The following is a 52,682-nucleotide window of genomic DNA, read 5'->3' as shown; positions in this document are numbered from 1 at the left end:
AAGATGCACCGATTGGCGATTATTGCATCCATGCTTGTCATACTTGCTTTCCCGGCAACATGCTTTGCTGTTGAATATCTGGGGACGTCCAGGAACGATTTGCCTGCTCAGGATTCCGTTATCAGTCCTGATGGTGAGGGGAATGAATATCAGCCCCCTAGCGCAAACACCCCCAATACCCGAGATAGCGGCAGGCACAGAGAAAACCGTATGCCCCAATAAACCGCGACACTCCATATGCCCCCTATGGGCAATAGATCCAGAGCATCGTTGTAAACAGGAAACTCTACAGGCCACCCACCTTCTCGGATTTTTCAAAATGTTTGGTTAAACGCATGGATTTTCGAAGAGCCACCTGACACGGGCGCAGAATAAAAGGCCGCACAGTATATACTGTGCGGCCTTTGGCGTTGTATGGCGCGGACGATTATGCGCCGATGGGCAGAACGGTGCGACCGAACTGCTCGTTGATGACTTCGGCCATGGCGAGGTAGATAGCGGACGCGCCGCAAACGATGCCCTCGAAGCCGGCGAGGGTTCCGATGAACACATTGTGTGTAAAGTCACGGATAGCCAGCAGGAAGAACAACACGGTCAGGGAAAGAAAAACGAACTTCAGGACCGCGTTGCCCTTGAGGGTGCCTATGAACATGAACAGGGTGAAGATGCCCCACATGGCGAGATAGCAGCCCATGAACGCCTCGGAGGGCGCTTCGGCCAGCCCCATCTTGGGCATGACGATCAGGCCCACGAGGGTCAGCCAGAACAGCCCGTAGGACGTAAAGGCCGTGGTGCCGAAGGTGTTACCCTTCTTGAACTCCATGATGCCCGCGATGACCTGCGCGATGCCCCCGTAGAAAATGCCCATGGCCAGAATCATGGAGCCGATGGGAAAAAATCCCGCGTTATGGATGTTCAGCAGCACGGTTGTCATGCCGAAGCCCATCAGGCCCAGCGGGGCCGGGTTGGCAAGCTTGGATTCCATCAATCCTCTCCTTCAAGTAAAATCGTTTCCACCACGCAACCCGTTGACGATCCGGAACCGCGTCCAGTCCGCGACAGCCCTCCCCGAGCTCCCCTGCGCGGAACGTGGTCTGTTAGTGTGAGAGCGGATAGCTGTCAATGTCAGGTTGATGATCGGTGGAATCATGACACCCTGTATAAAGAAAGCATTGATCTCCGTGCGCAAAAATGCTTCATTTTTATGGTTGCAATCCTTTTCAATCACGTAATGGCAGGAGGACCGAGGATGACGGACATGGTAATGGAATTCTGGAAGAATAATTCTGAGATGTTGCTGGACGTAGGGTACAGTGCGCTGCTTGCCCTGGTCATCCTTATCGCCGGGTCCATCGTTGCCAAGCTTGTGCGCAAGGGAATCCGGAACGCCAATGACCGACTGGAGAAGCTGGACGCCACCCTCGTACCGATCCTTTGCACGGCTGCCACGTATCTCGTGTACACCATCGCGGGCGTGTTCATTCTGGACATTTTCGGGGTCAACACCGCCAGCCTCATTGCACTGCTCGGTGCCGCCGGTCTTGCTGTCGGTCTGGCGCTCAAGGACACCCTGAGCAACATCGCCGCGGGAATCATGCTCCTTTTCCTGCGGCCCTTCCGCTCGGGAGACTATGTCTCCATCGGCTCCACCAGCGGCACCGTGCATGAAATCAACCTGTTCACCACCATTCTGGAGACCTTCGACGGCCTGTACGTCTGCGTTCCGAACAGCACGGCGTGGGGCAGCAGCATCACCAACTACACCCGCAACGGCAAGCGGCGCATGGACATCACCGTGGGCATCGCCTACTCGGACTCCATCGACACGGGACTGGATGTGCTGCAACGTATCGCCGCCGAAGAATCCCGTTTCCTCCAAGATCCCGGACCGCAGACCATGGTCGCATCCATGGGCGACAACTCGGTGAATCTCCAGCTTCGCGGCTGGGCCACCACTGCCGACTATTGGCAGACCCTCTGGGACCTGAACAAACGGGTCAAGGAAGACATCGAGGCCGCCGGCCTGACCATTCCTTTCCCCCAACGCACGGTACACATGCTCTCCGAAGGCGAAACAACGGACTAACCGGCCGCCACGATTTCATCAACTCACAAAGAACGGGCCCTGCAACTGCGCAGGGCCCGTTTGATTTGTCGTGGCAACTCCTACTTGCCGGGACTCAGCCGAATCAACTTTCCGTCATCCTCGTCCGTGAGCACATATATCAGGCCGTTGGGACCCTGCGAGATCTCCCGCACGCGCTCGTTCATCTCAATGCGCTTTTCGCCGGTAACGTTGCCGGCCCTATCCAACTCCACGAGCCGGATGGTTTTGCCGCGCAGGCCGCCTGCAAGCAGATCGCCCTTCCACTGCGGGAAAGCATCGCCGGTGTACAGGCACAGCCCGGACGGGGCGATGCCCTCCAGCCACACGAGAGAAGGATCGACCTTGCCCGGCAGGCTGGTGTGCTCCGAGATTTCCCGGGCGAAGAGGTATTCCTTGCTGAACGTCGCCAGCGGCCAGCCGTAGTTTCCGCCCGGCTCGATACGGTTGAGTTCGTCGCCGCCCAATGCACCGTGTTCACTTACCCATACTGTGCCGCGGATGGGATCATGGGCCAGCCCTTGAATATTGCGATGCCCTGCCGAGTACAGTTCCGGCAGCCCACCTTCCTCGGCAAAAGCGCCGGAGCCGACCGGCGAGCCGTCGTCGTTGAACCGCAGAATCTTCCCGAGATGGCTGCGCAGATCCTGCGCGTATTTACGCGACAGCTTGCCGTCCACCTTGACCGGCGGGTTGCCGCCGTCGCCGATGGTCATGAGCAGGGTACCGTCCGGCAGCCACACCAGACGCGAGCCGAAGTGCTGTGTATCGGGCTTGGTCTGGGTGACGCGGAAAAGCTCCTGCACGTCCGTAAAACGCTCTCCATCAAATCTGGCGCGTGACAAGGCGGTGCGGTTGGCCTTCTCCGTGCCTATGGACATGCTGAAATAGACAAGACGGTTCGAGGCGAAGTCCGGGTGCAGGGCGATGTCGAGCAGGCCGCCCTGTCCTTCCGCAAAGGTCTCGGGCGCTCCGGGGACGCTTTTCACCTCGCCGCCCTGATACAGCTGCACGCGTCCCGGACGCTCCGTTATGAGAATGCCGCCTTCGGGGAGCCGTGCCATGCCCCATGGATGGGAGAGCCCTTTGACCAGCACCGTTTTTTTCACGTTCGCTATTTCCGGCACCTCGTCCGGAGACATGAACGGCGCGGCCCCTGCCGGGACCGACAGGGACAGGATGAGCATAATGACGAAAAGATATCGCATGGTTGCCTCACTTCATCGGTTTGCGAACTCACCGGAACAGGGGCGAATTCTGGACACATGCTCCCAGCATACCAGCACCGGAAGAAAATGGACAGCCCGATGGAAGGTGACAGAGGCCATGGAAATCACCCGGACGTGTTGAGCCAGCCTTTCGCAAGTGCTATGACCCGTGCCGATAGAGAAATGACTTGCGACAAGAGAGTACGCAGCAATGAGCATAAGCAAACGCCATACGGCCCTTCTGGCCGGATTCATCGGCAACGTCGTGGAATGGTACGACTTCGCCTTGTACGGTTACATGGCAGGCATTATTTCCACCCTCTTCTTTCCGCAACAGAGCGACACGGCAGGGCTGATCGCCACCTACGGTATCTTTGCGGCGGGTTTCTTCATGAGACCACTCGGATCCGGTATTCTCGGCTGGATGGGGGACACCCTTGGCCGCAGTCGGACCATGATGATCTCCGTCATCATGATGGTGCTGCCGACAGTGCTGCTGGGCTGCCTGCCTACCTACGACACCATCGGACTCTGGGCTCCGGTGCTGCTGGTGATCATCCGCATGGTGCAGGGACTGTCCGTGGGCGGTGAATTCAGCAGCTCCGTGACCTATCTGGTGGAGACCGCATCCGATGACGGGCGCGGGCTGGCCGGAAGCTGGGCCAACACGGGCAGCATGGCCGGGATGCTTCTCGGATCCGGGGCCGCCGCCGCGCTGACGAACCTATTCCCTTCCGATTTCGTGCACAGCTGGGGCTGGCGCATCCCGTTTCTGCTCGGCGGCATCATCGGCGGTCTCGCAATTCTTCTGCGACGCAGACTGCCCCAGTCAGACCACTTCCAGAACCATCATGAAGAACGCGACGAAACCTCGCCGCTACTGGAAGCGTTCACAACCAACCGCAAACAGATGATTCAGGCCATCCTCTTTGCTTCGGCCTACGGCATCCTGTTCTACATTCCGCTGGTCTATTTCCCGGAATGGCTGCATCGGGAAACGGGCATGGAACGTGAGCTGGCCCTGCAGATCAATACTGCCGGAACCGCTCTTCTGCTTGCCCTCATTCCGGTTTCAGGCTGGCTCGGAGACAGGCTGATCCGGCGCACACGGCTTATCAGCATGACCATGTTCCTGCTGATGCTCTGCGCCGTCCCCCTGTACGTCTGGCTTGCCAACGACGGACTCTACGGAGCCATCGCCGTACAGTTTCTGCTGGCGATGCTCGTGGCCGTGCCGCTGGGGTCGGCTCCCGCCATGTTCGTGGAGTTGTTCCCGGCCTGCGACAGGCTTTCCGGGTACTCCGTTGCCTACAACATAGGGCTGGGAGTGGTGGGCGGCGCCACCCCCATGCTGGCCACCTCGCTCATCGAAATGACCGGCAGCTCCGTGGCTCCGGCTGCCCTGCTCGCCACAGCAGGACTCATGGCCTTTGCCGTGACGTTATGGATGAAGGACGGCAGCCGTGAGGCCCTGAAATAAGCGCTACAGGGCTGCGCCATCATCGCATATTAACGCATCCTCTCAGGATCAATACAAAAGGACCCCGCTCAGGCAGGGTCCTTTTGTATTCCCTCTCCGCGAGAGGCTATTCGGCAAAGTAGAGGGTCTCGAATTCCTTCAGGGTCTTGCGCATCTGCTGCACGTACTTCAGGTCCACGTTCTGCTTGCACTTCATGGCACCGGTGATGAGGCCGTGAAGCAGCTCCAGCCGCTTGCCGTACTCCGGCTGGTCCGCCTTGATCCGCTGGGCCAGGAAGTAGGTGCTCACACGGTCCTGAATCCTCTGGGCGTGATGTTCCTTGTTGTTGATCCAGCGTACGAGCTGGTTGTAGTTGACCGGGGATTCCTTGCGCAGCTCCATGATGCTGTTCATGGATTTTTCGATGGTGGTCAGGTCCTCCTCGATCATGTGGATGCGCATGTGGTCATCATAGATGCCGCAAGGCACCTCGCAGTGCGCCCGTACCGTGGATGCCATGGCAAGGACCATGACAAAGCATACCGCCATTGCCGCAGAAAGCATGTTCTTACTGTAACGCATAGATTTTCCTCGCTTTGGTTTGAGTTCACATTGAACAGCATTGTGACGGTAACGCATTTTTTCGACCGCGCGCAACACGACACCGTTATAATGCCCAACATGAAGCGCTATTCGGGCCCACGCCAACCTTCAAGCTATTGTCATATTAATTCAACATGTTACCTACATAACGAACAGAGCTTCACGGCCTGTTCGTTATGTTCATAGAAATCTTTATCACCTGAAATAACTGAAAATAGATTGTTCAAAAGCTCCTTGCCTCTGAACCTTCGCAACAAAAAAGGCGGCCCGCCCCTCTTGGGACGAGCCGCCTTGATGATCATGTATCGGTTGGGCCTAGCTTCGGAACCCTTCCGGCATGGAAAGGTTGCTGACGTTGGTCCTGATGCCTTCCTGACGGAAAGCACGGACCAGCATGATGCCGATTTCGCTCCGCCGGGTCCATGCGGTGGAGGGGGTATCCGCCCAGACCGTGAGGGCGCAGAGGTAACAGTCGCGCTCCATGTTGCGAATCCAGAAGAAGGGCTTCTCGGGCGCGTCTTCCGGCGAAAGCTCGGCCCCGATGGCTTCGGCGATCTCGGTGACCCTGTCGATATCCGCCTCGTAGGACACCCGGAACTCCATGGTGGCCCAGATGCTCATCTCGTTGATGGTCAGGTTGATGAATTCCTTGGTCAGCATCCTGCTGTTGGGGATGATGTACCGTTTGGATTCCCACGTCTTAACCTTGGTGTGGGTGATGGAGATGTCTTCCACCGAACCGTACTGGTCGTCGATGACCAGCGTATCACCGACGCGCAATTGGTTGGAGAACGAAATGACGATGCCGGAAAAGAGGTTTTCCACAAATGGTCTGGCCGCGATACCGACCACCACCGTTACCGCGGTGATGACGATGGAAACGTATGTGCCGGAGAGTCCGTTCATGAAGGGGAACGTCATGGCGAACAGCCAGATGATTCCCAAGGTGAGGTAGATGGTGCGGCTGATGATGGTGAACCGCTGGGCCACGCCCTCGGTCAGAGCTTTCTGCTGCTTGCGGATCTCCTTGCGGGAAAGATCCTCCACCGGAAAGGCGCCCACCTGCTCGATGTCCAGATTCCTGGCGCGCTTGATGCGAAGCGACTTGAACCGGGTGATGCGAAGGTGCAGCCAGAAGAGAAAGAGTATCCCGAACACGCTGACGAGCAGAAGGTACAGCATGTTTGGATTGTCGGTAAAAAAGTTCATTGCGGTCTCGGTTTTCGGTTGTTGAAGGCGCGGCTCTCGGCCACCTTGGTGTGGAAACGTAGTGCAGCAAAAACGGGCCCGAGGCAATGCCCCGGACCCGCTTTTTCCTGAGAAAGTCGTTTGCGTCAGATGATCCGTTTCAGGAAATCCGGATTCTCGGTCAAACCGATGGCGGCAATCCGGGCGCAGGCCTCTGCGTCCGAGAGCGCGTTGTGGTGGTCGAGCTGGATGCCCAGATGCTCGCAGACCTTGGGCAGCTTGTTTTTCGGCAGCTCCCACGTGCGGCGCGCAAGCTGCACGGTGCACATGAAGGGCTGTAGCGGCATATCCAGCTCGAACAGGCGGCAGCAGGCTTCCAGCACCGACCGGTCGAACGGCGCGTTGTGGGCGCAGATGAAGTCCGCGCCCTCCAGCATCGGGGTCAACTCGGGCCATGCCTGACCGAAATCGGCCTCATCGCGCACGTCCTCCCAACTCAGTCCGTGAATGGCCTGGCAGTAGGGATTGAACTTGCGCCGGGGCGGCCGGATCAGCCGGTACGATTTGTCCACTATTTCTCCGCCCTCGACGGCCACGAGTCCCACGGAACAGGCGCTGTCGCGCTTGGCGTCCGCGGTTTCGAAGTCGATGGCCACGTAGCGGAGTGATTCTATGGTGCGCATGATGATTGGGTGGTTCGGGTTGTTCGTTCCGGGCGGACTATACACATCGGCCCTGCCGTGGGCAAATCTTGCTCCGAGGTCGCGGTTGCGCTATGAAGACGACACGAACCGGACCATTATCCCACATGACTCATCCCGAGGAGAACCCATGAGATACGCCGTACGCATACTACTCGCCCTGACCGCCGTGGCCGTGCTGGCCGGGTGCCAGAAGACCTACTATTCGGCAATGGAACAGGTCGGCTACCACAAGCGCGAGATCCTCGTGGACCGCGTGGGAGAGGCTCGCGAAGCCAACACCGAAGCCAAGGAACAGTTCGCCACCGCGCTGGACCGCTTCAAATCCGTGGTCGCCGTGGACGGCGGCGAGCTGGAACAGAAATACGAAGTGCTAAACGCCGAATACGAAGCGTCCGAAGAAGCGGCCGAGGAAGTACGCGACCGCATCGAATCCGTCGAGAACGTCGCGGAAGCCCTGTTCGAGGAGTGGCGTGCGGAACTCAAGCAGTACACCAGCGCCAAGCTGCGCAGGCAGAGCCGCAGCCAGTACGACGCCACCCAGTCCCGCTACCGCGAACTGCTGGCCGCCATGAAGCGGGCATCCTCCCGCATGGATCCGGTGCTGGCCGCGTTCAAGGATCAGGTGCTCTACCTCAAGCACAACCTCAATGCCAAGGCCATCGCCTCCCTCGAAGGGGAACTCGCTTCCATCCGTGCCGACGTGGACAGGCTCATTAAGGACATGGAAAAATCCATCGCCGAAGCCGACGCATTCATCGCTTCCATGGAAACGAAGTAAGCCGCCGTAAACGAGAACGATTCCCGAACCACAACGCCCCGCACCACCCCGGTATGGGGCGTTATTCTTTCAAAAGCGTTGCAAACCGGGCCTTGACGGTATGGAAAAGCCCGGTGTAACGTTGGCTCCTAGACCTGTCATCGCGCCTTGCGGCGGGGTGTCGGGAAAGGGGGAGAAAAGACCATGTCCATGCAGGGCGTTACCGATTTCATCGTCGCCGGACCTCCAGGTCAGGTGCAGGCAGGACCGGCCGGGAGCTTTCAGGCCGGACCGGCTGGTCGCGTCATCACCGGCGAGCCGGGTTACGTCCCCATTGACACGCGTGCGGCCATGGTCCCCATCGACACGTCTCAGGCCCGCATCCCCTACGCGCCTGTCACTGCGGGCGACTCCACCGCCATTGCCGGCGGCACGGGCGGCGGGTCGGCATCCGGCGGTTCAGGCGGCACCGCACAGGTCGGCGGCGCTGGTAGCACGGGCGTTTCCGTAACCGGCGGCGCCGGTGGAGGTGGCGGCTCATCCACAGGAGGCGGCACCTCGGCATCCGCTCAGATGACCGGCAGCGTCAACCCTTCTCCGTCCACTGGCGGCGGCAAGATGGAATCTTTCAGCGCTGGCCCCGGACAGCCCATCATGACCACTGAGGGCGGCAGAACCACACTGGCCACACCCGGTGTTCCCGCTCCGCCCATGGGCTCCGGTCCCGGCAGAGTCGTTATGGATCAGGGGGCGGGATCGTCCCAGTCGGTCACCTTCCCGCCTGTGGGCATATCCCCCGTAATCGCCGCCGGACATGTCATCACCGCGCCTCCCATGGGCATCGGCGCCGCGCCCACGCCCTCCGGCTTCACCCCGGTCTCTCCCAGTGGATATGTCATGCCCCACAACCAGACCAACTGGCACGGGCCGGGCATTGGTCACTCCATGAACTGGCCTGCCAAGAACACTCTTCGCCTGTTCGAGGAAAAGGGCTGGGAGCCCGTGGACTTCGACCCCATGTGGATTCCCACGGGCGACGGCTACGAAGCGTCGCTCATGATCGACCCCAACAAGGGCGAGGCCGCCATGTCCAAGGACGAGGCCAAGAAGGGCGCCTATTACGACTTCAGCACGTCCAACAATTTCGAGCAGGACAGAAGCTCCACCGTCACCATCGACAACTCACGGGATGTGCGGCAGGTGCGGGAGTTCAATCCCGACTTCAGCACGGAGCGCACCCTGCAGACGGAGAATGTCCGCAACTCCCAGCAGGACGTGGACCGCTCCACCGAAGTCAACATGGACCTCTCACAGGAGAACGTCGAAAACAACCGGACGGAAGTGAAGCAGGTCACGGAGAACGAGAACACGTCCACCATCAGCTACGAAACCTCCGCTGAATACAATAACGAAAAGAATTTCGTGAACGACGTGGACAACCACCGCACCAGCAAGGTCGAGAACAACGAAGAGAAGAACATCGACGCCTCGAACACCAAGTACGTCGAGACCCGAAACGTCCAGAACAGCCCGGACAATTCGGTGACCTACAACGTGGAACAGAACGACCGCACTTACAACGAGGACAACTCCAGAAGCGTCGTCAACAACGTCGAGAACACCGACAACTACAACACCGAATACACTTTCGAGACCAAGGACCTTTCCACCGACAAGACGGTCAAGGAGTCGGAAGTCAACTACGTCACCAACCTGAGCCCCGAGTTCGACTTCAGCCGCTCCCTTGACGTCACCTACGTCAACCCGCAGGCCCCTGAACTCGGCAACGCCGTAATGGCCGCTTCCGCCTGATTATCTCAAGCGTTATGCCGATGGGCACGTTCCAGTAATGGTTTTTTGCCTTCGGTGAGCCACTCAGGTGCAGTCCCAATACATCCTAGAAATTAAAGCTCAGGGAAAGGGATCCGAACACGTGGGGGTGTGTCTGGCCGTAGAATTCCTTGCTGCGCACCACTTGCGTGTAGGTGACGGCGAAGTGGCTTGAGGGGCGGACGGACAGGCCGAAATAGGCGTCTCCGACGAAGGGTCGTTTTGCCACGCTCGGACTGTCTCGCCATGTGTTGCCGTCAAGGAAGATATCGCGTGCCACGGCTTTGCCTTCGAGACCTCCGAAGACGTGAAAGCCGGGGCGGCTGTCTTCGAGTCCGTCTATGGGAGCGTTGACGCCGTCGGCGGGGCCGATGAAGGATGTGCCGAAGTCGGCTGGCAGGTTGTAGCCGAAGCGGACTTCCCCGCCTGCATTGACGTAGGTTTTCACATTGCCGACGGTTGCGCCGAAGTGCGGTGTGGCGTCGAAGCCCCAACCGCCGGTCCGGGCGGGATCCTTGTCCGGAAACAGCCGCCAGTTGCGTTCCCAGGTGAGCATCAGGCCGGGTTCGTCGTGTAGTTGGTGTTCCCAGCCGTTTGCTTCGTCCACTCCGATGAGCCTGTGATAGTCGTTTTGCACCTGCTCGCCGAGAGCGGACGGGCCGACTATGCCGAGTGTCAGCTCGAAGACATCCAGGCGCTTGCTGTTTTTTGCGTGCAGGCCGAGCGTGCCATAGAGCCAGCCCGCGTATGGGCGGTCATCAGGCTGCGGCTCTGTGGTCTGGGTGTCCACGGGCGTAAAGATGGTATGCCCGATGCCGAAGGAAATGGAGTGTTTCCGCTCGTCATTGATCAGGGGCAGGCTGCCTGCGAGCATCTCGATGCTGGCGTGAACATCGGCGTCTTCCCAGCTTTCCAGCACCGGGGAGACCCACGTGGCCTGAACGCCGTTGGTGTAAAACTCGTCGGTTCCGCCGCCGAATTTGTCATTTTCGGTGTGCAGCACGAAGGTGCCGGCGCGCAGCTTTTCAGCAAAGCCGTCGGCAAGGACCGCGTTCGGCAACGAGAGAAGGAAAAACGCCATGAAGGCGGTCATGACCCTGCGCATTACTTGTACTTCAGGCCGCACTCGAAGGCTTTGCCCGCAAGTTCGCCAACGCCGTGATAGGTGCGTGCGCCCGGGGTGAACACGAGCGGACGGATTTTTTCGATATCCGGGAATTTGCCGTCCAGCAGTTTGTCGTCATCCACTTTGACGTCGCGGATTTTGCCCACCAGCAGCATATGCATGCCGAGGTTGACCTTCTCGGTAAGCTCGCACTCGATGACGGCCGGGAACTCCTGAACATACGGGGCATCGACGAATTCACCGCGAACCGGGGTCAGGCCGGTCTTGGCAAACTTGTCCACATCCTTGCCGGAGGCGATGCCGAGGTAGTCGGCCTGTTCGGCCTGATCCTGACTGCAAACGCTCACGGTGAACGCGCCACGCTCGATGATGCCGGGATAGGTGTGACGGCTTTCGCGAATGGCCACGCAGACGCTTGCCGGGTCGGAACAGCAGATGCCGCCCCATGCCGCGATCATGGCGTTGGGTTTCCCGTCGAGGTCGTATGCGCCCACGGTCCAGACCGGAGCGGGCAGTGCAAAGGGTTTGGCTCCCAGAGATTTTTTCATGACTTGCTCCTTGTTTGACGGCGGAGTGTACCCCAGCTTGCCGCGCAAGGGAACCGCTGAAAATTACAGTCTGACCGGCAGACGCCGGAAAGCGCGCTCCAGAAACGGGGTGCAGGCTCCGCAACGGTCGCAGTCCTGATCGCAACCATTCATTTTATTGAGAAAATCACTTGGAAGAGATTTATTCTCCACGTGTAGCAGGTGCGATGCGTCACCAACGGCATCAAGCATCTCCAGCAGATTGCCGTCCCACTGTTCGTCCACGTATCCACGAACCACTCGACGCAGGAACTCAGGACCGCGAGTGCGGCCGCATACCTTCAGCACATCAGCCACCCCTTCGTAATGAGCGGCGTCCTCCGGCCTGATGTATGGCGATGCCAGCAGCATGGCGGGATTGTTCACAAAGGCTTTCAGACAGGCAAATTCCCGGTTGGCCTCATGGGTCCGCTCCTCGCAAAGCCCCAGATTCACCATGGCCACATGCGCGTTGTGCGCGCCCTTGTAGGGACACTGCGGCAGGCAGCCTTCATTTGCCAGAAGCACAATTTCCGCGCCGGGCAGACGCTTTCTGGCCGCTTTCGAGGTGCGTTCCAGCATCGTGAAATCGCGGTTGAGCGAACGGTCCAGTATCACGCGCGACGGCATGGCGAAACCGCTGCCCTTCACCGCGTTCAGAACGGCGTTCAGGCGGGCCGGAGAATCTATCATGGCATTGACGCTGGGCACCGCCTCCAGTTTGGAGCAGATTCCGGGCGCGGCCGCGCCAAGTGCCCGCAGGAGATGAAAATCTGCAACCACGATTCCAACAAGGCCCGCTTCGGTCCGAAGGGTGTCCAGCTCCTGCGCCAGCTCGCGCATGGCATGACGGTCAAGGTAACGCTCCGGCGGCAGCATTCTACCGTTCAGCAACAGGTATCGGGGCACTCCCGGCAGGTCTTGCAGAGCGTCCAGAATATCTTTTCGGTCACCTTTTGCGTGTTGGCGGGCATCAAAAGCGCCCAGTCCGGGCAGCGCGAAATGAACGCTGTCCAGCATGTCACCGAGAGCTCGCAACTCGGAAACATAGGTCGCATCCGGAACCAGCGGTGCTTCAATCTTCATACACAAACCCCTGCAATACCTTGTTGCCAGCGCCAGCAAAGAGGCGTATTTGCCGGCGATGGACTGGTTTACCTCATATGGCGCGCTGCCTGTTCTGGCCCTCGCTGCACGCATCATCCTGCTCGGATTCGAACGAATCGTGGTCAAACGGCTCGGCACGAACGTGGACCCGTTCGCGCCCACGTTCCTCTTTTTTGCCCTGGGGGCCGTCCTGCTGCTGCCCTTCGTGCCATGGAACCTGCCCCCCGAGCAATGGAAGGCCATGACCGTCAGCTTCGGCGCAGGTATTTTCTACGCTGCGGCCTTCACCTGCTATGTCCATTCACTCTCCATGGGCGAAGCCTCGCTCGTGAGCCCGCTCTATAATTCCAACGTGCTTTTTTTGGCGTTGCTCGCCTTCCTCTTTCTCGGCGAGCCGCTCACGATCACCAAGCTAGGCGGTCTGTCACTGCTTGTCTACGGTGCCTCGCACCTCAATCCCCAAGGCAGCTTTCTGAAATCCGTCAAGGCCATTCTGACCGATCCGGCCTGTCGGTTCATGGTCCTTGCATCGCTGCTCATCGCCTGCGGCCGGGTCGTGGATGCCCATGTCGTTTCCGCCGCCAGGCTCAACATTGATCCCATCGCCTACTGTTTCGTCCTGTATTCCGTCATCGCGATGTATGTCCTCATCGCTCTGCTTGTTCGCAGACGCACGGGCGACATAGTCACGCTTATGAAAAAACGTCCGGTAGCCGCCACGATAGCTGGCGGCATCAACGGCTACTCCTACCTCTTCCTGCTCGTGGCCATGACCCGAATCGACGTCAGCATAGCCGAACCGGCCTCCATGCTCAGCGTTCTCGTCACTCTGGTGCTCGCCAGAAAAGCTTTCGGCGAACAGATAAGCAAACGGCTCGTGGCCGCCGCCATCATGCTCGTCGGCGCATGGCTGCTCATGGTGTAGGCAGAAGAAGACGGGGCGAATTCTTTACCTGAAGCAGGAGATTAGAGATGGTGCCTCCGGCGGCTTAAGAACCCTTTTGCAAAAGGGTTCTTAAGAATCTCCCAAAAACCTTTGTGTTGCCAAGCCGCACCCGGCTTTCCGAAAGCGACAATTCTTAGGCGGCTTGGCAGGCGGCTGATGGCGGTTGTTGAGTTGACAGGAAAGCAAGAATAGTGGGGAGTTCTGGTGAGAAACCTAAGAGTTGAGGAAGCTCTCCTTGACATACTCCTGCTACAGAAGCTCGTCAGCCAAGACGCACAGAATCCAACTCCCCGTCAGCGGGGTAGCAGTTGGGACGGGGGTTGTGCGGCCGCATGGACCCAACAACTGCAACCCCGCTGACAACCTAGGGATTCCAAAGGGGGCCCGCCCCTTTGGTCCCCCTGAAAGGGTCCGCCTGAAGGGCCCGCCGGAGGCATCATTCCCCATCAGGGCAGATTAAGCGTATATCCGGCCACTTCTGCGTAGCGTTGGCAGTGCACGAGGTGGTCGTTGACGATGCCTGTTGCTTGCATGTGGGCGTAGACGGTGACCGGGCCGAGGAATTTGAAGCCTCTTTTTTTGAGATCTTTGGCGATAGTCCTTGAGAGTTCGGTTTCTGCGGGCACGTCTTCCATTTTCTTGAAATTGTTCTGGATTGGGTTTCCGTCAACGAATCCCCAGATGTAGTTGCAGAAGGTTCCGAATTCCTTTTGGATTTCAAGAAAGGCTTTTGCATTGTTGATGGCGGCTTCGATTTTCTGGCGGTTTCTGACGATGCCGGGATCCTGCATCAGGCGTTCGACGTCGCTTTCATTGAATCGGGATACGGTTTTGGGGTCAAATCCGGCAAAGGCTCTCCGGTAGGCTTCGCGTTTTTTGAGAATTGTCAGCCATGAGAGTCCTGCCTGTGCGGATTCCAGCACGAGGAACTCGAACTGGTGCGCATCGTCGAAGACTGGCATACCCCATTCCTTGTCGTGATAGATTCGTTCCTCTTCGGACTGAAGCGCCCAGTCGCAGCGGCGGGGTTGGTCGTTTCGGGCCATGGCGGTTCCTTTGTGGTCTGTGGGTGTTCCTAACGTGTTCGTAAAAATGTTCCTATCTACATTAATTGCTTGATTTGAAAGAAAAAGTAAATGCGAAAGGCTCTGCACGCAAAAGTCACCGCTTTTCAGGCAGATGAGAAAGGGGCGGATGTGGTGGGGCTAGCCGCGGGCGTATTGGCGCGGGGTGGCGCCGGTGTATCGGCGGAATGTGTTGGCGAAATGGCTTTGGTCGGAAAAGCCGCTTTGCAGGGCGGCTTCGGCGATGGGATGACCGCGACGCAGGAGGAACTTGGCTTGCTCCAGACGAATCTGGGTGTGGTAGCGGTGCGGGGGGATACCGACGCACTGGCGGAAGGTTCTCAGCAGATGATAGCGGGACAGTCCGGTGACGCGCGAGAGGTCTTCCAGTGAGACTTTTTCCGAGAGATGATCGTTCAGGTAGTCTCGGGCGCGGCGCACGGCCAGAGGCTCCTGTGTGTCCGGCACTCTTGGCCGCAGTTCGCAGTGTCGCGCAAGCAGGGCAGCGCAGGCGCGAGAAAGAGCGGTGTCGAGGGTGAGCCTGTCCGCCCCGGCTGCCACCGTGTTGCCGAGAACGTTCAGTTCGCGGTGGGCAAGACCGTCGCAAGCCACCACTGACCGAAATTCGGGCAGCGCGTCGCGTTTGGCCAGTTGCCGTGCGGCATCGGTAAGCAGATCATTATCGAAATAGAGAACGCGGTAGGTTAGCCGGGTGTCGGACCGCTGAATAATGCCGGAATGCACGAAGCCGGGGTTGAACATGGCAAGTTCGCCCTTTCGGACATACGAACCTGAGGAGCAGTAACAACCGCCTGCCTCCATGACGGCCACGGAGTGAACGTCGTGCGTATGATTGGGAAAGGAGTGCCCCGATTCCACCACGGAACGAATCTCGAACCCGTCCAGACTCTCGGGGCGTATGTATTTGACGGAACTCTTGCTCATGGTCTTCTCCGGATCGGGAAACTACCTATTGGCACAGAGCATAGAACGACACGCTACGGGCTGTCTTGCAAAAAATTGCGGTACGGCTAAAGCGCGGATCGGATCAGTCCGGCGGCGATGCCCCACATGGTCAGGCAGATGATGCCGTCCAGAATCCGCCAGGTGATGGAACGAGCAAATATCGGGGCCAGCATGCGCCCGCCGACGGTCAGGATCAGGAACCACGCCACCGAGGCGGTTATCGCCCCTGCTCCGAAGACGTACCGCGCCGGAGTCTGGTACTGACCGCTCACGCCCCCAAGGAGTACGACCGTATCGAGGTACAGGTGCGGATTGAGCAGGCTGACCGCCAGTGTCATGCCGATGGTGCGGCGAAGCGTATCGGCCGTCTCGGCATCCGCCTGAAGGCGGTCTTGTGAAAGCATGGAGCGAAGCGATCCCCAGCCGTACCAGAGCAAAAACGCGGCACCGCCCCACGCTGCAATATCCCCTAGCTTCGGATTGGCAGCCACTGCGGTTCCCACTCCCGAAACACCGAGCGAAATGCATGCTGCATCGATGAGAATGCAAAGCGCGGCCACGATCAACGGACGGTTGTTGCGCACCCCTTGTGTGAGCACGAAAGCGTTCTGCGCCCCGATGGCCACGATCAGCCCGCCACCCATGGCGAATCCTTCAGCATACGGCGTCAACAGCATGTGTGTTTCTCCTTTGGTGTGATGGACTACCGTTGCCGCACTCAAAAGTGAAACTGATTGTTTTAATGAATCATTAGTTATACTGATGAGCCATGCTTGATTATCGACAAGTTGAAGCGTTCGCTGCGGTTGTGGAGGAAGGTGGCTTCGAGAAAGCTGCGAAGCGGTTGCATCTGACCCAGTCTGCAGTTTCGCAGCGGGTGAAATTGCTGGAGGAGAACACGGGCCGCATTCTGCTGGTGCGCACGAGCCCGCCTCGGCCCACGGATTCGGGACAGGCGGTGTTGCGGCATTATCGACAGGTACTGCGGCTTGAGGATGACCTTTCGTGCGGCATCGGCGAACGGCGCGGCCCATTCACCTCGTTGCCCGTGGCGGTGAACGCGGACAGCATCGCCACGTGGTTTCATCCGGCAGTTCGCACCTTCATGCAGACCCGCCCGGTGCTGCTCGACCTCCGCGTGGAAGATCAGGACAAGACGCACACCCTGCTTCGCGATGGCGACGTCCTCGGATGCGTTTCGTCCCGGGCCAAGCCGTTTCAGGGTTGCCGCGTGAGCTACCTCGGGACCATGCGCTACCGGCTCGTGGGAGCGCCCGAATACCGTGATCGGTGGTTCCCGGATGGCCCATCCTTCGAATCGGCAAACATGGCTCCGTTGCTGATTTTCAACCGGCACGACACGCTCCACGAACAACTCTTTGCCAGAGCGTTCAAGACCCAGCCGACTCCACCGGCAGCCTACGCTCCGTCCGCATCCAAGTTTCCGGAATTCATCGCCGCCGGGACCGTAAGCGGCATGATCCCCGATGAACAAAGCCGCCCGCTGCTGGCATCCGGCGTGCTTGTGGACCTTTTCCCCACTGTGACCGTGGATGTGGCGCTGCACTGGCATTGCTGGAATATCGACTCCCCACTGCTGGAGGATTTCGGCAGGGAGTTGCTTGCGGGAGCACGACGGGAAATGGAAGGGATTCCCGAACCGCAGATGGGAAGTTGACATTTGTCCCGGCTTTTTGCACAGTTCGGCCCGTTCTTATTCTCAGGGCGGGGTGCAATTCCCCACCGGCGGTATCCCGGCGCGACCGGGGAGCCCGCGAGCGCTTCTCCCATCGGGGGAGAGGGTCAGCAGACCCGGTGAGATGCCGGGGCCGACGGTGACAGTCCGGATGGAAGAGGATAAGCGCCGAACGATGCCGCCTTGTGCGGCGCCGCGCCCTCTGGCGTGCGTTCCGGCATTTCCTGCGCCCTGATTCTGGTACCCAAACGCCAAGGAGCGTTACCATGAATCAGTCTCTTCTCTCACGTTACGGAGATCCCGAACAGCGGGTCCGCAAAGCCCTCGAATCACTCAGGGCCGGATCGGGCGTGCTCGTGGTGGACGACGAAGACCGGGAAAACGAGGGTGACCTCATTTTCTCTGCCGAACATCTCACCGACCAGCAGATGGCCATGCTCATCCGCGACTGCAGCGGCATCGTCTGCCTGTGTCTCACGGACGAACGGGTCAAACAGCTCGGCCTGCCCATGATGGTCGAAACCAACAACAGCCAGTACGGCACGGCTTTTACCGTGACCATCGAAGCTGCCGAAGGCGTCACCACAGGCGTCTCGGCCGCCGATCGCGTGCGCACGGTCAAGGCGGCCTCGGCCTGCAACGCCGGCCCGGACTGTCTGCACAGCCCCGGCCATGTCTTCCCCCTGCGCGCCCGCCCCGGCGGAGTGCTGGAACGCGAAGGCCACACCGAAGCCACCGTGGACCTCATGCGCCTTGCCGGACTCGGCGATTGCGGCGTCCTGTGCGAGCTCACCAATCCTGACGGCACAATGGCCCGGCTCCCCGAAGTCGTGGAGTATGCCGAGCAACACAATATGCCGGTCATCACCATCGAAGACCTTCAGGCATATCGCCGTAAGCTGGAAAAAGCAGAACAAGAAGCAGCCTAGATAAATATCAAAGCAAGCGTCCGATCGCTTACCGACATCCTCGAAGGGCCTTTCCGCATTGATGCCGCGGAAAGGCCCTTTTTCGTTTCGCGCGTTGCCTCTTTGCAATGAAAGAAAGGCAGCCCTTGTTATAATCCTCTCAAAAGGGTTATGGGATGGAAAACCCTAAGACAAAACAGCAAAGGAAAAGACCATGGAACTTCTCAGAATCATCATTTCCGTCCTGCTGCCACCGCTTGGCGCATTCCTCAAAGTGGGACTCGGCCTCCAGTTCTGGATCAACCTCATCCTCACCCTCTGCGGCTACTTCCCCGGCCTCGTCCACGTCATCTGGCTGCTCGTGAGAAAACCGACGCGCATTTAAGGCCTCCAGCGGCTTAAGAACCCTTTTGCAAAAGGGTTCTTAAGAATCTCCCAAAAACCTTTGTATTGCCAAGCCGCACCCGGCTTTCCGAAAGCTGAAATTCTTAGGCGGCTTGGCGGGGTGGCTGATGGCGGTTGTTGAGTTGGCGGGGATTGGGAATGTTGGTGGGAGTTATTATGGTGAGCATGTGAGCTGAGAAAGCTCTTCTTGACTCACTCCTGCTACAGGAATTCGTCAGCCAAGACGCACAGAATTCAAATCCCCGTCAGCGGGGTTGCAGCTGGGACGCGGGCTGTGCGGTCGCATGGCCCCGACAGCTGCAACCCCGCTGACAACCCAGGGATTCCAAAGGGGGCCCGCCCTTTGGCGGGGTGCAGGGGCAGCGCCCCTGCCCGCCGGAGGCACAAAAAAAAAGGCCGCCTCGCGAGGCGGCCCTTTTTTATCTTTCAATAATGTCCTAGGGCAGTTTGAGGCCCATGGATTCGGGGTAGAGTTCGCCTTTGAAGACGAGTGTGGCTGCGCCTTGCAGGAAGGCGTTGCCGTTTTCGAGTGCGATGGTGAGCACTTCGCCGCCGGAGGTGGTGAGGGCGGCTTCGGCATTGGTCAGGCCGAGTTCGTGTGCCACGATCTGGGTGGCGGCGGCACCGGTTCCGCAGGCGTAGGTTTCGTCTTCGACGCCTCGTTCGTAGGTTCGCAGGAGCATTGTGTCTTTGTCGAGCACCTGCGCAAAGTTGGCATTGCAGCCAGCGGGTGCGAAATGGTCGTGATAGCGGATGGCGGCGCCGAGGCGTTTGATGTCGATGGCGTTCACGTCGTCGAGGAAGACGACGGCGTGTGGGACGCCGGTGTCCACGTGGTGGACTGTAAGAGTTTGGCCGTCCACTTCGAGTTCGGTATTCAGGGTCATGCCTTGTGCCGGGGTGAGCTGGATTTTGACTTCACCGGCTTTTTCGCCTTCGAGGATGACTTCGGCCTTGATGGGGCCTGCGTCGGTGCCGAAGGTATGCTCGCGGGGTGCTGCGCCGAGTTCATAGGCAAGGCGGCCCATGCAGCGGGAGGCGTTGCCGCACATTTCGGCTCGGCTGCCGTCGCTGTTGAAGAAATGCCAGCGATAGTCGAGTCCCGAGCCTTTCGGTGCGTTGTCGATGAAGAAGAGTCCGTCCGCGTAAACGCCGAAGGCGCGCGCACAGATTTTGGTGACCCAGTCCTTCATTTCGGCTTCCGGCAGGCCGAGTTCGCGGTTATCGATGACCACAAAGTCGTTGCCGCAGCCCTGCATCTTGAAAAAGGGCACGCTCTGCCCGAAAAAGTCGCTCATAGCTCAGATCTCCGAATGTATCTTGGAATTGTTCGGTTTCAGCCTTGTTCCCCAAGGGTTGCCCGTTGCGGGGCGAATGTCAAGCCGCAGGGGCTCAGGGGCGGAGCTGGGAGATTATCATGCCCACAAGCATCAGGCCGCAGCCGATCATAGCGCGTATGCTCAGGAGCTCGCCGAGCATCAGGAATCCGCCGATGGCGGCGAACACGGATTCCAGGCTGAGGATGATGGCGGCGTGTGCGGAGTTGGCGTCGCGTTGGGCGACCACCTGCAGCGTGTAGGCAACGCCCACGGACATGAGGCCGCCGTAGAGGATCGGCAAGGCGGCGCCGGAAAGGCCGACCATGGTGATCTCTTCGGTGAGCAGTGCGCCCACGAGGCTCAGGATGGCACAGACCGCGAACTGGACGCTGGAGAGCTTGACCGCATCCACGCCGTCCATGCCGGGGCACATCTTGCCGATGATGAGCACGTGGATGGCCCAGAAGACCGCGCTGACGAGCACGAGGGCGTCACCGAAATCAATGGAGAAGCTGCCGGAAAAGGAGAGCAGGTACATGCCGATTACGGCCAGCACGCAGCCTATCCATGAACCGAGCCCGGCGCGCTGGCCCATGGCAAGCCCCATGAGCGGCACGAAGACCACGTAGAGCCCGGTGATGAATCCGGCCTTGCCTGCCGTCGAGGGTGCGAAGCCGAAGCTTTCCAGAAGCGGAGCGGCGAGGCCGAGCTGCTGGAAGGTGGAGCCGAGGAACAGCGCGGCGCCGAGAATCAGCCCGCCTTTGATAAGAAAGGAAGTACTGGCTGGAGATATTGCCGGGGCTTCTTCAGGAACGGCCACCGGCGTGGCCACCTTGGCGGCGTCGCGCTGGCGCTCCATCACCCGAATGAGCGGGATAAGCGCGGCCGCGCCGAGGGCGAAGCGCACGGCGTTGAAGGTGAGCGGTCCTACATGATCCATGCCCACGCGCTGGGCGACGAAGGCGAACCCCCAGATGGCGGCGGTGACAAACAGCAGCAGATCGGCCCTGAGCGCGCGTGAATTCATGAACGGTTCTCCTTCAAATGTCCTGTGAACTGCGGGTAAATATCCCGAAAGTGGTCTGATTTCAAGTAGCTGCGCCGACCGGGGGTCACGAATCGGGATTTCCCCCTATTGCTGTGCCGCAAGTGGCCGATCAGATGTACGGCATCATAATTCAGCACAAGGAGCGTGCATGGGAACCGTAGTTGCTCTAGACAGGTTCCGCGAGGCGGCCCGCCAGGGGGAAACGGCGCGTCCGCCCAAGCCTGACATCCGCGGCAGCGAGATATGGGGACGGAACTATTCGAATATCGAGGACGTGGTCTTCGGGCTGCTCAAGGCCCGGGATATCGTCGGCTATCACATGGGGCACCACGACGAGGACGTGGCCATGATGATGCTCGATACGCTGGAGAAGGCCTACAGACTGGACGAGTGCGGCCACGAAGCGCTGGTCGTCGCCATGAGACCGCTCAAGCAGTATCTGGTGGAGTGCATGACCGAAGGCAACCGCCGGGACATCTCCATGGCCATCGTCATTCTGGACCTGATCGAGAAGTCGCCCCTGCATCAGAAGAAGTAGCGTTGGCCTGCGCCGGGGCAACGGCTCCGGCCGTGGCGTTGCCCGACGGCTCGGCAAGCGTCGCGTTGCTCTCGGAGAGCGGTTGGTCCGGCTGCTCGCTCAGGGCGGTCTTTTTGCGTTCGCGAATCTGCTTTTCCTTCAATTCACGGAACTCGTCTTCGTCGAGATAGCGCACGAAAGCGCCGTTTTCCCAGAGGGCATGGCGCACCGTGCCGTCAGGATAATGCACCGTACCGGGACCGTGCCGCTGTCCGTTCCTGTAAGCGACCACGAACAGAAACCCTTCCGCCTGCCGGAAAGCGCCGGGACCCTCGCGCCGGTCATCCTTGAAACGCCCCATGAACACATCACCGTCCGCAAAGTGGTAGATGCCCTCACCGTGCCGCGTGCCGTTGACTTCCTCACCTTCGTAAACGTCACCGTTGGGAAAATAGCGTGTCCCCTGCCCGAAGCTGCGGCCCTCGCGAAATTCGCCCTCGTAGCGTTGCCCCGTATCGAACACGTAGACACCGGTGCCGTCAGTGCAGTCTCCGGAAAGGCACCCTGTGGGATATTTCGGATCCCATGGGACCTTGGGCGGCGCGGGCAACGAACCGTTCCACTCCAACTCGCTGGGCTGCTCGCCGTGCTGCAGGCGACGCACGAAGCGACCGTTGATCCACAGCTCGCGGACCACCGTGCCGTCCGGCTCCACACGCAACGCCGGGCCATGGCGGTATCCGCCCGCAAAGGTGCCGTGAAAGCGCGCGCCGTCACGGTCGGTGAAGATCCCGTCACCATGCTCCCAGCCGTGATGAAAGCTTCCTTTGTGCTTCCAGCCGCGCCAGCCGTGCAGCGTGCCGTCGCCGTGCGGCCTGCCGTCGTACACCTCGCCTTCGTACCACGCTCCCGCAGGGTAATGGATGGTGCCGGAACCGTCGGCCGTGGCGTTGTGGAACTCGCCTTCGTACCGCTTGAGGTCGTCGTAAAGATATATCCCCTCGCCTTCCGTGCAGTTGCCCGACACGCAGCGGCCCGCCAGCGCAGGCATTGCGTTCACGGCAATCAGGCCGATAAGCAGAAGCAGCATTCGCATGGTCATCCTCCGCCCAGAGTTGTAAAACATAGCGTACCTGAAATCCACCACCGTTCACCGCCGCATCACGTCCCTTCCCCGAATATCCACTTGCTTTTGCCGCAAGCCGGGGCATGATGCTTTCATGGAAGCTCCCTCGCGCCCAACGGTATTGCTGTCCACGGGCAGCCTTTTCCACCTGCCGACCGCACACGTGGCAGGACTTGCCGCTCGCGCCGGCTTTGAGGGACTGGAGCTTATCGTCAATTCCCCCGGCATGGCACCGGGCGAAGGCATGACCGCCGTGCACGACGCCTGTCCCGTGCGCAGCCTGCACGCCCCTTTCCGCAACTGGAGCCGCTGGGGCGGCCATCTCAACTCGTGGCGCGCAACCACCGCGCTGGCCAACCATCTGCCGCAGGCCAACCACATCACCCTGCACCCGCCGCAGCCCGGCCTCGGCGGCCTGATCTCCTCCCGCTGGTTCCAGCGCGCCTATGATCTGCCCGACCTGCTAGACGCCAAGGGACGCGTGGAATATTCGCTTGAAAACATGCCGTGGGTCGAAAGCCCCTTCGGCAAGGACCCGCTGGACAAGCTCATGGACCAGTGCCGCGACAAGAATGTCGGCCTGACCCTCGACGTCTGCCATCTCGGGGTTTCCGGCCGCGACATCCTCGACGCTCTCGACCGTGTTCCCGGTGATCTGCTTCGCCACGTCCATTTTTCCGATGCGCGCGGCTACCGCGAACACATGGCTCCCGGAACCGGGCCCCTCCCGCTGACGGAATTTCTGCACAGGCTCGCCGCCCGCCAATACACCGGCCTGATTACCCTCGAACTCGAACCCGCCGCCTTTCCGGACGACGACGAAGGCATCCTCGCCGAACTGAAATCGCATTTGCATTTCATGCTGGAAAATCTCGGCCTGTGATCTTGCCGTAATCAGCAGGATTGCTATCATGGCTCAAAAAAGGACTTATGAACATGATGCACGCAGTCTGTCCCCAATGTTCCGCCACCAATCGGATCGACGTCAGCCGGGCCGCGCAGGCCGCCTGCGGCAAATGCAAGGCGCCGCTCCTGCCGAAGCATCCCGTCGAGCTGACCAGCGCCAACTTTGAAAAGATCATCGCCAAATCGGGCGTACCCGTTCTGGTGGATTTCTGGGCACCATGGTGCGGCCCCTGCAAGATGATGGCGCCCCAGTTCGAAAAAGCAGCTTCGGAACTCGCGCCCGAAATGCTGCTTGCGAAGGTGAACACCGAAACCGAGCAGCAGATCGGAGCCCGCTTCGGCATTCAGTCCATTCCCACACTGGTGCTGTTCGAAAAAGGACGGGAAAAAGCCAGACAGCCCGGAGCGCTCAACAGCGCGGACATCGTCCGCTGGGCCTGGTCCAAGGCATGAGAAGACCGCCTGAGGCGATCTTCTCAATAATTCCCGGCAGATTTAGAAAAAGGCGTCCATGATCTGATCGACCTGGTCTTCGTACTGCTCCACGGCTTCCCGCAGGTACTCGGGGGGCAGTCCGAGCAGTTCCCATGCTCCATCCTTGAAACCGGGCACGACGTACATGCCGCCCTCAGCCACTTCCACGGCGTTTGCCATGTTGTCGGCAACGTGCAGGACGGCGGGTTCAAGGGCGTTGGGGCGTGTCATGGGATCATGGTGGTGGTTGATCATTTCGGAGAGCGATTCGGGGAACTGCCACTGCTTGAGCAGCAACTCGCTCACGTCGGTGTGGCAGAAGCCTATGACGGTCTTTTCGGCTTCCACGAGGGGGATGCTGTTTTCGCGGGCGAACAGCATGGCTTCGGTACAGGCATAGGGAAGCATCTTGAACATGATGAGGCGTCCCACGTCATGCAGCAGACCGCCGATGAAGAACCGCTCGGGCTGCAAGCCATGCTGTTTGGCGGCCAGGACTCGGGCAAATATGCCGCAACTGATGGAGTGTCTCCAGAAGCTGCGCATGTCCACGAGTTCCTTGGGGATGTTCTTGAAGTAATTGATGGTGGAAATGCCGAGGGCGAGGGTGGAAAGTTCGTTCCCGCCCACAAGCGCCACGGCGCGGCTGATGGAGTCGATGCGTGACGGGAATCCGTAGAACGGGCTGTTGACCAGCTTGAGCAGCTTGGCGGACAGCCCTACGTCTGTGCTGACGACCTGCGCGACGCGATCGGCGTTACCGGATTCCGATTCGAGCACTTCGCGGATGCGGAAATAGATGTCGGGGAAACTTTCGAGCTCGCTTTCGCGATTCACGCAGTCTTCCGGGCCGCCCATGCCTTTGAGGAAGAGGTCATCGAGGTGCTCGACGTTGGTGGCTCTTCTTTCACTGGTATCCGGCAGTTCCCAGCCACCACAGACCGCGGCTGCGGTGCGGTCGAGGGCTATGCGAAACAGCTCAAGCACCACGGGACGATCCGGGTTGCAGTAGAGGAAGAAGTCGCGCACGTAGTCGGCGATGGCTTCGGCTTCCTCGGCTTCGGGTTCGCAGACGGTGCGGGCGCTGGCCTCCTTGACACCGAGGCGTTTCAGCAGCTCGATATGCCGCTGCTCCAGCGTGAGTCCTCTGGGCAGGAGCAGGCGCCCGTCGGCGGCTTTGAGGTCGTCGGCGAGGACCATGCCCGGCTGTAGTTCATCAATGGTGTGTATCGGCAAACAGACCCCCCAGGCCTACTCTTTCTTGTAGGCGATGGCGCCGGGATGGAATATCGGTTTGAAGGTCTTGGAGACCTTGTGCAGCGACTCCGAGTGTCCCAGCATGAGATACCCGCCCGGTACGAGGTTGTCGTAAAACGAGTTCACGACCCTCTTCTTCATGCTTTCGTCAAAATAGATTATGACATTGCGGCAGAACACGATGTGCGACCGCGGTATCCGCTTCAGGGTGGCGCTCTCATTCAGGTTCATGAGCTTGAAATCCACCATTCGCGTCACGTCCCGGTTGATGCGCCAAAGATCGCCGTCCTGCTTGAAATACTTCTTGCGCATGGCGTCCGGGGTGGTCTTGAAGGCATACTCCGGATAGAGTCCTTCGCGCGCCTTGTCGATCATGGCCTTGGAAAGGTCGTTGGCGGAGATGCGGATGCGCCAGCGGGAGATCTCAAGGCCGAGCATTTCGTGCAGGATGATGGAGAGGGTGTACGGTTCCTCGCCTGAAGAGCACCCTGCGGACCAGATGTTGAGCTCCATCTTCTTGGCGGCGCGCTGCTGGTCGATTACATCCTTGAGCACATGGTCGCGAAAGGCGTCGAGCTGTTTCTGGTCGCGAAAGAAGCTGGTCTCGTTGGTGGTGACCATTTCAAAAAGACGCACCATCTCCTCGCGCCGCGCGGAGTCGAACTTGAGAAACTTGATGTAGTCCGAAAAGCTGGAAAGCCCGAGCTCCCCGAGCCGTTTGCGGAAACGGCTCTCAAAGAGATACTTCCGCTTCTCGTCCACGAAGATACCGCTTTTTTCGTATATGAAGTCGCGCAGTTCCACGAACTCGGCATCCGTGATGCGGATCGAGTCCTTGCGAAGACCTATGCTACTCGAAAACAATGACATGGAACCGGTTTACCTCGCGACCAATGCGTGTGTAAAAAAGTGGTAGTATTTACCGGAGAGTACCCGTGTCGCACACGAGCTGTCAATTATTGCCGCCCGCATCCTTGGTAGACCGGATGGCTGCGGTTGACAAGTCGCTTATATACAGCATGATTATAGACCGTGCCACAGGGCCGGGTCCGCTAGCGCTGATCCACTCCGCCCGGGTGCCGCATTGTTCCGGAAGCACTTTCGTCGGGCCGCTGTAACTGGTATCAACGGTTCATACATTGCCACGGAGGCCCGATGCGCTGGAACGCACAACAATATGAAAGCTGGTTCGACTCGCCAGAAGGGCATGTCGCCCTGAGCCGCGAGAACATGCTGCTCGAAGCCATGACCGCCGCCTGGCAGCGGCGTGGCAGACGCATCCTCGAAGTGGGCTGCGGAACCGGCATCTTTCTCGAATCGCTCTGGCGCATGGGCTTTGACGTCACCGGACTGGACAAGAGCGATTCCATGCTCTCCGGCGCACGCCGCAGGCTGGGCAACAACGCGAGCCTGTATGTTGGCGACGGCACGCACATGCCCTTTGATGATGACGACTTCGACTATGTCGTGCTCTGGAGCGTGCTGGAGTTCTGCCCCCGGCCCCAGGAGATGCTCGAAGAGGCCGCGCGCGTTGCGGAACGAGGGCTGCTCATAGGTTTTCTCAACCGCTTCTCGCTGTATCATCTGCTCAATGTACGCCGCAGCAGCGGCACCATGAGCCGCGCGGACATGCTCACCGGCTTCCGAGTCGGATCAATGGTCCGCGCCACGGGCAACCGACCTACCTTTTCCCGCTCCGTTCTGCCCGGCCCGTTGAACACTTGGAAGGAGTGCGCCCCGTGGGCCGCGCTCAACAACAGACTGTACCCGGGCTGGCTCGGAGCCTTTTCCGCCATGCGCGTGGATATCGGCCCGCACAAACCCATGACCCCCCTGCTGCTCTGGAAGTCCGACCCCAACAAACGGTTCAAGGAAGCCAGTTGCGGAAGCAGTGCGGTCCGCTGGGGTTCGTAATATTCTCATGGTCCTCTTTGCCCGTTCGTGCGTATATGAAAGCAAAAACGGGAGAATGACTATGAAACGACTGGCACTCGGGCTCATGCTGCTGTCCCTTTTCCTTGCGCCTCAAGCCATGGCGCAGGACACCCCCCTCTCGACCGTGGATTCCATTCTGGAACGCGTTGACCGCACTGCCGAGCAGGTGGAGCGGGCGCGGCGCGCCCTTGAGGAAGCCCGCCGCATCGGCAACGGGGACATCATCGAGGAGCGGCGGCGGGAATATCAGCGCTCCCGCGAACAATACCGCGACGCGCAGCAGTCGCTGGATGAAGCCAAGGTCGATGCGCTGGCTCGCGAATCCGGACACTCAAGGGCCGAGATCCGAAGCATGCGAAACTCCGGCATGGGCTGGGGCCGCATAGCCCGTGAAGTGGGCGCCCACCCCTCCGTGCTCGGCAAGGGCCAGGGGAGTGCCGGCAAAGGCAAGGGACACCCCGGCAAAGGCGCAAAGATGAAGCATGGCAAGGATTATGACCGCGACGACCGTAGCTACGAAGACTACGATGATGACCGCGGCTCAAAAGGCAAAGGCAAGTCCAAAGCCCGCGGAGGCAAGGGCAAAGGCAAGCAAAAGTAGTACTTCCCGGCCCGCTTCTACGGAAGCGGGTCGTTTTCGTTCCGGGCTTCCAAACCGCACGCAAACCGGATAAAGCTGTGCGCGGAGGTTGCAACACACATGATTTCACCCGCTCTCGAAGAACGTTTCCGCCGCCTGACCTTCGGCGTTCCGTGGAACATCGCCCTTATCACCGTCGGCTCATGGCTGGTCGCCTTTGCAGTCAAGGCCATCGCCATCCCTCACGGCCTGCTCACCGGCGGCATGTCCGGTCTGGCATTGCTTTTCTATTACGCCTTCGGCGGGCTCACCACAGGGCAGTGGTACTTTCTGCTCAACGTGCCGGTCTTCGTGCTCGGTTGGGTCTTCGTCAGCAGACGGTTCTTTTTCTACAGCCTTTACGGAATGTTCGTCTCCGCCATCTTCATCGACCTCATCGACTACACCCTGCCCATCGAGGACGTCTGGCTGGCGGTGATTACCTGCGGCGGGCTGCTCGGTGCCGGGGTGGGCATGAGTCTGCGCTCGCTGGGCTCCACCGGCGGGTCGGACATTCTTGCGGTCATCGGCAAGCAGCGGTTCAACGTGTCCATGGGCGCGTTCGAGTTCTGGTTCAACTTCCTCCAGTTTCTGGCAGGGTTCTTTTTCCTGCAACTGTCCGTGGTGCTCTACTCAATCGCCATGGCCTTCGTCATCGCCGTGGCCATCGAGTACGTCATGGGCATGTTCGGCGAACGCAAGATGGTCATGATCATCTCGGAAAAACCGCAGGAGATCATGCAGGCCATTTTCAAGAAACTGGACCGGGGAGCCACCGTTCTGGAAGGACGCGGCGGCTGGACCGGCGACAGCAAGGACGTGGTCATGACCATGGTCACCAACGTTCAGGTCAAACGGCTTGAGGAGATCGTCTACTCGCTTGACCCGGAGGCCTTCACCATCACCGGCTCGGGCTTCCACGTGGTGGGCAGCGGCTTCTCGGCAAGGAAGCTGTACTAACCATGCATTCCCTCATCGCACTGCTTACGGACTTCGGCCTCGACGACCCGTACGTGGGTCAGATGAAGGCCGTACTGGCCCGGGAGTGTCCCGACAGCACGGTGACTGACCTCACCCACGGGGTCGAACCGTTCAACATCGCTCAGGGGGCCTTCTTTCTGGCGGCCTCGGCCCCGCACTTTCCGGAAGGAGCGGTGCTGCTGGCGGTCGTGGATCCCGGTGTGGGTTCGGGACGTCCCATCCTTGTAGCCCGTCAGGACGGGCGGACCATCGTGGCCCCTGACAACGGACTGGCCGCCCTCGCGCTGATTCCTGAACATGCCGAACTTCATCACGTGAACCAGTTGCCGGAAAAGGCTTCCGCCACCTTCCACGGCCGCGACATCTTTGCGCCGATTGCCGCACGCATCGCACGGGGCGAAGCCCTCAGCGGCTTCTGCCACCCCGTTTCCGCCGAGGAGACCGTGCGCCCGCTCTGGACCGAGCCGCTCATGGGCCGGGGCAAGTGCTCCGCACGCGTGCTGCACGTGGACCGGTTCGGCAACTGCGTGCTCAACCTACGCGCCGGCGCTCTCGGGCCGCTGCACAACCTTCAGATCAGCACCCCGCTGGGTCGGGAGCTCCCGGCGGTGGACACCTACTCCGACCTGCCCGAAGGCGCGCCCGGCCTGCTGGAAGGCTCGCAGGGCTTCTTCGAGATAGCGGTCAATCTCGGCTCGGCCGCCCGGCAGCTCGGCCTTTCCATGGGTGATGCCGTAACCCTGAGGTGGGACGCATGAAGGCACTGAACGAATTTCTGCTGACCCTCGGGTTCCTGACCCGGCTGGCCCCGGCACGCGCCGCCACGGACGAGGAGATGCGCCGCACCATGCCGTGGACGCCGCTCACCGGCCTCCTGCTCGGCGCGGTCATCACCCTCCCCTTTGCGCTCGGGCTCTTCCGGGACGAACCGTGGGTTCAGGCGTGGCTCGTGGTTCTGGCCTCGCTCTGGCTGACACGCGGCCTGCACTACGACGGGATCGCCGACGTGTGCGACGCCTTTACCGCGCACTTCGATCCGCAACGGTTCTGGACGGTCATCAAGGACAGCCGGTGCGGCGCGTTCGGCGTCATCGCACTTGTCATGACCCTTGCCGGACAGCTCGTGCTCTTCGCGGCCCTGTTCGCCAAAGGAAACCCCGCGGCCGCACTCTGGCCCTTCATGACCGGACGACTCAATTGCGTGGCCTTCGGCGTGGTCGGCAAACGCTTTGCCCGGCCCGGGCTCGGCTCCCTGTTCTACTCCGGGGCCACCTTGAAGACGCTTGCGGTCAACGCGGCCATGACCCTCGCCATCGGCGCACTGCTGCTCCCGCCGCAGGCCCTTGCAATCACTGCCGCTCTCCTGATCATCACGCTCATCCCCCTGCACAAGCTGGCAAAAGAGGTGAACGGCAGCAACGGCGACTTCCTCGGCGCGAGCATCGTGCTGGGAGAGTTGTGCGGCCTGCTCGGGATTGTTGCGGTTCTCTGAAGTCCCTTGAACTTGATTGCCTGATCAACTCCCCCCTTGCGAACTCCGACCCTTTGCGGTAGACATTGTCTCGATCCGATAGGGGTGTCCCGGCACGTGCCGGGACTGAGATCATACCCTTGGAACCTGATTCAGTTTGCACTGACGTAGGGAAATCGGAAGCCCTGTCCCGAGCCGTCCGGCATGGGACATCTTCTCAAGACACTCCTGACGTTCGTGCCTCCTTGCCAAAAGGGGGTCGGCGCCTTTCGGATCGCGCCGACCGCAACAAACCGCAAGCGGAGGAAACGCATGTCCCTCAACGAAAAAGTCATCTCTGACGCCATCATCACCGAGTACTACAACAAGTTCCGCGATTCGCTGGAGCTTGACGTCGCCATCGTCGGCGGCGGCCCCTCCGGCATGACCGCCGGTATGAACCTCGCCAAAAAAGGCCACAAGGTCGCCATGTTCGAGCGCAAGCTCTCGCTGGGCGGCGGCATGTGGGGCGGCGGCATGACCTGGAACATCATCGTGGTTCAGGACGAGTCCAAACACGTGCTGGAAGACATCGGCGTTCCCATGAAGCACTGGGACGACGAGTACTGGACCTGCGACGCCGTCACCGCCACCACCACGCTGGCTTCAGCCGCCACCATCGCCGGGATGCGCGTGTTCAACTGCATGAGCGTTGAAGACGTCTGCATCCGCGAAGAAGACGGCCAGAAGCGCGTCAACGGACTGGTCATCAACTCCTCTCCCGTGGAGATCGCCGGACTGCACGTGGATCCGCTGGTCATTCACTGCAAGCACGTCATCGAAGCCACCGGCCACGACACCGAAGTGCTCAAGACCCTGTGCCGCAAGAACGACATCTCCCTGAACACCCCCTCCGGCTCCATTGAGGGCGAGCAGTCCATGTGGGCCGACGTGGCCGAGACCAACACCGTCAACCACACCCGCGAGGTCTTCCCCGGCGTGTGGGTCGCGGGCATGGCCGCCAACGCCACCTTCGGTTCCTATCGCATGGGCCCGGTCTTCGGAGGCATGCTGCTCTCCGGCGAGAAGGTCGCCGAGGACATCCATCAGCGTCTGATTGCGGAGGACTAGCATGAAGCGGGGTTTCGACCTCACCTGCTATCTCATCGCGGGCCGCTCCTCCTGTGGGGAGCGGCCCCTTGAAGAGGTGGTAAGGCTGGCCGTTGAAGGCGGCGTTACCATGGTCCAGCTGCGGGAAAAGGACGTTTCCACCCGCGAGTATCTGGAAACCGCCGGCTCCCTGAAGCGCATCCTTGCGCCCGCAGGGGTGCCGCTGATCATCAACGACCGCATCGACGTGGCACTGGCCGTCGGCGCCGAGGGCGTGCACGTTGGGCAGTCCGACATGCCGGTGGATATCGCGCGCCGCCTCATGGGCCCCGACGCCATCATCGGCTTGAGTATGGACACTGACGCGCAGGTGCTTGAGGCGGAAACGCTGGACGTGGATTATCTGGGCCTCGGGCCGGTGTTTCCCACCAACACCAAGGCCGACCACTCGGAGCCGCTCGGATTCGAGGGCTTTGCACGGCGAAGGGGCATGACCAGACACCCTTCCGTAGCCATCGGCTCGGTCACGGCCCGGTGCGCCGGACACCTGCGCTCACTCGGAGCTGACGGGCTGGCCGTGGTTTCCGCCATCTGCCGCGCAGAAGACCCGGCCGAGGCGGCCAGAGAGTTGCGTCGCGCCTTTGCCGAGGAAAAGGAATAACGTCCTCTCCCTTGGCATAAACGCGCCGGAGCGTGTATAGACCCGGTATGATCCACTGGGCCTACGACAAGCGCTGGCTGCTCATAACCCTCGCCGCCGTCGGCATACTGCTGCTTCTGCCTGTTCCGCCGGGCCTCACGTCCGCGGGCTGGAAGGTGCTGGTCATGACGCTTGCGGCCACCACCCTGTTCATCAAGGAACCGGTGCCGCTGCCTTCGGTGGCCCTTCTCATCGTGCTGGGGCAGATATTCCTGCTCGGTCTCGATTCGTCCGACGTGGCCCGCAGTCTGATGAAGGATGCCGTGCTGTTCATCATGGGCTCGCTCATGCTGGCGGTGGCCATGGTCAAGCAGCAGTTGGACAAACGGCTCGCGCTGGTCATCGTCAAGGCCACCGGCACCAACACCTACCGCATTGCGCTGGGCATCTCCGTGGTCTCGGGCCTGCTGGCCTCGTTCATAGGCGAGCACACCGTTGCCGCCATGATGCTCCCCGTGGCCCTGACGCTCATCCAGCTTGCGGAGGAGGACGAGGAACGCCGACGCCGGCTGGCCCTGCTCTTTCTGTTCTCCATATCCTATGCATGCTGCATGGCGGGTATCGGCACCCCCTCGGGCGGAGCGCGAAACGCCATCATGATCGAATACTGGGGCGACTTCTTCCACAAGCCTTCGGACCCGGCCACAGCCATCTACGACGTGGGGTACGGGCAGTGGATGCTCTTTGCCTACCCCGTCTTTCTCGCACAACTGCCCTTCATGCACTGGATTCTGCGCAAGACCTTCCCGGCCCCTTCCGAAGACCTCTCGCACGCCGTGCGCAGGCTGCGGGAACAGGTCGGAAAACAGGGCTCGCTTCAGGGCAGGCACTACGCCACGATCCTCATTTTCCTGCTTACGGTGACCGCATGGATACTCTTTTCCACCGAGGTGGGCATGGGCACCATCGCCATTGCCGGGGCCGCGAGCTTCCTGCTTGCCGGGCTGGTGCGCTGGGAGGACCTGAATTCCGGCGTGAACTGGGGTGTGGTGCTGCTTTACGGGGCGGCCATATCCCTCGGTCAGCAGATGCAGGAGACCGGTGCCGCCGCGTGGGTGGCCGCGGGGTTTCTGGACATGCTCGTGCCGCTGGGCCTCGGTTCCGGCATCGGCCTGCTGGCCTGCATCATGCTCCTGACCACGGCCATGACCAACACCATGTCCAACGGCGCGGCCGTGGCAGTGCTCGGCCCCATCGTCTTGAGCATCGCCGTCGAAGCGGGAGCCAACCCGCTGGCCGCCGGGTTCATAACGGCCATGGCCTCATCGTTTGCCTATCTTACCGTCATCGGCACTCCGGCGAGCTCCATCGTGCGCTCCTCGGGGTATCTGGCCAGCGCCGACTTCCTGAAAGCGGGATGGCGGCTGGCGCTCATGTCCTTCATCATCCTGATCATCTTCGCAAAATTCTACTGGCCGTTTCTCGGAGGCTGAGGAGACATCATGCATAAAGACACCATGAACATTCTCGTGAGTATCGGCGGGGGACCGGAAGCATACGAGGCGCTGGCTTTCGCCGCCCTGCTCAGCCGCAGGCAGTGCACGGACACCTCCCTGCTCACGGTGCGCGAACCGGACAGCGGCCTGCACTCCGGCGGGCTGGAGCTTCGCGTGGCCCGCGAACAGATGCTCGGCTGGGGGCTGGAGCTGCCCGGGCTCAAACGGCTCAAGAAAGCTCGCGACATTTTTGCCGAACTCGGGGAGATTCCCGGACAGGAAAGCGTTCAGCTGGAGCATCGGGCCATCTCCGGCGACCCTGCCGGCGAATACGTGGTTTCGTACAACACTCCCTGCGGCGGCACCGTGGCCCTGCACCTGCGAAGCGGCACGGACATCCCCGGCGTCATCGCCGAGCAGTGCGACATAGAGGACGTGGACATTGCCATCGTGGGCGCCCCCGGCGAGAATCCCACCGGGTTCAAGAAACTCGTCTCCGCCACGCCCATGGCCTACCGCATCGCCCAGCGGCTGCCGTGCCCCATCATCATTGCCCGCCGCCTCAAGACCGAAGGGGCCATCCTCGCGGTGCTGGACGGTTCCGGCCTCGCCGCAGGATGTCTGCCGCGGCTGGCCAAAATCGCCCGAGCCTGCGGCATCCCCCTTTCCGTTGCAAGCACGGCGGGCATGGAGGTGATCGAAAAGGCGCGGCGAGCCCTGCCGCTGGACAGCCCCCCCATTGATGAAACCTTCGAGGTGGAAAACTCCGCTGAGGCCGTGCTTGCAGCCGCCGAGGACTACACCCTCGTGGCCCTGCCCGCCCCGGTGGGTAAGCTGCGCGGCAGCATGGTGGAAAAGGTCATGGAAAACGCACCCATATCCGTGATGATCATACGATAATCGCGGCGATCGCGACGCGCGTAAAAAACGGGCCGCCCCCAAGGGAGCGGCCCGTTTCATTCTTGGATAGGCAAACCGGGCTATTTTCCGGTCAGCACTTTGCCGACGCGGGTTAGTGCGTCGCGCAGGGTATCGTCATCCACTGCATAGGAAAAACGGATGCAGCGGTCATCACCGAAGGCCGAACCGGGCACCAGGGCCACCCCGGCCTCTTCGAGAATCTTGTTGCACATGGCTGCGGAGTCCGGCGCGTCCTCGGTATAGAAAGCGTCCAGTACGGGGAAAAGATAGAAAGCCCCGTCCGGCTTGGGACAGGGCGCGCCCCACGAGGTGATGATTTCGTGGGCGATGTCGCGGCGGCGCACGAAGGCCTCCTTCATCTGCTCCACGATGTCCCATTCCCCGGCCAGCGCCACAACACCAGCCTTCTGGGAGAAGGAGGAGACGTTGGAGGTGGACTGACCCTGAATCTTGCTCATGGCCTTGACCAGTTCCTCGGCTGCAAGGGCCCAGCCCAGACGCCAGCCGGTCATGCAGAAGCTCTTGGAAAGTGCGCCCACCAGCGCGCAGCTCTCGGGGTGCTTCTGCCAGAAGCGGGCGAGGGTGGCCGGTTCCACCGGGGCGTAGACCAGCCGGTCATAAACCTCGTCGGAGATGATGAACACGCCGTTGTCCAGCGCCCACTGCGCGATCCCGTCCAGCTGGTCCTGCGTGTAGCAGCAACCGGTGGGGTTGGAGGGGGAGTTGAGGACCAGCACGCGGGTCCGCTCGGTCCGTGCGGCTTCCAATCCTTCGACGCTCACCAGAAAATCGTTTTCCGCTTCGGTGGGCACGGTGACGCAGCGGCCTTCCGCAAGCTCAATCATGGCGGGATAGCTCACCCAGTATGGCGCGGGCACCAGCACCTCGTCGCCGGGATTCACCAGCGCCATGAGCAGGTTGTAGAGCACCTGCTTGCCGCCGTTGGAGATTATCGCATTCTCCTGTACGGCTGTGATACCGTAGAAGCGGCCGTAGTAATCGGCAACGGCCTCGCGCAGTTCCGGAATTCCCGGCACCGGAGTGTACCGGGTGAACCCTTCGTCAAGGGCGGCCTTGGCGGCTTCGACCACATGCGCCGGGGTGCCGAAATCCGGCTGCCCCACAGCGAGGGAGACGATCTCCCGCCCCTGCGCACGAAGTTCCTGAGCTTTGGTGTTCACGGCCAGAGTGGCCGAGGGCTTCAGTCTGGACAGTCTTTCGGAAATACGCATCGCTTCTCTCGAAAAGTTGGTAATTCATCCCTGTGCAATCACTCGCCTCCAAGTCCTTGTATGGAAAAAAGAAGCGGTCGTAAATCCGCTTCATGCAGGTTTCTCGCGACCGGGATGGTGGCGGTGACAATCTTCGACGCGTTAGAAATGTGTCCCACGATATAGCTTACAGCAGNCATATGCGCTAATGCTGAATTAAATTCTGGATTACCATGGATAACGCGATCACCATTCTCATCATAGATGACGATCTGAGATTCCGGATGCTGCTTGCCGCCCGGCTGCAGGCGCTCGGCTACGCCACGGAAGAGGTCGAGACCGGCGAACAGGGCGTGGAGCGGTTCGACGCGGCAAAGCATTCGCTGGCGCTGGTGGACCTGCGCCTGCCGGGTATTTCCGGGCTGGATGTCGTGGAGGAGCTCGCCGCCAGCGCTCCCGAAGTGCCGTTCATCATGCTCAGCGGCGAAACCGGGGCCGAGGAGGCCGTTCGCACCATCCGCGCCGGGGCGTGGGATTACGTCATCAAAGGCCCGAATTTCACCAAAGAGCTGGAAAGCGTCATCGCCAAGGCGGTGGCCCGCACGCGCTACCTCACGGAACGAAACCGTGAAATGCAAAAGCTCCGTGAGGCTGAAACCGAATACAATCAGCGACTTTCACAGGCCAATGAACGACTGCAACAGGAGATCAACGAACGCATAGGGGCAGAGCAGGCCCTCTCCAACCAGCTCAGCTTTCTCCAGACAGTCATGGACGCCCTGCCCAACCCGACTTTCATCAAGGATGCCGAAGGCAGATACGTCGGCTGCAACGAAGCGTTCCTCGACCTGTTCGGCGCCACGAAACAGGATGTGATCGGTTCGGGTGCAAACGACATTTTCGGGGAGAAAGGGCACGAACTCAGCGAAAAGGACGCTGAACTGCTCAGGGACAGGGGGGTTCAGCAGTACGAGACCGACCTGCCGACCGCCATGGGCCAGAAACTTCGAATGCTCATCCGCAAGGCGGTTTATTTCGACGCCAAGGGCCAAGTGGCCGGAATGGTGGGCACTGGAACCGACATTTCCGAAATCCGCCGTATGGAGAAAAAGCTCCGACGCAGTGAGGAACGGTTCCGGGAGCTCATGGAGCACTCCCCCCTGCCTGCGGTGCTGGTGGACCTGAATAGCAGACGACTGCTTTTCGCCAACCGCATGGCCCTCGAAGCCTTCGAGATGCCGGAGAAAGCCCCTTGGGAAATGACCACGGAAGGTTTCTACGTGGACCTTTCCGAGCGGGAAAGGCTCATGGAACGGCTCAAACGTGACGGGTCCTTCAGGGCAGAGGCGATTCAGCTTCGCAGCTATTCTGGCAGACATTTCTGGGCCCTGTCCACGGCAAACCTCATTGACGTGGACGGCAGCGATGCCGCCTTCATCTCCTTTGCCGACATCACCGACCGCATCGAAATGGAGCAGCGGCTGCGATATTTCGAGGCCATCACCAACGCTTCGCCCGATTTCATCATGATGCTCGACCGGGAGCTGACCGTGGTGGCAGCCAACAAGGCCCTGCGCGACGCCTCGCCCGTTTCCGGCGACGTTCACGGAATGCATGTCCAGAACCTCTGGACGTCGGCAGCGTTCCGGACAATGGTCCACCCCCACCTTGCGCGATGCTTTGAGGGCCGCCCGGCCACCGCCCGCAACTGGCTCCCGTTGCTTCCCGAGCGGGCGGGCTGCTACGAGTTCGAATTTCTGCCCTTCGACGACGGCGAAAAGACCACCCACGCGGTGGTGGCCATCCGTGACGTCACGGAAGAAGAGCGGGCCCGCATCAAGGAATCCCGGAGCCGCGAACGCTTCCGGGCCTTGTTCGACAGTTCGCCGGACCCGATCCTCCTGTTCGAGAAGGATCATACCATATCCGCCATGAACAGTGCCGCCTGCCGGACATTCGATCTGAGCCCCGAAGAGGACGCCGGCAAATCCGCCTCGGTACTCCACCCCTCGGGCAACAGCCACCGCACCCTCTTGAACAGCATGGAACCGCAGCTGATCCGGACCGGGAGCTGGAACGGGGAATGGACCCTCGCCCGGCGGGACGGCTCCTCGATTGACTGCGAGCTGTCCTTCTCAACCATCGCCGATGCCGAGGAGGGCACCGAATACGGGTACATGGCCATCATTCGCGACATCGGCAAACGCAAGCAGAGCGAACGCCGCCTGCGTGACGCCCTGCACGAGACCCAGACTTTGTATCAGAACTCGCTCATCGGCATCGGCATGACCCGCAACGGCAGGATCACCCGCATCAACGCAAAGGGAGCCCAGACATTCGGCTACATCGCCGACGCCCTCAAGGGACGAAGCCCGGCGGTCTTCCTGCCCGAGACGGAGTCCTACGAACAGCTCAGAGGCGAAGTGTTTGAATCGCTGCGTGAAAACGGCCGCTACCAATCGGAAAAACAGCTTGCCCGCTCTGACGGAACCTTTTTCTGGTGCAGTCTTCAGGCCAAGGCGCTCGACCCGGAAGAACCGGAAAAGAGCGTCATCTGGACCTTCATGGACGTTTCCCGCAGGCGTTACAACGAAACCGTGGCCGCCCTGCTCTACCGCATCTCCAACGCGGTAAGCGACTCCGGTGATCTCGAAGCTCTGTACGGCAGAATCCATGGCGCCCTGAACGAGTACATGGACGCCAACAACATGTTCATCGCCCTGACAGAACAGGACGGCAAGACCTTCCGTTTTGTATATTTCGAAGATGAGCACGACGACTTCCTCGGAACGATCCATCCCATAAAGGATGCCTCGATCAGAAGCTTCACTGGGCAGGTCATCGAACGGGGCAACCCGCTGCTGGTCACCAGCGAACCGCTGCCTCGCACGCTCTTCGAGCAGGATCTGGGCAGGCACGACCGGACGGAGATAGTCAGCCGCGAGGAATTCATGACCAGGTACGGGTCCAGCGAACAGGACCATCATGGCCACCCTTCCGCAGTGTGGCTGGGAGTTCCGCTCAAGATCGAAGGTCAGGTCATAGGTGTCGTGGCCGTGCAACACTACTCCAACCCTCAGCACTACTCCGCCCGCGATGCATCGCTGTTGCAGGCGGTTTCGGAGCAGACCGCGCTTGCCATCACCCGCAAACGTCACGAACACGACCTTCTGGCAGCCAAGGAGGAAGCCGAGGCCGCCAACTACAGCAAAAGCGAATTCCTCGCCAACATGAGCCACGAAATTCGCACCCCTCTCAACGGTGTGCTCGGAATGCTGCAACTGCTGCAGATTACCGAGATGGACGAAGAGCAGATCGATTACGTGAACACCGCCCTTTCCTCCGGGCGCAACCTGCTGTCCATCATCAACGACATTCTCGACTTCACCAAGATCGAAGCGGGCAGGCTTGAAGTACTTCAGGAAGAGTTCAATATTACCTCCTTCATGACTCAGGCGGTGCAGCCCTTCCTTGACGAAGCGAAGCACAGAGGCATCGAGATGCTCCTGCAAGTGGATGACGACGTGCCCGAACAGGTCATCGGGGGCAAGGCCCGCTTGCGGCAGGTACTCTTCAATCTGGTGGGCAACGCCATAAAGTTCACCGACTCTGGCAGCGTCAGCATTTCCGTCAGCAAACTGCGCGAACGCGAAACCTCGATCCGCCTGTTGTTTGTCATTGCCGACACAGGCATAGGTATTCCTTCGGAAAAGCTGGATATGATCTTTGAACCCTTTACGCAGGTGGACGGCTCATACGTCAGACGACATCAGGGCACGGGGCTAGGACTCGGCATCGTCAAGCGTCTCGTGACCCTACTGGGCGCCTCGCTCGCCGTGGACAGCACCGAGGAAGAGGGTACTTCCGTGTATCTGGCCATGGATTTTCATGCCAAGGCACATGTCCCCGTCTGCAAGCCAAACAATCAGGACCTGCCGGAAGTGGTTTCCGGGCTGTGTCTGCTGGTAGTGGAGGACAACCGGGTCAACCGCACCATGACCGCGAGGATGCTGACCAAGCTGGGCCACAAGGCGGATACCGCATCAGACGGAGTGCAGGCCCTCAAAATGCTGAAGGAAAACGACTACCACATGGTCTTCATGGACGTGCAGATGCCCAACATGGACGGGGTGGAGACCACCAGACGCATCCGCAGGGCGCACCCTGACAGCGGCATCGACCCCATGATCCCCATCGTGGCCATGACCGCCCACGCCATGCAGGGCGACCGTGAAACCTTCCTTGATGCGGGCATGAACGAATATCTGCCCAAGCCCGTGGAACTGGACCGCATCGCCGCTTTGCTGATAGAATTCTTCCCGGACTGCCACCGGGAGGAGCCATGAAAGAACCCAGACTGAGCATCGTCATCCCCAATTACAACTATGGCCGTCATTTCGAACGGCTGGCTCGCAGCCTGTACAGCCAGACGCTGGGCATGGACATCGTCGAGATAATCCTCGTGGACGACGGCAGCACCGACGACTCACTGCGTCAGGCCGCGCATTTCGAGGAGTTGCGGCCACTACGCTTCGAAGTGCTCTCTGGCATTCACGACGGCCGCCCCGGCAACGTCCGCAACCGGGGGCTTGCAGAAGCGCGCGGAAGATTTCTGCTCTGCATGGACCCTGACGACCTGCTCGCACCGGGCTATCTGGCCGCCTGCCTTGCGGAGTTGGATGACTCCGACGCCGGGCTGGCCTACACGGACTTCGTGATGGTGGAAGAAAACACCCCGCGCGAGGTGGCCCTGCCGGACTACGACCCGCAACTGCTCGCCTCTCAGAACATCCTCCCCCCGACCGCCGTCATGCGCCGCAGCGCATGGGAGCGGACGGAAAGCTATCGCGCGGGAACCGACTACGAGGACTGGGATCTCTGGATTCAGTTCGCTCTTGCCGGATTCCCCTTCATCCATATCGCCACTCCCCTTTACGTACACATGGTGCACGGCGGGAACTTCTCCTTTCAGGCTCGGAAAAACGACGCCCGGGCCAAGGCGCTGATCGTTCTCGAAAACGAAAAGTTCTTCTCCGCCGCCACCCGCCACTGGGCCAGAAGTGTATTAGGAGGCGAATCATGGGCCATCCCCTTCCCCAGAGGAATCATTCCGGGAAAACAGCATGTGGAAAAGTTGTTGGAAAAAACAGGATAATCGACAGCCATTCGACAGGAACGGCTATTTTCCGGAGCTAAGAGCCGATAGGCCATGGTTCGGCTTGGCTTTCGGTCTCTTCTGTACTATGCCCGAAGCATGAGTTCGGCTACAACGGCTGACCGGCCGGTTTCATTCTTTCCTGTATCGCCAGTCATGCTCTTTCCCGATACCATGGGCACCTTCTCGGTGTACCTGTGGCAGGGAGGGGACTTCGTGCTGTACACTCGCTCCGGTCAGCAGTTCACCGAAATGCACCGCAACCGTCTTCACGGCAACGGCGTCAAGGAGGTATACGTCCAAAGCGGGGAGAAATCCCGCTACGACGCCTACGTCGAGGAAAATCTGGGACGGATTCTTCAGGACGATTCACTGCCCGCGTCGGAACGGTCGCGGGTTTTTTACGAGGCGTCTTCGGCCGTGGTGCAGGACATCTTTGTCAGCAAGCTGCCCGCTACCCTGCCGCGGGCACACTTCGACCGCGTCAGATCCATCGTATCCAACAGCATAGAATTTCTGGCGCACAACGACTCTCTTTCCGCCCTCGCGCCGTTCATATCCCACGATTACAAGACGTATACGCACTGCATGCACGTCTTCATCTTCACGGTCACCATTCTGAATACGTTTTCGCTGGACGAGACCGAACTTTTCGAATGCGGGCTCGGCGCGTTGCTGCATGACGTGGGCAAGACACGCATTCCCCGCAAGGTACTCAACAAGCGCGGCTCCCTGACGCGTGACGAGCGGCGCGAGATCATGAACCATCCCATGCACGGCATCTCCATGTGCACCCGGCTGCCCCTGAGCCAGAACACCATCAACTGCATCCTGTTCCACCACGAAAAGATGGACGGCTCCGGATACCCCGCAGGGCTCTCCGGGCCGGACATCCCGCTTCCGGTCCGGGTCATCGCCGTGGCCGACATTTACGACGCCCTGACCACCGCGCGTCCCTACGCGGACGCCATGGCCCCCTACGAAGCCCTCACCCTGATGCGCCACGAAATGCGCGAGCATCTTGACATGACCGTATTCAAACGTCTTGTCGCCGTGCTCGGCGGAGCGGAAATCATATAATCCGGTTGCCCTGCTCCCCAGTTCGGGTATGTTGAATGAACATTCCCATCATCCAGAGGTGAATATGGCTTCAGCCCCGAACGGCATCGCTTTCAAGGACCTGCTCTGCAAATTCGGCATCGAGGACGATCCCCGCTGGACTGCGGTAGTCCTTTTCGTCAGAAACCTCGTGCGCGACCTCTCCGTTTTTACCGAGCAGGACAAGGCCGCCATTCAGCAGGATATCTTTGACCACATCGCCAGACGGGACTTTTCCGAGCAGGCCTATCACGAGGTGCTGGAGCGCCTGAACCACTTCGTTGGAGACAACATCGTGACCCGGGAGAGCCGCACGGCATTGGAGGCGGAAAAACGCTCCACCGCGGCGCTTCTGGATGAAATGCGTGAAACCGTCGAAGCCATGCGAAAATCCGACGACAGGCGCGAAAGCAAGCTGGATCAGGTCCGCCGCGACACCGAGGAAGTCATTGAACGCGAACCGGAGCGCGAACGAATTCTCGCGCAGGTGCGCGAACAGTTTGAGACGCTGATTCAGGAGCTGCGGAACGAAGCCAGCGAATGGGAAGCACGCGCACGCAGGCTGGAACACACCGCACGCTTCGACCCGCTGCTGACCCAGCTTCACAATCGCCGGGCCCTGGATGCACAGATCAAGGAGCTGACGAAAGCCTATCGGCAGACCGGAGAACCAGTGGCGCTGATGATGATCGACGTGGATCATTTCAAGCGGGTCAACGACTCCCTCGGCCATCAGGTGGGGGACGAAGTGCTCAAGGAGCTGGCCAGCATCGTTTCCTCACAGGCCACGCTCGTGAACGGATTCCCGGCCCGTTACGGCGGCGAAGAGCTTGTGGTCGTCACGCAGGGGCTGCCCGCCTCCGAAGCGGCCATCAAGGCCGAGGCCATCCGGCGCATTGTGGAAAAAACCCGGTTCATTCCCGCAGTCAAGGACTATGATGGCGGAGAGATTTCCTTTACGGTCAGCATCGGCGTGGCCAACATCCAGCCGGGCTGGATGGCGAGCGATCTTTTGCGCGCCGCAGACCGGGCCCTGTATATCGCCAAGGACTCCGGACGCAACATGGTGATCACGAGCGTGGCCAACTGATCCGCCGGACCGCCCGTTTCACAACAGCCCATCCACCGTCATGCCATTGCGAATCCTCCCCCTGCTCATCTTTTTCGTCCTGCTCCAGCTCCCGGCAACCGCACTTTGCTCAGAAGCTCCCGAAGGCGCCATTCTGGTCCTCTTTTCCGGATCCGAACCACCGCCGGGGGCATCATCCTTTCTGCACGGCGTTCGCAGCGAAAGCCGGGAACACCCGGTTACAACCCTGTACCTCGGACTGGGCCCTGATGCCGACGAAGAGGACGCCCTCGCCGCATGGAAGCGACTGCGCTCCAGCGCGGACGCGGCCGGCTCCGGCGTCATCGCCATAGGTGAACCCGCTGTCTCCTTTGTGCGCATGTTCCGCCCGCTGGCTCCGCTCGACGGCCGCATCTGCTTCGTCAGGCAACAGCCCCTGCCGGGCACTTCCGCCACCGCAGACAACGGCACCGCCGCCAACACCGTGGACATGGTCTTTTCCGCAGCTCCCGGCACAACCACGCTCATAACCTTCACCGGCACGGACGCAGAGGCCAAGGCTCTGCGCCACGAAACCGGAAGACGGTTTCGCCCGTACATGAACCGGGCGCAGCTGATTCTCCCAGGCTTTGAAAAGGGGCGCGAAGGACTGCTCACCCGGCGCGACATACTGCGCATCGCCGCAAACGCGCCCTCCGGATCGAGCATTCTGCTGTTGGGATACCCCACGAAGGAAGCGGCCACCGGACTTGCCGAAGCGATCGTGGATCGTAGCCGCGTACCGGTCTTTGCCGGAGGCGAGGTACCTTTCGTGCCGGGCATGAAGGGAGTCGCCGCCACCGACTGGCGGGCCCACGGCAGAGCTGCGGCCAGGTCCGTTCTGGATAGGACACGCGCCGAGGTAAGCCTTGTCCCGCTGCTGGTACAGCAGGACCTGCCGGATGAAAGGGAAAAGCGCGCGCAAAAGTCGGAAGACGCTTCGGAAGAGCCTGTCCCGTCGGACAACGCCCTCACCATCGCGGCGGCAGGCGTGGCGGCTGCCGTGCTGGCGACGCTTTTTCTGAAGGGACGACGCGGCTAGAAGCTCAGGATCACCGCAAGGTGCATCAGGGTCATGGCCGTCAGGGCGCAGCCGGCCACCATGACCATGCGCCGGGTTTCCATGACCGGGTTGAGGCAAATGGCTGGCAACGCGTATTCCTTGAGTCGAATGAACATGGGTTCTCTCCTTGTTTGGAAAACCCACCCTCTCACGACATTGTTACGGGAGTGGCATCGCCGTTTGCCTATTGCATGAAAATCTGCCGTGCCACAGGCCCCCGCATCCGCTTCCGTGCTCCACGGGGGATGTCACGGTGACGAGCACGTTCCGCCCGTGTCGATCCGGTTACCCGGGAATGCCCTGAAGGTACTGCACAAGCGCGCGGCAGACACGGTGGTCGTAGGCGCGGTCCATTTTCAGCAGCTCCACCGCGGCCTCCACGGTGTTCCGACGCGCGGAATGGGGCCGGTCCGTGATCATGGCGCAAAATGAATCCGCCACCGCCGCTATCCGTCCGTACAGGCCGATTTCTTTGCCCTTGAGCTGCCCGGGGTAGCCGCTGCCGTCGATGCGCTCATGATGCTGCTGGCACGGCTCCAGAACCTCCTCCGAATCCAGCCCGAGCTTCTCCAGAATCCTGAGTCCGTCCCGGGGGTGCTCCTTGAGCTTCCGGCGCTCGGTTGCGCTGAGCTGCGAAGTTTTCTCGGTCATCAGACGCGAGACGCGGCTCATGCCGATGTCATACAGGAAGAATCCCAGACTCACTGGCGCCAGATTTTCTATGACAACCTTGTCGCGGTTGAGCTGAAGATAGATGGCCAGCGCTATGACGCCCGCATTGACACGCTGCCGTTCGCGGTCCCGGTTGCGGTGCGAGACGCTCACCAGATGGTCGATGTTGTCGTAGTCCACGCCCACATAGACCGCGAGACTGTCCACCACCTGCACGAGTCGCTCCAGTTGCGGAACCATGGCGTGCTCGAACAGCTCCTTCTGGCGACGGGCTATCTCGGAAACAAGAATTCCGGCAAGGTCCTCCGGAGTGAGGTTCGGGTCGTCCAGCGCCGCATCGGGATCCGAGCCCGCGCAGCGGGCGTAGATCTCCTGATCATTACGGGAAAAGAACAGGCGCCCCTGGTCGGCCAGATGAACAAGGTGGTCAAGGTGGTCGGCAGGCATGGGAGCCCCTGCCGCGTAGATGTTCACAAGGGAATTCAGTTTCTTGCGGTATCTGTAGAGGTTCAGCGGCATCGGCCCCCTCGGCTGCGCCCTGAGCACTGCCGGACCGATCTGGTTAAACTCCTCCACATTCAGGTCTTCAGGTATCTCGTCCCTGTCGAGATAATCTTCAACGTCACTTCTCATCACGCTCTCCGTCGTCCCCCGTCAGCTGCGGGTGCCGATCATCAGGTACGCGGCCAATGCACCCCAGCACAGGGCGCTGACGCCCAGCCCGGCAGGTATCGTCCACCAGCGAAGGTGAACGGCCCTGCCCCGAAACCGGAACGTGCCGCAACATGTGAACAGTCCGAGCACCATCTGGACCAACACCCCCGATGCCGCCAGCGACGGCAACAACAGTATCCAGACCAGAGGGTCACTCAGCCAGCCCACCAATCACTCCGTCAAAGCGCAAACGTTCGTGACGCCGATACCATAGCGAAAATAATAGAAAAGCCCGTCCAATCCATTATCAACAACAACCATCCGCAATCAGCCCTCCAACCAGTCGGCCAGAAGCGGCGGCGTGGGGCAGCCTGCCATCTGACGCCAGTCGCAGGCCGCCGTCAGTTCAATGCCGTTCTGGATGATGGAAACCGGCCGGTCCGACGAGACCACAATGACCACGAGGTTCTCGTTTTCCGCCGTGAATCGCAACGCGGAATTGAACCGCGCCCCTCGGCCGCGATTCTCGCCCGGCACGCTGCGTCCGTCCATGAGGCAGCCGAAACCGTGCAATTTGAGATCTGCTCCGATGTGCAGCGCGCCGTCGATCTTCGCCAACGAGCAGGCCAGTTTGATCTGCCCCGGCTCGCGCAGGTCCGGCGGCACCTCGAAACGCTGGCCTGCCGTGGGCACCAGCATGTGCCCCAGGTCGAGAATCAGGGTACAGCCGTGGCGGCGGTCGCGCACCCGGTTCACCAGCGCATGGACCAGCCGCATCATCTGATGCTGCGACTCCATCTCAAGACGCGACTCCAGCAGGATTTCCTCCAGCTGCACGAGGTTTGCCTTGAGATTGCGCGAATGGAAATTTCCGTCCGTGAAGGTACACACCAACTCGTCCTTGAGCATGAGCGAACCGCGGCTGCCGCCGAACTGCGCGGCAAGGTACGCCCCGGGCATGGCCCCGATGGCGATACCCACGATGTCCCGCCCGTCCGAGACGAGTACGCGCCCCGAGTATTCCACGGCCTGCAACATCTTTCGCACATGCTTGAAGTCGGTAAGCCGGGGCCGCTCGTTCTGCGGGAAGCGGCAGATGAACCGAACCAGCCCCAGGTCATCGGGTTCGATCACCACCAGCCTGCCCCGTGGCCACGCGCCTTCCTCCTTGGTGCGCGAGATGCCGAGCACCGCGTCGAGGAAGGGGTAGACCCGTATTCTGGTGTCCAGAAATCCCATCTCGCTCCGCGCGTCCACGATGTAGTCGCGGATGGCGTGGGATGCGCAGTTTTGCAGCACGTAACCGGCGGTATCCACGTTCCTGACGTTTTGGAGCTCATAGTTCTGGGCAAAGAGGCGCACGGCGTATTCCATCCAGCGCCGGGTGGGGCCGAGGCTGCACATGTCCGGGTGCTCCTCGGTGAACCACATCTGGTACTGAAGTCCGCGGGAGCGTCCGCCGAACGGGATGATGCCCGCCAGCTGAAGGTCCTTGTATTCGCTTTCGTCAAGGAAGGTTACGTCGGAAGACGTGCACTCGGGAGCCCGCCATGCATCGGAGCCGAGGTAGTGTTCCATCAGCCGGGGCTCGTGTCCCCGGAGCAGCCCCTGCGGGTCGTAGATTCGTGGGGGGGAGTCCATGCGGGGAGCATAGACAAGGGCTGCGCGGCTGTTCCCGGAAAAATGGGAAAGCCCCTCGCGCAGTCCATCGAGAATGTGAAATATGCAGACGCTTTCGAACGAGTTGTCCGACATCGTCCCCCCTCCCCTCAGGCAGGATGCCTTTTCACAAACAATTAGGACGAATCGGTAATTATGTCCAGGCCGGGAGCGCGATTCCGGTATCACGCCCCGCAGGCTACCGCCAACCGGGAAAGATCGCGAATCAGTCGTTGCCGTGAAGAATCTCGGCCAGTTCCCGCACCACCCCTTCGCCGCCGCGGGCCTCGAAAACATGCCGGACGGCTTCGCGCGCCCGCGTCCATGCGTCTGCAGGCGCGGCCGGGTATCCCACGGCCTGAAGACACGAAAGGTCGTTCACGTCGTTGCCCACGAACATGGCTCGGGCCAAGCTCCAGCCATTTTCTTCAAGGTGCTTTCTCAAAACCGAAAGCTTGTCCTCCACCCCGTGCACTGCTGGAATGCCCAGCTTGTCCGCCCGGGCACGAACCACCGGGTTGCGCTCGGTGCTCAGAATGATCTGAGGCACGCCCAGCGCCCGGATGATGCCCACGCCCATGCCGTCCGCGCGGTTGCAGGTAACGGTCTCGTGCCCGTCCTGATGCACGTGCACCCGGTTGTCCGTCATGACCCCGTCGAAGTCGTAGATGATCACGTCCAGATCGGACGGTTTGAGGCCGGAAAACGCTTTCTTGTCAGACACAAGCAGACTCCTGCGGATTGTTGCGGTCTTTGCGGTCGATCACGCTTCGCCCTCGGCGCCGCGCTTTCTTTCGAACCATTCGTGCAGCCGCGTGAGCAGCTCCCATAGGACGGGAATGATGAACACCGTCAGGGTGGTCGCCACGCACAGGCCGGTGACGAAGGTCGTAGCCATGGTTCCCCAGACCAGCGAGTAGTACGGGATTCCAAGCGCCATTGGCAAGAGCCCCAGCGTGGTGGTCAGAGTGGTCAGCAGGATTGGCCGCAGCCGGATGCGCACCGCCTCCCGAAGCGCCTCCGTCTTCGACATGCCGGAAGCATAAAGCTTGTTGATGAAGTCGAGCAACACCAGCGAATCGTTGACCACGACACCCGTCACTCCCACCGTTGCCACGAAGCTGTTCACGGTGAACAGGGACCGGGTCAGGAACGTGCCCCAGACCACCCCGGTCAGGGCAAAGACCACTGCCGAAAGAATCACCAGCGGCTGGGTATAGCTCTGGAACTGACAGGCGAGGATCGTATAGATCACCAGAATGGCGATCATGAAGGCGTACGCCAGTGAGCGGAACGACTTGCCCGTGCTTTCGAACTCGCCAGAGAAGTTCACGGTGGCGCCGGGGTACCCTTCGCGGACGCTCTCGTAAAACTGACGGGTGTCATGCACGATGCTGGCCGTGGTCACCGGTGCGCCCTGCTTGATGTTCGCGGTGAGCGTTATGGCCCGCAGCCCCTCGAACCGGTTGCGCTGCCCCGGCTCCCGGTAGGTCAGCACTTCGCACAGATCGCCCAGCCGGACCGGTCCGCTCGAATGCTCCACCACCGGAATGTCCAGCGCGCTCGCGGGATTCTCCAGATGCCGGGGGTCGATCTTCACCCGCAGGTCAACGTCCTCGTCCGACATGCGGAACTCGCCCACGAACCGCCCGTCCAATACGCTGCCGGCCAGCGCCGCCACCTGCCGCTTGGTCAGCCCGTACTCGTGGACGCGTTCCGGGTCAGGCACGAAGCGGAAGATCCGGTTGTCGGTACCGGTATCCGTCTCAAGGTTCACCAGATACGGCGCGATGGACTTGTTATCGACCAGCCAGCCGAGCACTTCGTCCTTGAGCGCGCGCACCGAGGCCGGATCAGGGCCGAGCACCCGAATGTTCACATCCTTGCCGGTGGGCGGTCCGTCCTTTTGTGGCCAGATGCGAAACTCCCAGCCCCCTTGTTTGTGGTGCGCGAGCTTGTCCCGCATCCATTCGAACAGCAACAAGGGGTTGTTGTCCGGGTTGTCCGGGAACCGCTGGTCCGGACGGTCGGGCAACTCCACGATCACAATGCCGAGGTTGGAGCTGAAAATGTTCTCGTAATCCTCGTTGATATCCGTGCCGGCCAGCGCGGTGCAGGACTTGCTCACCCCGTCCCCGAGCGCGCGAATCTCGTCCGAGATGGTCTTGACCTTCTCCGATACTGCCTCCACGGGCGTGCCCACCGGTCCTTCCACGCTGACGTAATACACTCGGTAATCGTCCGGAAAGAACTTCACTTTGATCAGGGGAATCGCCCCGGTCATGGAGACCCCCAGAATCCCGAGCGCGGCCGCGAACGCCAGACCGATGGCCCCAAGGCTCAGGAGCTTGTGACGCAGACAGAACAGCAACACCCGGTCCACGATCTTTCGGAGCAGCACCAGAAAGGCCGGGTCGTCGGACACGGCGTGATCATGCGCCTGCCTGCGCAGCTTGCGACCACCGGGCCAGTCCAGCACGTGCAGCGGCAGGATGATCAGGCATTCAATGAGGGATGCGGCGATGGCAAAGGTCACCGCCTTGGGTACCAGCGCGAAAAACTCCCCCGTGGAACCGGTCATGATCAGCATTGGCAGAAACGCGGCAACCGTGGTGGAGGTGGCTGCCACAACGGGCAGAAACACCTCGCTGGTGCCGTCGATGACCGCCTCGCGCAGCTCCTTGCCCTCCTGCACATGCCGGTAGATATTCTCCACCACCACGATGGCGTCATCCACAATGATCCCGCTGACGAGAACGAAAGAAAAAAGCGTGATTTCATTCAGCGAGTTTCCCGTGATCCACATGATGATCATGGTCACGAGAAACGCGAACGGGACCCCTACGGTGGTCAGCATGGCGTTACGGAACCCCATGACCACCCAGATGGTGATGCACACGAGCGCGATCCCCACCAGCAGGTTGGAGCCCAGCGTGCTGATGCTGTCGTCGATATAGGCCCGCTGGGCCTGGGTGACCACCGCCGTGACCCCCTCGGCCTCCAACTCGGGGCGGAAGTCGTCCAGCACGCGCCGCACTGCGTCGTCGATGTCCAACGCGTTGCCCCCGGCAGTCTTGACCACCTTGACGCTCACCGAGTCCTTCCCGTTCACCGAGGTGATGACGAACGGGTCCCGGTAATCCAGCCCCGCCCGGCTGATCACGTCCGCCACCCTTACGAAAGACCCGTCCGCGTCATTGCGCACCACGGTCCGCGCCACCTGCTCGCGCGACCGGAAGCGCTCGTCCACAAGGATGACGTATTCACCTGAATCACTGACGAAATCCCCCGCCGGGATGGACACGTTCGCGCTGTCCAGCGCCGTAGCCACCTCGTCGAAGGTCACCCCGAACCGCCGCATTTTCTCCGGGTCGAGCACCACGTGAAATTCACGGGTGTACTCCCCTTCTATGCTGACCTCCTTGACCCCCTCGATCCGCTCAAGGGGAATCTTGAGCTCCTCGGCCATCAATGTCAGGGCCCGGTTGGACCGCTCCCCCACTAGGTTCACCGAGAGAACCGGCAGCCACTCGTCCACGTTGATGACGGTGAACTCCGGCGGGTCCATCTCCTGCGGCAAATCGTTCTGGATCGAAAGCACCTTGAAACGCAGTTCGTCATACAAAGCGTCATAGTCCATATCGTCCAGAAACTTGACCATGATGCTCGAACGCTCGCGATACGAGCGTGAGCGCACGTACTCCACGTGCTCCAGATCATCCAGTGAATCCTCTATCTTGCGCGTGACGAGGGCCTCCACCTCCGTGGGGCTGGCGCCGGGCAGATACGCGGAGATGATCACCTTGCCCATCTGCACGTTGGGATACCGCTCCACCGCGAGGTCCGTTACGCAAAACGCACCCACGACCATGAGCATGACAAAGACAAGGTTCACGAAAACCTTCTGCCGCAGGGTCATGGCAATGAACGTCCTGACCGGGCTGGGCGCGGTGCTCCGAATACCCATCAGTCGCGACCTCCGCCACCGTCAGGCTCCGTCAGGAAACGGTCCCCGGGACGAACGTCCGGCGAAGAAACCCGGACCGTCCCCTCGGGACGGCCGCCAAGAAGCATTACCCGCACACGCCCCCCTTCCGGGCGGACCAGAAAGAATTCCTCATACGCCTTGAGCAGCGCGCTACGAGGCACCAGCACCGCCCCTCCCGGATCAGGCAACGGCAACAGCAACTCCGTGCGGATGCCCCCGCGCATCACAATGTCCCCCGATGCTATCTCAAGGTCCACGTTGATCTTGCGGGTCTCGGGATCGTACCCCGGCGCAACCCGTTCCACGTGAGCCGTAACCGTCCCTCCCTCATCAGGCAGACGCAGCTCAATGGCCTCACCCATTTTCTTCAAAACAGAAAACTCACGACTGCTCAGGGCAAACGGCACCAGCAACGTTGAATAATTGCCGAGCGTCGCCGCGGTCTGCCCACGAGTCACCCACTCGCCCGGCTCCAGCTCCCGGTGCTTGACCTTCCACCCCTTCGGGGCCTTGATGATATGCCGCACCAACCGCTCCTGAAGCCTGCGCTCCTCAACCTGCAACGCCTTGAGCTGCTGAAGCGTCGTGTCATGCGCGCGCACGTTGTTATCCAAAGTAGACTGCGCCGCCGTCCGCCCCTTCACCAACTCCCGATACCGCTCCATCTCCTTGCGATGATACGCCAACTCACTCTTCAGCCGCCCCTGCTCCGCACGGTTGTTCTCCAGGTCGAGCCGTACAAACGTATCATCCAGCTCCGCGAACCGCCCATCCTCGCCGATGGTATCCCCCACATCCGCAAAAACCCTCTCCACACGCCCATCGACCTCCGCCACCAACGTCATGGTGTTCCGGGCACGGGTGAACCCGGTAAGGACAGCCTGACGCGCCGCCCTGCGCGCCACAAAAGTATCCACCGCACCCCGCGGCTCCACCACCGGAACTTCAAACTCATCGTCGACAGCGGCCACCCGTTCGCCGTCCTCCTTCTCAACACCGGCCTCACCTGGCAAATCACCACCGCAGCCAGCAGCCAAAAACAACACCGCAAACAAGTACAACAACAGCTTCCGCATCATGCATACCCCTGAAATCGCATGGTAACGACGCCCAAATTTATACAATGCCGAGCAAGAAAACCGACCACTTCCCACAAGTAAAACCACACCTAAAGCAAAAAATGCACGGCTTCCCCAATGCGGGCACCGTTAGCCACCACTAGGAGTGTGTAAATCCTGTTAACACTTTTTGGGCAGTGTTGCGATGTTATCCGCGGAAGGCGTGTGGAGGTTCATCAACGTTTGTGCCTCCGGCGGCTCAAGAACCTTTTGGCTTGCCAAGCCCCTTTCAGCTTTCGGAAAGCTGAGACCGGTAGGCGGCTTGGCGGACGGCTGATGGCGGTTGTTGAGTTGACAGGGGAGTAAGAATGTTAGGGGGAGTTCTGGTGATAAACCTCTGAGTTGAAGAAGTTTTCCTTAACAAACTCCTGCTACGGAAGGTCGTCAGCAAAGACACACAGATCCACAAATCCCCGTCAGCAGGGTTGCAGCTCGGACGCGGGTTTTGCGGCCGCATGGACCCAGCAGCTGCAACCTCGCTGACAACCCAGGGATTCCAAAGGGGGCCCGCCCCTTTGG

50 protein-coding genes and 2 riboswitches are annotated in these 52,682 nt (G+C 60.6%); of the genes, 26 read left to right on the top strand and 24 right to left on the bottom strand.

All coding sequences use genetic code 11. From position 1 onward, the window contains the following. Positions 1-222 (top strand): hypothetical protein (locus B149_RS18805; RefSeq protein WP_211208194.1); only part of this gene is annotated, 222 nt, incomplete at its 5' end. Between the two features lie 205 nt (positions 223-427). On the opposite strand, the gene satP is transcribed toward B149_RS18805, so the two are convergent. Further along, complete coding sequence (satP, locus tag B149_RS0115495; protein ID WP_018126086.1) at positions 428-985, bottom strand: acetate uptake transporter; 558 nt, start codon at positions 983-985, stop codon at positions 428-430. Between the two features lie 264 nt (positions 986-1,249). Between satP and B149_RS0115490 the strand changes: the two genes are divergently transcribed. After that, positions 1,250-2,086: a mechanosensitive ion channel family protein gene (locus B149_RS0115490; RefSeq protein WP_018126085.1), complete on the top strand. Its 837-nt coding sequence runs from the start codon at positions 1,250-1,252 to the stop codon at positions 2,084-2,086. 80 nt (positions 2,087-2,166) lie between these two features. On the opposite strand, the gene B149_RS0115485 is transcribed toward B149_RS0115490, so the two are convergent. Continuing rightward, complete coding sequence (locus tag B149_RS0115485; protein WP_018126084.1) at positions 2,167-3,312, bottom strand: PQQ-dependent sugar dehydrogenase; 1,146 nt, start codon at positions 3,310-3,312, stop codon at positions 2,167-2,169. 211 nt (positions 3,313-3,523) lie between these two features. Here B149_RS0115485 and B149_RS0115480 point away from each other — a divergent pair, with 211 nt between their 5' ends. Then, entirely contained in the window at positions 3,524-4,792 is a 1,269-nt protein-coding gene (locus tag B149_RS0115480; RefSeq protein ID WP_018126083.1) for an MFS transporter, read from the top strand. 106 nt (positions 4,793-4,898) lie between these two features. Here B149_RS0115480 and B149_RS0115475 read toward each other — a convergent pair whose 3' ends face one another. The 3 genes from B149_RS0115475 to B149_RS0115465 all read right to left on the bottom strand — a co-directional run bounded on the left by B149_RS0115475 (position 4,899) and on the right by B149_RS0115465 (position 7,246). Next, complete coding sequence (locus tag B149_RS0115475) at positions 4,899-5,354, bottom strand: superoxide dismutase [Ni] (RefSeq protein ID WP_018126082.1); 456 nt, start codon at positions 5,352-5,354, stop codon at positions 4,899-4,901. 336 nt (positions 5,355-5,690) lie between these two features. Next, positions 5,691-6,584, bottom strand: a complete 894-nt coding sequence (locus tag B149_RS0115470) for a mechanosensitive ion channel family protein (RefSeq protein ID WP_018126081.1) — start codon at positions 6,582-6,584, stop codon at positions 5,691-5,693. A 125-nt stretch (positions 6,585-6,709) separates the two neighbouring features. After that, the gene (locus B149_RS0115465) at positions 6,710-7,246 is read right to left on the bottom strand and encodes a 3'-5' exonuclease (protein ID WP_018126080.1); all 537 of its coding nucleotides are present in this window, start codon (positions 7,244-7,246) and stop codon (positions 6,710-6,712) included. 148 nt (positions 7,247-7,394) lie between these two features. On the opposite strand from B149_RS0115465, the gene B149_RS0115460 reads away from it, so the two are divergent. Both B149_RS0115460 and B149_RS18930 read left to right on the top strand, forming a co-directional pair. Continuing rightward, positions 7,395-8,045 (top strand): DUF2959 domain-containing protein, encoded by a 651-nt coding sequence (locus tag B149_RS0115460; protein WP_018126079.1) that lies wholly within the window; start codon positions 7,395-7,397, stop codon positions 8,043-8,045. Positions 8,046-8,228: 183 nt separating this feature from the next. Further along, complete coding sequence (locus tag B149_RS18930; protein WP_026167665.1) at positions 8,229-9,836, top strand: hypothetical protein; 1,608 nt, start codon at positions 8,229-8,231, stop codon at positions 9,834-9,836. 85 nt (positions 9,837-9,921) lie between these two features. On the opposite strand, the gene B149_RS0115450 is transcribed toward B149_RS18930, so the two are convergent. The 3 genes from B149_RS0115450 to B149_RS17535 form a co-directional block, all read right to left on the bottom strand. After that, complete coding sequence (locus B149_RS0115450; protein WP_018126078.1) at positions 9,922-10,959, bottom strand: lipid A deacylase LpxR family protein; 1,038 nt, start codon at positions 10,957-10,959, stop codon at positions 9,922-9,924. After that, the gene (locus tag B149_RS0115445) at positions 10,959-11,528 is read right to left on the bottom strand and encodes a flavin reductase family protein (protein WP_018126077.1); all 570 of its coding nucleotides are present in this window, start codon (positions 11,526-11,528) and stop codon (positions 10,959-10,961) included. The genes B149_RS0115450 and B149_RS0115445 overlap by 1 nt, the downstream gene beginning before the upstream one ends. Positions 11,529-11,591: 63 nt before the next feature. Then, a complete protein-coding gene (locus B149_RS17535; RefSeq protein ID WP_018126076.1) occupies positions 11,592-12,632 on the bottom strand; it encodes a hypothetical protein in 1,041 nt (346 codons plus the stop codon). Between the two features lie 58 nt (positions 12,633-12,690). Here B149_RS17535 and B149_RS0115435 point away from each other — a divergent pair, with 58 nt between their 5' ends. Beyond that, complete coding sequence (locus B149_RS0115435) at positions 12,691-13,578, top strand: EamA family transporter (protein WP_018126075.1); 888 nt, start codon at positions 12,691-12,693, stop codon at positions 13,576-13,578. A gap of 467 nt (positions 13,579-14,045) precedes the next feature. On the opposite strand, the gene B149_RS0115430 is transcribed toward B149_RS0115435, so the two are convergent. The 3 genes from B149_RS0115430 to B149_RS0115420 all read right to left on the bottom strand — a co-directional run bounded on the left by B149_RS0115430 (position 14,046) and on the right by B149_RS0115420 (position 16,306). After that, a complete protein-coding gene (locus tag B149_RS0115430; protein WP_018126074.1) occupies positions 14,046-14,645 on the bottom strand; it encodes a DNA-3-methyladenine glycosylase I in 600 nt (199 codons plus the stop codon). A gap of 159 nt (positions 14,646-14,804) precedes the next feature. Then, positions 14,805-15,608 carry a helix-turn-helix domain-containing protein gene (locus tag B149_RS0115425; RefSeq protein ID WP_018126073.1) on the bottom strand — a complete coding sequence of 268 codons (804 nt, stop codon included), beginning with the start codon at positions 15,606-15,608 and terminating at the stop codon, positions 14,805-14,807. 86 nt (positions 15,609-15,694) lie between these two features. Further along, on the bottom strand, positions 15,695-16,306 hold the full coding sequence (locus B149_RS0115420; protein ID WP_018126072.1) for a LysE/ArgO family amino acid transporter: 612 nt from the start codon (positions 16,304-16,306) through the stop codon (positions 15,695-15,697). Between the two features lie 92 nt (positions 16,307-16,398). Between B149_RS0115420 and B149_RS0115415 the strand changes: the two genes are divergently transcribed. The 3 genes from B149_RS0115415 to B149_RS18430 all read left to right on the top strand — a co-directional run bounded on the left by B149_RS0115415 (position 16,399) and on the right by B149_RS18430 (position 18,618). Further along, on the top strand, positions 16,399-17,307 hold the full coding sequence (locus B149_RS0115415) for a LysR family transcriptional regulator ArgP (protein WP_018126071.1): 909 nt from the start codon (positions 16,399-16,401) through the stop codon (positions 17,305-17,307). A gap of 34 nt (positions 17,308-17,341) precedes the next feature. Then, positions 17,342-17,492: riboswitch (FMN riboswitch) on the top strand. Positions 17,493-17,591: 99 nt separating this feature from the next. After that, positions 17,592-18,254, top strand: a complete 663-nt coding sequence (gene ribB, locus B149_RS0115410; RefSeq protein WP_018126070.1) for a 3,4-dihydroxy-2-butanone-4-phosphate synthase — start codon at positions 17,592-17,594, stop codon at positions 18,252-18,254. Positions 18,255-18,447: 193 nt separating this feature from the next. Continuing rightward, a complete protein-coding gene (locus B149_RS18430) occupies positions 18,448-18,618 on the top strand; it encodes a YqaE/Pmp3 family membrane protein (RefSeq protein WP_018126069.1) in 171 nt (56 codons plus the stop codon). A 457-nt stretch (positions 18,619-19,075) separates the two neighbouring features. On the opposite strand, the gene dapF is transcribed toward B149_RS18430, so the two are convergent. Continuing rightward, positions 19,076-19,936 (bottom strand): diaminopimelate epimerase, encoded by an 861-nt coding sequence (gene dapF, locus B149_RS0115400; RefSeq protein WP_018126068.1) that lies wholly within the window; start codon positions 19,934-19,936, stop codon positions 19,076-19,078. 94 nt (positions 19,937-20,030) lie between these two features. Further along, on the bottom strand, positions 20,031-20,984 hold the full coding sequence (locus tag B149_RS0115395; RefSeq protein WP_018126067.1) for a DMT family transporter: 954 nt from the start codon (positions 20,982-20,984) through the stop codon (positions 20,031-20,033). A gap of 169 nt (positions 20,985-21,153) precedes the next feature. On the opposite strand from B149_RS0115395, the gene B149_RS0115390 reads away from it, so the two are divergent. Beyond that, positions 21,154-21,543, top strand: coding sequence for a hypothetical protein (locus B149_RS0115390; RefSeq protein WP_018126066.1), 390 nt, complete (start codon positions 21,154-21,156; stop codon positions 21,541-21,543). Here B149_RS0115390 and B149_RS0115385 read toward each other — a convergent pair. Next, positions 21,497-22,618: an MORN repeat-containing protein gene (locus B149_RS0115385; protein ID WP_018126065.1), complete on the bottom strand. Its 1,122-nt coding sequence runs from the start codon at positions 22,616-22,618 to the stop codon at positions 21,497-21,499. The two genes, B149_RS0115390 and B149_RS0115385, sit on opposite strands and share 47 nt — an antisense overlap. A 124-nt stretch (positions 22,619-22,742) precedes the next feature. On the opposite strand from B149_RS0115385, the gene B149_RS0115380 reads away from it, so the two are divergent. Together B149_RS0115380 and trxC are read left to right on the top strand one after the other, a co-directional pair. Continuing rightward, positions 22,743-23,531 carry a sugar phosphate isomerase/epimerase family protein gene (locus B149_RS0115380; protein ID WP_040373058.1) on the top strand — a complete coding sequence of 263 codons (789 nt, stop codon included), beginning with the start codon at positions 22,743-22,745 and terminating at the stop codon, positions 23,529-23,531. Between the two features lie 47 nt (positions 23,532-23,578). Next, positions 23,579-24,007, top strand: coding sequence for a thioredoxin TrxC (gene trxC / locus B149_RS0115375; RefSeq protein WP_018126063.1), 429 nt, complete (start codon positions 23,579-23,581; stop codon positions 24,005-24,007). Between the two features lie 42 nt (positions 24,008-24,049). Here the strand turns inward: trxC and B149_RS0115370 are convergent, their stop codons facing one another. Then, positions 24,050-25,264 (bottom strand): HDOD domain-containing protein, encoded by a 1,215-nt coding sequence (locus B149_RS0115370; protein WP_018126062.1) that lies wholly within the window; start codon positions 25,262-25,264, stop codon positions 24,050-24,052. Between the two features lie 15 nt (positions 25,265-25,279). Continuing rightward, on the bottom strand, positions 25,280-26,155 hold the full coding sequence (locus B149_RS0115365; protein ID WP_018126061.1) for a CheR family methyltransferase: 876 nt from the start codon (positions 26,153-26,155) through the stop codon (positions 25,280-25,282). Between the two features lie 285 nt (positions 26,156-26,440). Here B149_RS0115365 and B149_RS0115360 point away from each other — a divergent pair, with 285 nt between their 5' ends. The 9 genes from B149_RS0115360 (at position 26,441) to B149_RS0115320 (ending at position 34,416) form a co-directional block, all read left to right on the top strand. After that, positions 26,441-27,199 (top strand): class I SAM-dependent methyltransferase, encoded by a 759-nt coding sequence (locus tag B149_RS0115360; RefSeq protein ID WP_018126060.1) that lies wholly within the window; start codon positions 26,441-26,443, stop codon positions 27,197-27,199. A 61-nt stretch (positions 27,200-27,260) separates the two neighbouring features. Further along, complete coding sequence (locus B149_RS18130; protein ID WP_018126059.1) at positions 27,261-27,821, top strand: hypothetical protein; 561 nt, start codon at positions 27,261-27,263, stop codon at positions 27,819-27,821. Positions 27,822-27,920: 99 nt separating this feature from the next. Further along, complete coding sequence (locus B149_RS0115350) at positions 27,921-28,799, top strand: YitT family protein (protein WP_018126058.1); 879 nt, start codon at positions 27,921-27,923, stop codon at positions 28,797-28,799. 2 nt (positions 28,800-28,801) lie between these two features. Next, entirely contained in the window at positions 28,802-29,578 is a 777-nt protein-coding gene (locus B149_RS0115345; RefSeq protein ID WP_018126057.1) for an SAM hydrolase/SAM-dependent halogenase family protein, read from the top strand. Further along, entirely contained in the window at positions 29,575-30,312 is a 738-nt protein-coding gene (gene cobS, locus B149_RS0115340; RefSeq protein WP_018126056.1) for an adenosylcobinamide-GDP ribazoletransferase, read from the top strand. The genes B149_RS0115345 and cobS overlap by 4 nt, the downstream gene beginning before the upstream one ends. 70 nt (positions 30,313-30,382) lie before the next feature. Then, positions 30,383-30,483: riboswitch (TPP riboswitch) on the top strand. 120 nt (positions 30,484-30,603) lie between these two features. Beyond that, positions 30,604-31,401 carry a sulfide-dependent adenosine diphosphate thiazole synthase gene (locus B149_RS0115335; protein ID WP_018126055.1) on the top strand — a complete coding sequence of 266 codons (798 nt, stop codon included), beginning with the start codon at positions 30,604-30,606 and terminating at the stop codon, positions 31,399-31,401. 1 nt (position 31,402) lies between these two features. Continuing rightward, the gene (gene thiE / locus B149_RS0115330; RefSeq protein WP_018126054.1) at positions 31,403-32,041 is read left to right on the top strand and encodes a thiamine phosphate synthase; all 639 of its coding nucleotides are present in this window, start codon (positions 31,403-31,405) and stop codon (positions 32,039-32,041) included. Between the two features lie 47 nt (positions 32,042-32,088). Next, a complete protein-coding gene (locus B149_RS0115325) occupies positions 32,089-33,513 on the top strand; it encodes an SLC13 family permease (protein ID WP_018126053.1) in 1,425 nt (474 codons plus the stop codon). A gap of 9 nt (positions 33,514-33,522) precedes the next feature. After that, entirely contained in the window at positions 33,523-34,416 is an 894-nt protein-coding gene (locus B149_RS0115320; RefSeq protein ID WP_018126052.1) for a universal stress protein, read from the top strand. An 80-nt stretch (positions 34,417-34,496) separates the two neighbouring features. Here B149_RS0115320 and B149_RS0115315 read toward each other — a convergent pair whose 3' ends face one another. Beyond that, positions 34,497-35,669, bottom strand: coding sequence for a pyridoxal phosphate-dependent aminotransferase (locus tag B149_RS0115315; protein ID WP_018126051.1), 1,173 nt, complete (start codon positions 35,667-35,669; stop codon positions 34,497-34,499). Positions 35,670-35,881: 212 nt separating this feature from the next. On the opposite strand from B149_RS0115315, the gene B149_RS18125 reads away from it, so the two are divergent. The 5 genes from B149_RS18125 (at position 35,882) to B149_RS0115290 (ending at position 44,051) form a co-directional block, all read left to right on the top strand. Further along, positions 35,882-39,994: a PAS domain S-box protein gene (locus B149_RS18125; protein ID WP_018126050.1), complete on the top strand. Its 4,113-nt coding sequence runs from the start codon at positions 35,882-35,884 to the stop codon at positions 39,992-39,994. Further along, complete coding sequence (locus tag B149_RS0115305; protein ID WP_018126049.1) at positions 39,991-40,803, top strand: glycosyltransferase family 2 protein; 813 nt, start codon at positions 39,991-39,993, stop codon at positions 40,801-40,803. The genes B149_RS18125 and B149_RS0115305 overlap by 4 nt, the downstream gene beginning before the upstream one ends. Positions 40,804-40,959: 156 nt before the next feature. Then, positions 40,960-41,883 (top strand): HD-GYP domain-containing protein, encoded by a 924-nt coding sequence (locus B149_RS0115300; RefSeq protein ID WP_018126048.1) that lies wholly within the window; start codon positions 40,960-40,962, stop codon positions 41,881-41,883. 64 nt (positions 41,884-41,947) lie between these two features. Next, positions 41,948-42,991, top strand: a complete 1,044-nt coding sequence (locus tag B149_RS0115295) for a GGDEF domain-containing protein (protein ID WP_018126047.1) — start codon at positions 41,948-41,950, stop codon at positions 42,989-42,991. Positions 42,992-43,031: 40 nt separating this feature from the next. Further along, the gene (locus B149_RS0115290) at positions 43,032-44,051 is read left to right on the top strand and encodes a hypothetical protein (protein WP_018126046.1); all 1,020 of its coding nucleotides are present in this window, start codon (positions 43,032-43,034) and stop codon (positions 44,049-44,051) included. Here the strand turns inward: B149_RS0115290 and B149_RS18605 are convergent. The 7 genes from B149_RS18605 to B149_RS0115255 form a co-directional block, all read right to left on the bottom strand. After that, positions 44,048-44,188: a hypothetical protein gene (locus B149_RS18605; protein ID WP_018126045.1), complete on the bottom strand. Its 141-nt coding sequence runs from the start codon at positions 44,186-44,188 to the stop codon at positions 44,048-44,050. The two genes, B149_RS0115290 and B149_RS18605, sit on opposite strands and share 4 nt — an antisense overlap. Before the next feature lie 169 nt (positions 44,189-44,357). Further along, positions 44,358-45,377: an HD-GYP domain-containing protein gene (locus B149_RS0115280; RefSeq protein WP_018126044.1), complete on the bottom strand. Its 1,020-nt coding sequence runs from the start codon at positions 45,375-45,377 to the stop codon at positions 44,358-44,360. A 21-nt stretch (positions 45,378-45,398) separates the two neighbouring features. Continuing rightward, positions 45,399-45,626 carry a hypothetical protein gene (locus B149_RS0115275; RefSeq protein ID WP_018126043.1) on the bottom strand — a complete coding sequence of 76 codons (228 nt, stop codon included), beginning with the start codon at positions 45,624-45,626 and terminating at the stop codon, positions 45,399-45,401. Positions 45,627-45,725: 99 nt separating this feature from the next. Next, positions 45,726-47,153 (bottom strand): DNA integrity scanning protein DisA nucleotide-binding domain protein, encoded by a 1,428-nt coding sequence (locus B149_RS0115270; RefSeq protein ID WP_018126042.1) that lies wholly within the window; start codon positions 47,151-47,153, stop codon positions 45,726-45,728. A gap of 130 nt (positions 47,154-47,283) precedes the next feature. Continuing rightward, positions 47,284-47,781: a KdsC family phosphatase gene (locus tag B149_RS0115265; protein WP_018126041.1), complete on the bottom strand. Its 498-nt coding sequence runs from the start codon at positions 47,779-47,781 to the stop codon at positions 47,284-47,286. 39 nt (positions 47,782-47,820) lie between these two features. After that, positions 47,821-51,024: an efflux RND transporter permease subunit gene (locus B149_RS0115260; RefSeq protein WP_018126040.1), complete on the bottom strand. Its 3,204-nt coding sequence runs from the start codon at positions 51,022-51,024 to the stop codon at positions 47,821-47,823. Then, positions 51,024-52,016 (bottom strand): efflux RND transporter periplasmic adaptor subunit, encoded by a 993-nt coding sequence (locus tag B149_RS0115255; protein ID WP_245533231.1) that lies wholly within the window; start codon positions 52,014-52,016, stop codon positions 51,024-51,026. Before B149_RS0115255 ends, B149_RS0115260 begins: the two co-directional genes overlap by 1 nt. Positions 52,017-52,682 lie beyond the last annotated feature (666 nt).

It is taken from the genome of Desulfovibrio oxyclinae DSM 11498, assembly GCF_000375485.1.
Taxonomy (GTDB): Bacteria; Desulfobacterota; Desulfovibrionia; order Desulfovibrionales; family Desulfovibrionaceae; genus Pseudodesulfovibrio; species Pseudodesulfovibrio oxyclinae.
The sequence above is the reverse complement of the archived record's forward strand: the minus strand, read 5'-3'. Positions and strand labels throughout refer to the sequence as shown.

Excerpts from the sequence above, each read along its gene's own strand:
- B149_RS0115395 (WP_018126067.1), bottom strand. The coding sequence starts at position 20,984 with ATGAATTCACGCGCGCTCAGGGCCGATCTGCTGCTGTTTGTCACCGCC.
- B149_RS0115345 (WP_018126057.1), top strand. The coding sequence starts at position 28,802 with ATGCATTCCCTCATCGCACTGCTTACGGACTTCGGCCTCGACGACCCG.
- B149_RS0115305 (WP_018126049.1), top strand. The coding sequence starts at position 39,991 with ATGAAAGAACCCAGACTGAGCATCGTCATCCCCAATTACAACTATGGC.
- B149_RS18430 (WP_018126069.1), top strand. The coding sequence starts at position 18,448 with ATGGAACTTCTCAGAATCATCATTTCCGTCCTGCTGCCACCGCTTGGC.
- B149_RS0115380 (WP_040373058.1), top strand. The coding sequence starts at position 22,743 with ATGGAAGCTCCCTCGCGCCCAACGGTATTGCTGTCCACGGGCAGCCTT.
- B149_RS0115295 (WP_018126047.1), top strand. The coding sequence starts at position 41,948 with ATGGCTTCAGCCCCGAACGGCATCGCTTTCAAGGACCTGCTCTGCAAA.
- B149_RS0115300 (WP_018126048.1), top strand. The coding sequence starts at position 40,960 with ATGCTCTTTCCCGATACCATGGGCACCTTCTCGGTGTACCTGTGGCAG.
- B149_RS0115365 (WP_018126061.1), bottom strand. The coding sequence starts at position 26,155 with ATGTCATTGTTTTCGAGTAGCATAGGTCTTCGCAAGGACTCGATCCGC.
- B149_RS0115435 (WP_018126075.1), top strand. The coding sequence starts at position 12,691 with ATGGACTGGTTTACCTCATATGGCGCGCTGCCTGTTCTGGCCCTCGCT.
- thiE (WP_018126054.1), top strand. The coding sequence starts at position 31,403 with ATGAAGCGGGGTTTCGACCTCACCTGCTATCTCATCGCGGGCCGCTCC.
- B149_RS0115385 (WP_018126065.1), bottom strand. The coding sequence starts at position 22,618 with ATGCGAATGCTGCTTCTGCTTATCGGCCTGATTGCCGTGAACGCAATG.
- B149_RS0115335 (WP_018126055.1), top strand. The coding sequence starts at position 30,604 with ATGTCCCTCAACGAAAAAGTCATCTCTGACGCCATCATCACCGAGTAC.
- B149_RS0115480 (WP_018126083.1), top strand. The coding sequence starts at position 3,524 with ATGAGCATAAGCAAACGCCATACGGCCCTTCTGGCCGGATTCATCGGC.
- B149_RS0115420 (WP_018126072.1), bottom strand. The coding sequence starts at position 16,306 with ATGCTGTTGACGCCGTATGCTGAAGGATTCGCCATGGGTGGCGGGCTG.
- B149_RS0115320 (WP_018126052.1), top strand. The coding sequence starts at position 33,523 with ATGCATAAAGACACCATGAACATTCTCGTGAGTATCGGCGGGGGACCG.
- B149_RS0115425 (WP_018126073.1), bottom strand. The coding sequence starts at position 15,608 with ATGAGCAAGAGTTCCGTCAAATACATACGCCCCGAGAGTCTGGACGGG.
- B149_RS18930 (WP_026167665.1), top strand. The coding sequence starts at position 8,229 with ATGTCCATGCAGGGCGTTACCGATTTCATCGTCGCCGGACCTCCAGGT.
- B149_RS0115290 (WP_018126046.1), top strand. The coding sequence starts at position 43,032 with ATGCCATTGCGAATCCTCCCCCTGCTCATCTTTTTCGTCCTGCTCCAG.
- B149_RS18605 (WP_018126045.1), bottom strand. The coding sequence starts at position 44,188 with ATGTTCATTCGACTCAAGGAATACGCGTTGCCAGCCATTTGCCTCAAC.
- B149_RS0115470 (WP_018126081.1), bottom strand. The coding sequence starts at position 6,584 with ATGAACTTTTTTACCGACAATCCAAACATGCTGTACCTTCTGCTCGTC.
- B149_RS18125 (WP_018126050.1), top strand. The coding sequence starts at position 35,882 with ATGGATAACGCGATCACCATTCTCATCATAGATGACGATCTGAGATTC.
- satP (WP_018126086.1), bottom strand. The coding sequence starts at position 985 with ATGGAATCCAAGCTTGCCAACCCGGCCCCGCTGGGCCTGATGGGCTTC.
- B149_RS0115450 (WP_018126078.1), bottom strand. The coding sequence starts at position 10,959 with ATGCGCAGGGTCATGACCGCCTTCATGGCGTTTTTCCTTCTCTCGTTG.
- cobS (WP_018126056.1), top strand. The coding sequence starts at position 29,575 with ATGAAGGCACTGAACGAATTTCTGCTGACCCTCGGGTTCCTGACCCGG.
- B149_RS0115260 (WP_018126040.1), bottom strand. The coding sequence starts at position 51,024 with ATGGGTATTCGGAGCACCGCGCCCAGCCCGGTCAGGACGTTCATTGCC.
- B149_RS0115430 (WP_018126074.1), bottom strand. The coding sequence starts at position 14,645 with ATGGCCCGAAACGACCAACCCCGCCGCTGCGACTGGGCGCTTCAGTCC.
- B149_RS0115445 (WP_018126077.1), bottom strand. The coding sequence starts at position 11,528 with ATGAAAAAATCTCTGGGAGCCAAACCCTTTGCACTGCCCGCTCCGGTC.
- ribB (WP_018126070.1), top strand. The coding sequence starts at position 17,592 with ATGAATCAGTCTCTTCTCTCACGTTACGGAGATCCCGAACAGCGGGTC.
- B149_RS0115325 (WP_018126053.1), top strand. The coding sequence starts at position 32,089 with ATGATCCACTGGGCCTACGACAAGCGCTGGCTGCTCATAACCCTCGCC.
- B149_RS0115270 (WP_018126042.1), bottom strand. The coding sequence starts at position 47,153 with ATGTCGGACAACTCGTTCGAAAGCGTCTGCATATTTCACATTCTCGAT.
- B149_RS0115390 (WP_018126066.1), top strand. The coding sequence starts at position 21,154 with ATGGGAACCGTAGTTGCTCTAGACAGGTTCCGCGAGGCGGCCCGCCAG.
- B149_RS0115475 (WP_018126082.1), bottom strand. The coding sequence starts at position 5,354 with ATGCGTTACAGTAAGAACATGCTTTCTGCGGCAATGGCGGTATGCTTT.
- B149_RS0115315 (WP_018126051.1), bottom strand. The coding sequence starts at position 35,669 with ATGCGTATTTCCGAAAGACTGTCCAGACTGAAGCCCTCGGCCACTCTG.
- dapF (WP_018126068.1), bottom strand. The coding sequence starts at position 19,936 with ATGAGCGACTTTTTCGGGCAGAGCGTGCCCTTTTTCAAGATGCAGGGC.
- B149_RS0115350 (WP_018126058.1), top strand. The coding sequence starts at position 27,921 with ATGATTTCACCCGCTCTCGAAGAACGTTTCCGCCGCCTGACCTTCGGC.
- B149_RS18130 (WP_018126059.1), top strand. The coding sequence starts at position 27,261 with ATGAAACGACTGGCACTCGGGCTCATGCTGCTGTCCCTTTTCCTTGCG.
- B149_RS0115280 (WP_018126044.1), bottom strand. The coding sequence starts at position 45,377 with ATGAGAAGTGACGTTGAAGATTATCTCGACAGGGACGAGATACCTGAA.
- B149_RS0115465 (WP_018126080.1), bottom strand. The coding sequence starts at position 7,246 with ATGCGCACCATAGAATCACTCCGCTACGTGGCCATCGACTTCGAAACC.
- B149_RS0115490 (WP_018126085.1), top strand. The coding sequence starts at position 1,250 with ATGACGGACATGGTAATGGAATTCTGGAAGAATAATTCTGAGATGTTG.
- B149_RS0115360 (WP_018126060.1), top strand. The coding sequence starts at position 26,441 with ATGCGCTGGAACGCACAACAATATGAAAGCTGGTTCGACTCGCCAGAA.
- B149_RS17535 (WP_018126076.1), bottom strand. The coding sequence starts at position 12,632 with ATGAAGATTGAAGCACCGCTGGTTCCGGATGCGACCTATGTTTCCGAG.
- B149_RS0115485 (WP_018126084.1), bottom strand. The coding sequence starts at position 3,312 with ATGCGATATCTTTTCGTCATTATGCTCATCCTGTCCCTGTCGGTCCCG.
- trxC (WP_018126063.1), top strand. The coding sequence starts at position 23,579 with ATGAACATGATGCACGCAGTCTGTCCCCAATGTTCCGCCACCAATCGG.
- B149_RS0115415 (WP_018126071.1), top strand. The coding sequence starts at position 16,399 with ATGCTTGATTATCGACAAGTTGAAGCGTTCGCTGCGGTTGTGGAGGAA.
- B149_RS0115460 (WP_018126079.1), top strand. The coding sequence starts at position 7,395 with ATGAGATACGCCGTACGCATACTACTCGCCCTGACCGCCGTGGCCGTG.